This is a genomic window from Bradyrhizobium pachyrhizi (assembly GCF_029714545.1).
In the GTDB taxonomy this organism is placed as follows: domain Bacteria; phylum Pseudomonadota; class Alphaproteobacteria; order Rhizobiales; family Xanthobacteraceae; genus Bradyrhizobium; species Bradyrhizobium pachyrhizi.
The window spans coordinates 3,766,310-3,823,980 of the sequence record NZ_CP121667.1; the positions used below are offsets into that span (position 1 = coordinate 3,766,310).

Below are 57,671 nucleotides of genomic sequence, written 5' to 3' on the forward strand. Positions count from 1 at the left end.
AATCCGGCACGCTGATCCATTCGTAGCGGCCGATCTTGACCACCTTGCCGCCGCCGGTGCCGTCGGACGGCTCGTCGCGGGAAACGTAGTCCGGGTTCTTCTCATAAGCGGCCTTGACGCCGGGCTGGAATTCCGCCGTCACGAAGCGGAATGGTCCGGAGCCGAGGTGATCTGATATGGCCTGGTCCGCGGGCGTCGCGGCGATCCGCGCCGGCACGATGAAGGGCACATTGGCGGTCGGCTTGCCGAGCGCCGCCAGCACGAAGCCGCACGGCTCCTTCAGCACCATGCGGAAGGTGCGCTCGTCGATCGCCTTCAGCTCGGCGACGAATTCGAACAGTTTCTGGCCCATCGTGTCGCGCCTCGCCCAGCGCTGCAGCGAGGGGATCACGTCGGCCGATGTCACCGCGCTGCCGTCATGGAATTTGAGGCCGGGCCGCAGGCGGAAGGTGTAGGTCAGGCCGTCGGAGGAGACCTCCCAGGCCTCGACCATCTGCGGCTTGATCTCGAATTTCGAATTGGTCGAGAACAGCGTGTCGTAGATCATGTAGCCGTGGTTGCGCGCGGTCCACGCCGTCGTCATGATCGGGTCGGTGGCGCGCAGCGGCGCGTGCATGACGGCCGTGATCGTCTTCGAACTGGCCCGCGCGATGCGCGGCATCGCAATGCCGAGGCTTGCTCCCGCACCGATCTGCAACAGACGGCGGCGGTTGATCGATGGTCCCATGATGTCCCCCTGTCGCAACCGGTCAGGCCTTGCCGGCAAGCCTGGCCGCGATCGCGCGATAGCCGCGCATCCACATGTGATCGAGATCCAGATCCATCGGCAGCGGCTGCGAGGAGACGCGCGCGATCACGGTCTCGTTGGTCGGATCGATGTAGATCCACTGGCCATGGATGCCGACCGCGGCAAACGGCGTTTCGCGTCGATCGAGCGTGTACCACTTGTTGCGGTAATTGCCGTTTGGAAACACTTTCGTCAGGTCGCCGCGCGACCAGGCCTCGGCATTGCCGTTCTGCCTGATGTCGTCGATCCACCAGCCGGGGACGACCTGTCGTCCGTTGCTGATGCCGTGATTGCGCATCATCTCGCCGAAGCGGGCGAGATCGCGCAGTGTCGCGCAGATGCCGCCGGCGACGCGGCCTGCGCCGCGTGAATCGACGGTGATGTAGGCGTCGTGCTCGGCGCCCATCGGCTGCCACAGATAGTGCGAGAGGATCTTTGCGTAGGACAGGCCGCAGGCGCGCTCATAGACCCAGCCGAGCACATCGGTGTTGGTCGAGACGTAGTGGAAGGTCTCTCCATGCGGTGCGCCGTTCGGCCGCAGCGTGCGCAGATAGTCGCGCAGATTGCTCGGCGGAATCGCCGGATCGGGCAGCTCCCAGCCGGTTGAGCGCCGGTAGTTCATGACGTCGCCGTCGCGCGCCATATAATCCTCGTCGAAGCGGATGCCGACGCTCATGTCGAGCAGATGCCGCACCGTGCAGCTGCCGCCATAGACCGATCCTTCCATCTCTGGGATGTAGCGCGTCACCGGCGCGTCGGGCTCGAGCTTGCCGTGATCGGCAAGGATGCCGCCGAGCGTTCCGGCGACCGACTTGCTGACGGAGAAGATCAGGTGCGGGGTATCGGGCGTGAGGCCATGGGCATACCATTCGAACGCGACTTGTCCCCGATGCGACACCACGATGCCGTCGGTGTGGCTGGCGCGCAGCGCCTCGCCGACGCCGACTGTCTCGCTGCGCGGGTTGAAGAAACTGACGTCGTCGAGATAGCGCGGCGCAAAGGACAGCGGCGCCGGCGCTGCGGCGCGCGCGATGTTCGCGGTGGGCAGCAATTCGCCGACATTGCGGAATGCCCACTCGTTGAAGGGATGTTGGCGCCAGTTGGCGAGCGTGACCTGTTCGTCGGCCGCCGACGGGAAGGCGGCCATGATGCGACGCGAATTCATTTTTGATCCAGCAATGACATCGGATGATGTGCGAAAGTTCCGCATGGCTCGCGTCGCTCGCAATCAACCGGATGGTGGAGGGGGCCGTTGGGTTACTTCGGCGTAACCGTTTCCCCGGATGTGCGCTTCGTGCGTTTGGCCCGCAATTTGCTTGACTATGGCTTGCGCGTGCCCCAGCGTGACGGCTACGCGACGCGCAGACGTTCGCCATCGGGAAACATCGGGAGGTAGGTCATGATCGCGCTTCTGGGCCGACCGGATCCGGCAACCACGCAGGCCGTTCAATTCGCGCGCGGCATTCTCGAGGGGTCGGCGACCGCGTTCTACGAGGTCGACGGCAATTTGACCCTCAACCGCTTCGTGCTCTCTAGCAACGTGCCGCCGAGTTTCCACGACCAGTATCTTGCCGGCATGAACCGACTCGATCCGTTGCATCCGCGCTCCGCGAGCAACCGGCCGATTGCGCGGCTGAGCACAGCGCTCGACCAATGCGCGACCCAGGAGGCGGCGACCTACCGCGCCTTCGCCGGCCAATGCGGCGTCGCCGACATGATCGAGTTCTTCTTCCGCCGCAACGACCGCATCGTCGCCGGGATGAGCGTGCTGTGGGCGCCGGGCTGGGCGATCCCCGACGGCAGCATGCACATTGCGGAGAAGATCCACGACTATCTCGAGTTCAACCTCACCAGCCGCCTGTCGTCGAATGCCGACGAGCCGGCGCGCTTTGGCCTGACCTCGCGCGAGATGGAAGTCGTCGAGCTGTTGTGCTGCGGCCGAACCAACCGCGAGATCGGCGAGTGCCTGAATATCGGGCTCGCGACGGTGAAGACGCATCTGATCCATATCTTCGAAAAGCTCGGCGTCGAGACCCGCTCCGCCGTCGTGGCGATGATGTCGCGGCCGCATTGAGGCGCGGGCTGTCGATTAGAGTCCGCGGCTCTTCCAGCACGTCGTCCCTGCGAAAGCAGGGACCCATACGCCGCGGCGGATGTTGTAAACGGGACTCGTCGTTCGGGCATCGCTCAATAATGACTGCCTGTAGTTATGGATCCCTGCTTTCGCAGGGACGACGGTGAGGAAGGTTCTGGCGCGAGACGGCGCACCGCTATTGCGTACCCTTCTTCGGTGTCATCACCCGCGCATAGGGTGATCGAGCTTCGCTTCGGATAAAGCGAAATATCTTTCGCGCGAAGGATTGGACAGGATTTGCTGAGTTGCCCATCGGGTTAATTTTGTCGCATCCGGAATTGGGCGGGACCGTCGCTCCGTGGGCCGAAGCGGCGATCCCTGATCGCGCGAGGTGCATGGTCGGGTGTGGGCAAATGTCGGCCAATCCGCACGACTAGGGACATCATAAATCGACAAGCGCACGCGGCAATTGCCATTCTGGACTAGCCCCGAGTAACAGATTCAGCGGCAAGCAGGCTCCACAGCGCAGAAGTAGTAGCGCGGCGCAGCAATCGCGGTTCCTGGTAGATGAGAGTCCGAAGAGAGGCATAACGTCATGGGTGGAGACTGGCCGCTACGGCCTCCGAAGCCGCGGTCCAGCCCCGGCTCACCCCCTGAGCTGGGGCGCGCCGGAGCGCACGAAGCGCAGGAGGGGCAGGCCGATCAGAGGCGCGAGCTGAGTCTCGTCGTCGTGGCCCTCGACGCTGCCTTTGACTTTGCGCGCGTCGTTACGCCACGCCTGGAAGATGCTGCAATTCGGGTATGTCGCTTGCCGGCCAGCTTTGTGTGCCTTGATACCGTGCGATGAGCAGCATATTCCCGACCATCGACCGGTGCGAGATGCGCTGGGTCTCCATTCAAGTAGGGACGTCCAACTCCGAACTGCTTTTCGTGCTCGTCGATCCATTTCCATAATCGCTTGGTCTCGGTTGCACGCTCCTCCTTGCTCCCGCCATTCATGCTGACGACGTCTGCAGCGAGCCCGTGACCATAGCCACCACGCGAGCTGCCGCCGTGATAAGACTTGTCATTTGCGGCCTTCAGCCCGCTTGCAATCGATTGGCGGTAGTCATCGCGGAATCCGCTCGTGATCCCGGGTGCCAGTCCGGCCTGCTCCGCTGCATGGAGCATATAGAACAGCTTTTGCTTGAAGGCTCGATCCATCCCTCCGATCACGTAATCCATCAGAGGCATCCCGGCTTTATCCGCGGCTTTGGGGTCCTTCCATCCGAAGTCATTTTCGACCCGCTTCGGGATGCTGCGCGTGACGGTGATCAGTTTGCGCTTCCGTTTGATGATCACGTCCTTTTTTTCGTACACGACGATCCAGTCGGTCTTCGGCGCTCGCGTGTAGAGCGCGCCAAGGAACCGGTCGATGCATGCCTCTGCAACAAAGCATTCATCCAGGACCAGAACTGTATCAATATTGTCCGGGGCGACCTTGAGCGGGTCGAGAATGTTGGCCGTGGATACCTGCTCAGCTTGCTTCTCGCTGGGCGTCGTCGGCAGAGCGTCGGGCGACGCTCGGTCCGAATCTGGCAATACACTCCCGTTGGCATCGGATTGAGCCGACGGTTCGGATGCCGTCACCTGTCGGCTCGACTCCTCGTTGGGCGACGCCGCACGCACGTCGTGAACGACGGCGCAGCATGACAGTGAGACCAGCGACGAGGCAATGCGTAACCAACCAGCCCCGCAACCGAACCGACTTCGCCTGGCGCCATGAAACTCTTTGAGAGATGACATCGGCATTGGCAATCGACATGAGCTAAATTGATCATGGCAGCGTGCCATCGCGCTCCGGGCTTGGCAACCAGTTACCCACCACAGAATTGCCGCCGAGCACGCAACTATTCAGATAGGCCGAAAGAATTCCTCACGTGCAGGTTTGACAGGTTTTGCCGGGTTGCCCGCCGGATCAATCCGCCGCGTCCGAGAAGCGTCGGGCGGGACAACCCTCGTCCGTGGTTACCGATCCACCGTTAGGTGGATTGCTGCCTGCCCGGTGGCCAAACGAGAGTCCTCCGCGAGGACCGGTGTCGTTTTCGACAATGTTGGCGAGCGGCGGCCGCTCACAGCATTGAAGGAAACGACATGCGCGATTTCATGGCCATCGGCCGTTCGGTGGCGGTTGCGGAGCGTGGCATGGCCGCGACCTCGCACCCGCAGGCGACGCTGGCCGCGGTCGAGATGCTGAAGGCCGGCGGCAACGCCGTCGATGCCGCGGTGGCGGCGGTCGCTGTGCAGGGCGTGGTCGAGCCGCAGATGACCGGGATCGGCGGCGACTGCTTCGCGCTGTATTCACCTGACGCCGGCGAGCCGATTGCGCTGAACGGCTCGGGCCGCACGCCGGCTGCAACCGATGCCGAGAAATTTGCCGCAAGTAGCGCGCGCGACATTCCGCCGACCGCGCCCGAGGCCGTCACCGTGCCCGGCGCGGTCGATGCGTGGTGCCGGCTGATCGCCGATCACGGCAGCAGGTCGCTGGAGGAGATCTTCCGGCCGGCGATCGCGGCTGCCGAGTGGGGCTTTTGCGTGACGCCGCGCGTCGCGGAGGACTGGCGCCGCTTCCGGGCTCGGATCGAGATCGACGGCAATGCGGCGGCGCAGTTCCTGCCTGGTGGCAAGGCGCCTGAGGTCGGCGACATCCGTACGCAACCCGCGCTCGGCCGCACCCTTCGTCGGATCGCGCAGCGCGGGCGCGACGCTTTCTACGCGGGCGAGGCCGCCGACGAGATGGTGGCCATCTTGCGCGCCCTGGGCGGCGCCCACAGCAGCGACGATTTCGCCGCCCAGACCTCCGACTATGTGCGCCCGATCTCGGCGCTCTACCACGACCACGACGTGATCGAGTGTCCGCCGAACGGGCAGGGCCTGCCCGCGCTGATGATCCTGCGGACGCTTGCCGGCTTCGATGTCGGCAAGCTCGGAGAGGCCGATCGCATCCATCTGCTGGCCGAAGCCACCAAAGCGGCCTACCGCGCGCGCGATGCCTTCTTTTGCGATCCCGCCACCAGCAAGGTCGATCCGGCCGCATTCCTTGCCGAGGACTATATAGGGAGAATCCGCGACAAGATCGACATGGGCCGCGCGTCCGCGCCCGTGACCTGGGACGATATCGAGCATCGCGACACCGTCTATGTCACGGTGGTCGATCGCGATCTCAACGCCGTCTCGCTGATCAACTCGCTGTTCTATCCGTTCGGCAGCGGCATCTACGCGCCGAAATCGGGCATCCTACTGCACAACCGCGGCTGGAGCTTTCGCGCCAAACCAGGACATCCCAATTCGCTCGGGCCGCGCAAGCGGCCGATGCATACGATCATTCCGGGCCTGCTGCGCAAGGACGGCAAGACCGTGATGTCGTTCGGCGTGATGGGCGGGCACTACCAGGCCGCGGGCCACGCCAATCTGCTGTCGAACATCTTCGACATGAAGATGGACATCCAGGCCGCGGCCGAGGCGCCGCGCTCCTTTGCCTTCGACGGCGCGCTGTCGCTGGAGACGACGATATCATCTGAAGTCCGTGACGACCTTCGCGCCCGCGGCCACGATGCGCGGTTTTCGGAAGAGCCGATAGGCGGCTGCCAGGCGATCCGCATCGACCATGCGAGGGGCGTTCTGTTCGGGGCCTCCGACCACCGCAAGGACGGCCTCGCGCTGGGCTTCTGAAGTGATACGGGATTGCGTCGAAGAGCGACCGCGAGGGCGGTGCCGCCCCTCGCTCTCCCGCTTGCGGGGAGGGCCGGGGTGGGGGCTCTCTCCGCGAGTCACATTGCGGAGAGAGTCCCCACCCGCCGCGCTGCGCGCGCCGACTTCCCCCGCAAGCGGGAGAGGTGAAGCGGAGCCTGCTGCTCAATTCGAAAAAAGTGATGTCGCTCTATGCCGTGCCGCCGCCCGTATCGCCGCAGGCGGCGGAGCATCCACCGGACGGTGGATTGTTCCAAATGCCGACATGCCGAACGTTTGGCCATCATGCCGGCGTCGTGCGCGGTTCAGCCTTGTGCACCGCACGGTGAGAGGCTGATCGCTCCAGGCTTTCCCAATCGAGAAGTTTGATCTGTATGAACAGGACATTCGCCGACACGGTCTTCCGCAACGGCCGAATCTACACGTCGAACCGCGGGCAGCCCTGGGCGACATGCGCGGCCGTCAAGGCCGGCCGGTTCATCGCTGTCGGCGAGGAACGCGACGTCGCGGCGCTCATCGGCGAGGGGACGGCGACCGTCGATCTCGGCGGACGCATGGCGATGCCGGGGATCGTCGACATCCACAATCACATCATGATGGGCGGACAGGCCGATCTCTACGAGCTGCGCTTCTCCAACGCCGACAGCATTCCAAGGATCGCCGAGACCCTGCACAAGGCCGCGTCAGCGGCTGCGCCGGGCGCCTGGATCGTCGGCGGGCAGTTCGGCAACAATCTGTTGAACGAGATGAACACCGCAGAGTCCTGCGCGCTGCTGGACGCAGCCTGCCTCGGTCATCCCGTCGTATTGCGCGACGACACCTATCACAATCGCTGGGCGAGCTCGGCGGCGCTGCGGCTGGCCGGCGTTGCGGCCGACACGGCTGATCCGACCGACGGCGAGATCGGCCGCGACCTCAAGTCCGGAACGCTCACCGGAATCATGATCGAGGCTGCCTCCGGCCTGGTCGAGCGGGCGCTCGCGGCCTCCGGTCACTACACGGCCGAGATGGACCGCGCGGCGGTGGCGCGCTCGATCTCGGTGCTGAATGCCTATGGCGTCACCGCCTTCATCGACGCCGCCAGCATGCAGCCGATCATGGCGGCGCTGAAGGGGCTCGACGACCGCGGCGAGCTCACCGCTTGGGCGGTCTGCTCGATGCCGGTGGTCGAGCCGGGCTTCATGTTCGGCAAGGCCGGCGAGGAGCTGTTTGCGTTGCGCGAGGATTACCGCGGCGCCCATGTGAAGCCCGACTATGTGAAGGTGTTCCTCGACGGCGTGCCGGGCGCCAAGACCGCGGCCTTCCACGAGCCCTATGTAACCGATCCCGTGCGCGGCTGCTGCTTCCGCGGCGCGACCATGCTGACCGTGCCGGACCTGATCCGCTGGCTCGGGCGCTGCGAGAAGCTCGGCCTTGCCGCGAAGATCCATTGCGCGGGCGATGCCGCGGTGACGCAGGCGCTCGACGCCATCGATGTCGTGCGCAGCTTCAACGGCCCGACCCATCTGATCCATCAGATCGCGCATGCGAGCTATATCGCACCCGACGATATCAAGCGCTTCGCAGAGCTTGGTGTCGCCGCCGATCTGTCGCCGATCATCTGGTATCCGACCATCTTCCTCGAGGCGCACAAGGCCGCGATGGGCGAGGAGCGCGCGCAGCGCTTCTGGCCCAACAGGGATCTGAAAGAGGCCGGCGCACTGATGGCCGGCGGCTCGGACTGGCCGGTGATCCCGATCCCCGATCCCTGGCAGGGCATCGAGGGCATGGTGACGCGGCAGAATCCGACCGGGGATTTTCCCGGCAAGTCGCTGTGGGCGGAGCAGGCGCTCGACCTCAAAACCGTGATCGACATCTACACCATCGATGCCGCGCGCGCGGCCGGCCTCGGCCAGTCGATCGGCTCGATCGAGGTGGGCAAATCCGCCGATTTGATCGTGCTCGACCAGATGATCTTCGACATCCCGCCGGATCAACTGGCCGATACGCGGGTCGAGATGACCTTCTTCGAGGGCTGCAAGGTCTACGAGCGGGGCGCGTGATGGCAACGGCGGATCAGATCCCGGTCACGGTGCTGACCGGCTTCCTTGGCAGCGGCAAGACCACGGTGCTGAATCATTTGCTGCGCCAGCCCGAGCTCAATGGCGTCGTCGCCATCATCAACGAGTTCGGCGAGGTGGCGCTGGATCATCTGCTGGTCGAGAGCAGCGAGGACCGCCTGGCGCTGCTCGACAATGGCTGCATCTGCTGCTCGGTGCGCGAGGATCTGATCGAGACGTTGGCTGACCTTGCGTCGCGACGTGCTGACGGCACGATCCCGCCGTTCCACCGGGTGCTGGTCGAGACCACCGGGCTCGCCGATCCCGTGCCCGTGCTGCACACGCTGATGACGGCGCCCGATGTCGCCGGCCGCTACCGGATCGACGGCGTGGTGGCGACCGTCGATGCGGTTAATGGTGCGCACACCCTCGCGGCGTATGGCGAGGCCGTCAGGCAGATCGCGGTCGCCGACCGGCTGCTGGTGACCAAGACCGACCTTGCCGCCGGTGATGCACTGGTGCGGCTTGATGCGCAGCTTGCGGCGATCAATCCGGTCGCAACGCGCTCACACGTGCGGAACGGGATCGTCGATCCGGCGAAAGTCCTCGATGCCGGGCTGTTCGATCCGGCGGCGCGCTCCGCCGATGTTGTGCGCTGGTTCGATCTGGCATCGGAGGCGGCCAACGCGCCACACCATCACCGGGATCATCACTGCGAAGGCGAGGCGTGCGGCCACCACAGCCATCACGCGCACGATGCCGGCGTGTCATCCTACAGCCTCGTCATCGACGAGCCGATCCAGCACGAGGCGTTCGCGCGCTGGCTCGACTATGTCGCGGCGCTCAGAGGCGAGGACCTGCTGCGCTTGAAGGCGATCGTGCACGTCGCCGAGCAGCCCGATGCGCCCATGGTGGTGCACGGCGTGCAGCACGTGCTCCATCCGCCGATCACGCTTGCCGGTTGGCCGTCGGCGGACCGGCGCTCGCGGCTCGTCTTCATCGTGCGCGGCATCCCGCGCCGGATCATCGAAAACACCTTGTGCAAATTCGCCGCGGTGAGCCGTGCGGCGATCCAGCGATCGGCTGCGTGAGCCGCGGTCAGGCATCTTCATTGGTTGTGGAGGGAGAGGGACATGACTGAGACAAAGAACAATACGGCGTCAGGCCGGCTCGACCGGCGTACTCTGCTGAAAGTGGCCGGTGCCGCCGGTCTCGCATCGGCGATGAACGTGCCGCTGGTCAATGTCGCGCGGGCCGCCGGCAACACCATCAAGATCGGCTGGGTCGGCTGCCTCTCCGGCGTCCGCGCGCAGTTCGCCGAGCCCGATCCCTGGATCCATGAGCGCATCAAGGCGCGGCTGAAGGATGGTCTGAAGATCGGCGGCAAGACCTATCAGGTCGAGCTGGTGTTCAAGGACAATCAATCCGATCCGAATCGATCGTCGGTGATCGCGAGCGAGCTGGTGCTGCGTGAAAAGTGCGACCTGATCCTGATCGAGGACGGCGACGCCCAGCCGCCGGTGCAGGAGCTCGCCGACGCCCGCGGCATTCCTACCATCTCGACCATGGTGCCGTGGCAGGGCTGGATGTTCCCGCGCAAGTCGACGCCGGACAAGGGTTTTCCCTACAGCTACCACTTCTTCTGGGGCGCCGACGACGTCGCGAAGAATTTCTTGGGCATGTGGCAGTCGGTCGAGACCAACAAGAAGGTCGGCACGCTCTACATCGATAACCCGCCGGGCCAGGCATTCTCCGATCCGAAGCTCGGCCTGCCGGCAGGCATCTCGGCGGCCGGCTATCAGGAATTCTCGGCCGGCAAATTCCAGATCGCGACCGACGACTTCACCAACCAGATCGCGCTGTTCAAGAACAACGGCGTCGACATCGTCTCCGGCTTCACCTTCAGCAATCACTGGGTGACGCTGTGGAATCAGGCGGCGCAGGCCGGTTTCAAGCCGCAGATCTGCACGGTGGCGGCGGCCTTCCTGTTCCCGGCCGCGGTGAATGCGCTCGGCGATCGCGGCGACGGCATGTCGACCGAGGTGTGGTGGACGCCGGCTTATCCATTCAAGTCCTCGCTGACCGGGCAGAGCGCCGCCGAACTCGCCGCGGAGTGGGAAAAGACCACCGGCAAGCAGTGGACGCAGCCGATCGGCTACGCCCATGCGCTGTGGGAGGTCGGGCTCGCGGCGTTGCAGAACAGCGATCCCAAGGACAAGAACTCATTGCGCGATGCGATCGCCGGTCTCGACATGGAGACCGTGGTCGGCCGGGTCAAGTTCAAGGACAGCCCGATCAAGAACGTCGCGGTGACCTCGCTGTCCGGCGGGCAATGGCGCAAGGCCAAGGGCGGCAAGTCGAAATACGAGCTCCTGATCGTGCACAACGGAACGGCGCCGTTCATCCCGAAGCAAGCCGATCTCCAGCTGCTCTCCAAGCTGGCCTGAGATGGCACCGCTTCTGCGCGTCAGCGGGCTGGCCAAGCGCTTCGGCGAGATCGTGGTCGCCGACAATGTCAGCTTCGAGCTGGCGCGCGGCGAGTGCCTCGGCGTGATCGGCCCGAACGGCGCCGGCAAGAGTTCGTTGCTGAACCTGATCGTCGGCCTGCTCACGGCCGACGGCGGCTCGATCATGCTCGACGACAGGGAGATATCAGCCCTGCCGCCGCATCGCCGGGCGCGGATGGGGCTCGGGCGGGCGTTCCAGATCCCGCAGCCGTTCCCGCATCTGTCGGTCTACGAGAACGCGCTGGTCGCGGCATCCTATGGCGCGGGCTTCACCGGCGAGGCGGCATCGAGCTGGACCATGGAGGTGTTGCAGCGCACCGGGCTCGACGCCAAGGCGGACAGGCTCGCCGGCGCCTTGCCGCTGATCGACCGCAAGCGGCTGGAATTCGCCAAGGCGCTGGCCTCGAAGCCGAAGCTGATCCTGCTCGACGAGATCGCCGCCGGGCTGACCGAGCCCGAGGTCGAGCGCCTCGTTGCCATCATCCAGTCGGTGAAGGCCGACCATGCCACGATCTGGATCGAGCACATCCCGCACGCGCTGCGCGCGGTGTCGGATCGCATTCTGGTGCTCGACTTCGGCCGCAAGGTGCTGGAGGGACCGCCGGCCGAGGTCATGGACAGCGCGGTGGTGCGCGAGATCTACATGGGATTGAAGGCCGATGGCATTGCTTGATGTGAACGGCCTGCAGATATTCTACGGCGATCTGCAAGCCGTGTTCGACATGAACTTCACCGTCGCGGACGGCGAGGCGGTGGCGCTGGTGGGCGCCAATGGCGCCGGCAAGTCGACGTTCCTGAAGGCGCTGGTCGGTCTCAACGAGGAGCGTCGCGGCACGGTGCAGTTCGACGGCATCGATATCTCGCAGATGCCGGCCGAAGAGGTGTCGCGGCTCGGCCTCATCATGGTGCCCGAGGGCCGCCTGCTGTTCGACTCGCTGACGATCGAGGAGAACCTCTTGATGGGCAGCGTCAACCGGCGCAAAGGCAGCTGGACCCTGCGGCGGGTATTCGACCTGTTTCCGATCCTCGAGGAGCGGCGGCGGATGTTTCCAGGCCAGCTCTCCGGCGGCCAGCAGCAGATGGCGGCGATCGGCCGCGCGCTGATGTCGAACCCGCGGCTCCTGTTGTGCGACGAGATCTCGCTCGGGCTCGCCCCCGTCGTGGTCGAGCAAATTTACCGCTCCTTTGCCGACATCCGCCGCGAGGGCACCGCCGTCGTGCTGGTCGAGCAGGACGTCAAGCGCGCGCTCGCGACCTCGGAGCGGATCTATTGCCTGTTGAAGGGGCGGGTGTCGCTGACCGGCCCGGCGCAAGGCTTGCAGCCGGAGCAGCTGACGCACGCCTATTTCGGTAACTAGCCAGGATTGGCAACGACATGATCTGCGTTGAGACATTGATCAACGGGGCCCTGCTTGGCGGGCTCTATGGGCTGCTCGGCATCGGGCTCGCGCTGGTGTTCGGTGTGATGCGCGTCGTCAACATCGCGCATGGCGAGTTCATGGTGCTGAGCGCGTTCTGCGCCGTGCTGCTGGCCAACCTGTTTCCGCAGGTGTCGCCGCTGTTGATGCTGATCCCGGTGATCGCGCTGTCCTTTGCGGTCGGATGGCTCTATCAGGCTGCCATCGTCAACCGCGTCGTGACGTCGCCCGATCCGCTCTCGCCGCTGCTGCTGACCTTCGGCGTGTCGGTGATCCTGCGCAACGTGATGGTCGAGGTGTTCGGCGCCGACGTGCGCAGCCTCCAGGTCGGCGAGCTGTCGCGTGCCAGCCTCGAGGTCGCCGGGCTGAACATCGGCATCATGCCGCTGCTCACCCTGGTGCTCGCCGCATTGCTGTTCATGGCGCTGCAGCTCGTGCTGCGCCATACCGAGTTCGGCCGGATCGTGCGCGCCACGGCCGACCGCCGGGACATCGTCCGGCTGTCCGGGGTCAAGCCCGACCGGGTCTATAATTACGTCATGGGCCTGTCGCTCGCGCTCGGCGCGATCGGTGGCGTGCTGCTCGCGGTGCGCTCGAGCTTCACGCCGTTCTCGGGTGCCGAGCGGCTCTTGATCGCGTTCGAGGTCGTGGTGCTCGGCGGGCTCGGCTCGTTCTGGGGCGCGCTGCTCGGCGGCATCGCGCTCGGCATGGCGCAATTGATCGGGCTGAAAATCGATCCGAATGCCGGGCTGCTCTATGCGCACCTCCTGTTCTTCATCATGCTGCTGATCCGCCCGTCGGGTCTCGTGTCGAGCAGGGTGTGATTCCGATGCCGACACGGCCCATTCTTGTGGCCTCTGCCATCTTGCTCGTCGCGGCAATTGCCGGCGCGCCCTTGGTGCTGAACGAGGGTTTTCTGCGGCTCGCGACCGAGTGCCTGCTCTTGCTGACGATGGCGCAGATGTGGAACCTGCTGGCGGGCTATGCCGGGCTTGTGTCACTCGGCCACCAGGTCTTCATCGCTTTCGGCGCCTATGCGCTGTTCCTGACCTCGGGCTGGCTCGAGGTCACGCCGATCTGGGTGCTGCCGGTCGCGCCGCTGGTGGCGGGCGCCGTTGCGGCGATCATCGCCTTTCCGCTGTTTCGTTTGCGCGACGCCTACTTCTCGATCGCGATGTGGGTGTTCGCCGAGATCATCGGCGCGTTCACGATGAAGTCGCAGGCCGTCGGCGGCACGTCGGGCGTGCCGCTCGCGACCAGCAAGCTGATCGATTTCGACTGGTTCGAGCCGACGATGTTCTGGCTCGCCGGCGGCCTGACGCTGGTGACCATCGCGGCGCTGTACAGGATGATGACCTCGAGCTTCGGGCTCGGGCTGATGAGCGTGCGCGACAATGACCTTGCCGCGATGAGCGTCGGCGTCGACGTCCGGCATAATCGTTTTGTCGCCTTCGTGCTCTCGGCGGCGGGATGCGGGCTTGCCGGCGCGCTCAGCTTCATGGGCAATCTGTTCATCGCGCCGTTGGCGGCCTTCGACGTCAACTGGTCCGTCTACATGATGTTCATCGTGATCATCGGTGGTATCGGAACGCTGGAAGGCCCGATCCTCGGCGTCATCATCTTCTTCGGCCTGCGCGAGCTGATGACCGGACCGCTCGGCCTGTCCGGCGGCTGGTATCTGGTGGGGCTCGGCATCATCGCCGTCGTGGTGATGATCGTGGCGCCGCGCGGCCTCTGGCCGGCCTTGCGCGATCGCATCGGCGTGCGGCTGCTCGATGTACACCGCGCCGCACCACGCCCGGCCGCGGCCGCGATCCTGCCGACGGCGTCGGAACAGGTTACCGGATGAAGCGGGCCTTCACGTCGCCACCGTTGCTTGTATTCTGACAGTTCTGGCTTTGAGTGGAGGGCGGAATGGCTCTGATATCCCGGCATGGCGTAGTAGCCGGTCTGATGGTCGCGACATTGGCGGCGCCGCTGCCGGCGCAGGCCGAGCGCCGGATGTGGCCGCAGGCGGCCGCAACGCACCCGATGGACGGGCTCACCACCGACGAAATCCGCTCGGTCTCCGATAGCCTGCGCAGCGCCGGCAAGCTCGACGATTCGGCGCGAGTCGTCTCGATGTCGGTCGAGGAGGATCCCAAGGACGAGGTGCGGGCGTGGAAGCCCGGACAGCCCTTCACGCGCCGGGCCAGCGCGACGCTGCTGATCGGCGGGCATCTCTACGAGGCCATTGTCGATCTCGCCGCGCGCAGCCTGCTCGGCTGGCAGGAAGTCAGGGATCATGAGGCTGCGCTGACCATCGACGAGCTGATCTCCGCCGGCGATCTGCCGAAGCAGGACCCGCGCTGGATCGCCGCGATGGCCAAGCGCGGCATCACCGATTTCCGCAACGTGCTGTGCCTGCCGCTGACCGTGGGTCCAGTGACCGATCCGGCGTTGAAAGGCCGCCGCCTGCTCAACGTTCCCTGTGTCGACACCGCGGGCGCCGCCAACAATCTCTGGGGCAAGCCGATCGAGAACCTGTTCGCCCAGGTCGATCTCAAGAGCAAAACGGTGCTGTCGGTGACCGATCTCGGCGTGGTGCCGCCACCGCCGCAGACGCCCTCGCACGCCTATGCCGACTCCGGAACATATCGCAAGCCACCGAAGCCGATCGAAATCGCAGCGCCTGAAGGCAGCAACGTGAAGGTGGAGGGCGGCCAGGTCCGCTGGGACAACTGGTCATTCCATGTCCGTCTCGAGCCGCGCGTCGGCGCCGTGCTGTCGCTGATTCGCTACGATGACCACGGCACGCTCCGCGACATCGCCTATCAGATATCGGCGAGCGAGATGTTCGTGCCCTACATGGACCCGGCGCCGACCTGGTCGTTCCGCGCCTATATGGACATCGGCGAGTACGGCTTTGGCGTGCTTTCCAGCGAATTGCAGCGCGGCGTGGATTGTCCCGAAGGCGCGCATTATCTCGACCTGACGATCTCGGATACCAAGGGTGCGCCGGTCGTTTCCAAAGGCGCGGTCTGCATCTTCGAGCGCCCGACCGGCGATCCAATCTGGCGCCACAGCGAGCTGATCAACAACACCGCCGAGGTGCGGCCGAACAACGAGCTGGTGGTGCGGATGGCGCCGGTGGTCGGCAATTACGACTATCTGGTGGACTACGTGTTCGACCGTGCCGGCAATATCGATGTGCGGCTCGGCGCCTACGGCATCGATGCGACCAAGGGCGTCGCGAGCAAGACACTGAGCGACCCGACGGCTACGCAGGACACCGCCTTTGGGACGCTGGTCGAGGAACGGCTGCTCGCGGTCAATCACGATCACTACATGACGTTCCGGATCGACATGGACGTCGACGGCACCTCGAACCGGCTGGTCGAGGATCGCTTCAATGTCCGCCGGCTGGAGCAGGGCCAGCGCAAGAGCCTCTGGCAGGTCGACACCAGGCCGGTTGCGACCGAAGGTCCGATCACCATGCCGCTGAACGCGGCGCAGTTCAGGATCGAGAGCACAGGCAAGACCAACGGCCGCGGCTATCGCACGAGCTATCAGCTGATGCCCGGTCACTCCGACGTCTCGCTGCTCGCCAAGGACGATCCGATCCAGCTGCGCGCCGGTTTCAGCGCCTACACGCTGTGGACCTCGGCCTACGCCAAGGACGAGCGCTACGCCGCGGGCATGTATCCGAACGGAAACCCCGAGGTCGACGGCCTGCCGAAATGGACGGCGGCGAAGCGGCCCATCGAGGACCGCGACCTCGTGCTGTGGTACACAGTCGGCTTCCGCCACGTGCCGCGCGCTGAGGATTGGCCGGTCATGCCGGGCCTGTGGCATGGCTTCCGGCTGCGTCCGTTCAACTTCTTCGATCGCAATCCCGCGCTCGACGTGCCGCCGATGGTGAATGCCAGGGAGACGAAATGAGCGGCCGCGTGCATTGCATCGGAGCGGTGGCCGGCGCGCTGCTGGCGCTATTGGCGGCAGAGCCGGCTGTTGCCGGCGCGACGGCCGAGAGCAGCGTTGACGATACGTCCTTGCTCTATCTGAGCAGCAACGATTGGGAACGACAGTCCGCGCCGCGCAAGGTCGCGCTCGCGGCCGACTTCATGCGCATCTTCTGCGCCGACCAGCGGATGTCAGCCGTATCGCTGGCCGAGTGCCTCGACCGCGACAAGGCGGATGGTGCGCTGTTCGAGCGCGCCATGGCTTGCGTCGGCGCGCTGTCAGGTAGCCGCTGAGAGCCCGGCGTCGATCCCTTCGGCGATCCGCCTCACGTCGGCCGACGTCAGGATCAGGGGCGGGGACAGGATCAGGTTGTTGCCGGAGACGCGCAGCATCACGCCGGCCTCGTAGGCGGCATCGGCAACCTTCGCCATCGTCTTCTTGTCGGCGGCCTTCTTGCTGTCGCGATCAGCGACCAGCTCGAGTGCGGCCATCAAACCCTTGCCTCTGACGTCGCCGACCAGCGCATGCTTTGCCTTGAGCGCCGCAAGCGCCCGCGCAAGGTCCTCGCCGCGCGCGGCGGCATTCTCGTCGAGCTTGAGGCGGCGAGTCTCGGCGAGCGCCGCAAGGCCCGCGGCGCAGCCGACCGGATGGCCGGAATAGGTGTAGCCATGGCCGATCGAGCCGAACGCGGTCGTGTCGGCCTCGAAGGCTTCCGTGACCTGCTCGCCGATCAGCGTCGCGCCGAGCGGGAAATAGCCCGAGGTGATCGCCTTGGCCATCGTCATCATGTCGGGCTTTACGCCCCAGAGCCGCGAACCCGACCATGCGCCGGTGCGCCCGAAACCGGTGACGACCTCGTCCGCGATCATCAGGATGCCGTGACCGTCGCAGATCTCGCGCGCCAGCTTCATGAAGCTGTCCGGCGGCACGATCACGCCGCCGGCCCCTAACACCGGCTCCATGATGAAGGCCGCGATGGTGTCGGCGCCCTGGAATGCGATCTCCTCCTCCATCGCCGCTGCGCATAGCTGCGCGAGTTTTGCTGCATCGGTCTCGTTGAAGGGATTGCGGTAGGTCGACGGCGCGGGGATATGGAACACGCCGGGCAGCATCGGCTCGTAGTTGCGGCGGAAATTGGCGTTGCCGTTGACGGAGGCGCCACCGAAATGGGTGCCGTGATAGCCCTTCTTCAGCGCCAGGAACTTGGTGCGGTCGGCCTGGCCCTTGATCTTCCAGTATTGCCGCGCGAGCCGCAGCGCGGTCTCGACCGAGTCCGAGCCGCCCGAGGTGAAGAAAGCGCGCACCATGCCTTCCGGCTTGAACCATTCGGTGAGCTCGTAGGCGAGCTCGATCGAGGGGCCGGATGAGGTACCGCGAAAGCCCGAATAGTACGGCAGCGCGCTGAGCTGGTCCGCGATCGCCTGCTTGATCGGATCGCAGCTGTAGCCGAGATTGACATTCCACAATCCGCCGACCGCATCGATTACGGTCTTGCCGTCGATATCGGTGACTTCGACGCCTTCGCCCTTCATCACGATCCGCGGCGGCTGCGCTCGCATCTCGGCAGGATGGGCCATCGGGTGCCAGATCGGCTTGGCGTTGTTCTCAACCAGGAAGTTTCTGTCGCGCATGGTCGCCCTCTGTCCGGCTGGAGCCTGTTCCGTTTCGATGGAATCGGAACGGGGCTCCAGATTCTGGTTTTGACGCGTTTTCGAACCGGTACCCGCTTCGCTCGAAAACGCTTTAGTCGAATCGCAGCCCGAAATGCCGCAGCGCCTCGCCGTAGGACGCGGCAGGATTGCGCACATCGAACAGCACCGTGCGCATGTTGCACGCGGCGGCGCCTGCGATGTTGCGGCGCTGGTCGTCGACGAAGACGCAATTGTCTGCCTCCAGCGCCAGTTCGTCCAGCACGCTTTGATAGGCGCGGGGGTCGGGCTTCAGGATCCCGGTATGCGTGGCATCGACGATGGTGTCGAAGCGCTTGAGGATGGAGAGACGGCTGCGGAAATCGGCGCCGTAGAACAGGTCGAGCTCGTTCGACAGGATGGCGAGGCGGAACCCGGCATCGGCGGCGAGGGTGATCGCGCGCGCTGCCTCGGGGCGGATCACGGTGTCGGGATCGGCGCCACGCGCGCGTTTCACGAAGGTCTCCATGTCGCGCCAGTCCTCGCCGACCAGGCGCCCGACCTCGCGGCTGCGGGTCAGCCAGTAGTCGCGCTCAGAAATTTCGCCACGCTGCATGGAAGTCCAGAGCGGATCGCTGTCGGGCGCGAACGGTCCGAGCCATTTCAGTGTGCATGGGGCGAGTCCGAGCGTGCGCTCGGTCAGGTCGTGGGTCTCGAACAATGTCTTCGAGATCACCCCGCCGAAGTCGAGCACCAGCGCCTGGGCACGCGGCCTCCTCATGCGGCAACCGTGGTGCGGCCGCGAGGGACAATGCCGGCAGCGACCCATCGGTCGAAGATGCCGAGCACTGTTTCGTTGAATGCGGCGCTGTTGATGTGATCCTTGATCTCGTGCAGCTCGACCGGCGCCCTGATCGCCGACCGCATGGCTTCGACGAAGGCGGCGAGGGCGTCAGGATCGTGCAAGGTTTCGCCTTCGCGATCCCATTGCTGGATGCCGCCGGTGGGCAGCACGAAGGCAACGGGAGCGTTGGCCTGGGACAGTTTCTCGGCGATCGCGCGTGCGATCCGTTGGCGATCAGTGGATCCCGACGTTGCCGACGCAAGCAGCCGGTTATGCGCGTGGAACGGGCGATCCGACAGCTCGTTCGGAACCCCAAGCCATGCCGGGAAATCCACCATGTCGATCGCCCCGGGCGCGACGATCTGTGGAATGCCGGCTCTTCCTGCGTTCTCAAGCCTGTCAGCGCCGGAATTGACCACCGAGCCGGTGAGCTGGTTGGCGACCTCCTGCAAGCTGAGGTCCAGCACCGCGGCGAAGCCACCTTGCGCGGCGATCGATTCCATCGCGCGGCCGCCCATGCCGGTGGTGTGGAAGACGACGACCTCGTAGCCGCGCCGTTCGAGCTGCGGCTTGAGCTCGACCATGTAGTGCAGGCAGCTCTTGCCGAGCGAGGTGATCGCAACGACCGGCCGGTCCTTGCGCGGCCTGATTGCGCTTCTGGCGGCGCCGACGATCGCGCCGCAGGCTTGCGACAGCACGGCGGTGCAGGTGCCGTTGAGGCCGTAGAGACCGCCGGCCCACAGGATCATCATCAGATCGGCGGCGACGCGCTCGGGCGGGATCAGATGCGAGAAGGCGACGGTCGAGACGATCAGCTTCGGCAGGCCGAGCGGCAGCGCCTGCGCGACGTCGAGCGCAAGGTCGGTGCCCATCGTGCCGCCGATCGCGATCGCGCCGTCGATGGCATCGCGCTCCGCGAGCGCGCGCGCCAGATTGGCGGCGCCAACCGCCATCAGTGACATCGCGGAATTCTCGTCGCCGCTCGATGCGATCGCCTCGATCGTGGTTTGTGCGGCCGCCGCCACCGCGTGCTTGTCATGTGCGGGCCGGTACGGCGGATCGCCGAGCACGCTGATGTCCATCATGATGGTTCGGCCACCGGCGCGCGCGATGCACTCGCTCATGAACAGCAGTTCGTCGGCCTTGGTGTCTCCCGTTCCGATCAGGAGAATGCGGGGCTGCGTCATCTCAGGCATGACCTTGGGCTCACCGGCAGGCGTAAGGGATGGTGACAACCGGTTTGCATAACGCAGGCGGAGCGCTCGGCCATCGTGCGATCACGCTATGGGGACGCGCCTTGCCGTGACATCCACCTATCGGTTGATTGCTGCCAAGGCCTTGATTTGGCGAGGATTGCGCCGTGCCAGCGGTCTCGCTCGGAAGCCGCTTTTGTCATTGTCACAATTATCTCGCATGCAGCAAGCCCAGATCGATCGACTACGCGCGGCCGTCATTCCGGCCCAGCAGCTCTTCATCGGCGGCCGGCCGGCGCCGGCGATCAGCGAGGCGCGGCTTGATGTCGTGTCGCCGATCGACGGCCAGGTATTAACCAGCATCGCTGACGGCGACGTGGCCGATGTCGACGCCGCAGTGAGACACGCGCGGCAGGCCTTCGAGCAGGGCAGCTGGTCACGCGCGGCGCCGGCGCAGCGCAAGAAGGTGTTGCTGCGGTTCGCCGATCTCATCGAGCGGCACGCGCTCGAGATTGCGGTGCTCGGCGTGCGCGACAATGGCACCGAGATTAGCATGGCCTATAAGGCCGAGCCGCTCTCGGTCGCCGGCACCATCCGTTACTACGCCGAGGCGATCGACAAGGTCTATGGCGAGATCGCCCCGACCTCAGGTGATGTGCTCGGGCTCGTGCATCGCGAGCCGCTTGGTGTCGTCGGCGTGATCGTGCCGTGGAATTTCCCGCTGATGATCGGAGCGTGGAAGATCGGCCCGGCGCTTGCCGCCGGAAACTCGGTCGTGGTCAAGCCGCCGGAGCTGGCGTCGCTGACGCTGTTGCGACTTGCCGAGCTCGCGACCGAGGCGGGGTTGCCCGACGACGTGCTCAACGTCGTCACCGGCCGCGGCGCATCCGCCGGCGAGGCGCTTGCGCTGCACATGGATGTCGATGTGCTCGCTTTCACTGGCTCGGGCGCGGTGGGCCGGCGTCTCCTGGAATGCTCGGCGCGATCGAACCTGAAGCGCGTCCATCTCGAGCTTGGCGGCAAGTCGCCCAACATCGTGTTCGCCGATGCGCCCGATATCAAGCATGCGGCCAAGGTCTCGGCGAACGGCATCTTCCGAAACTCCGGCCAGGTCTGCGTGGCCGGATCGCGGCTCTTGGTGCAGTCCGCGATCTATGATCGCTTCATGGCCGAACTGCGCGACGCAACCGCCAAGCTCCGCGTCGGTGATCCCCTCGAACTGACCTCGGATATCGGCGCCATCGCGAGCAAGCCGCAGTTGCGCAAGAACCTGGATGCCGTTGCCCATGCGGAAGCGCAGGGCGCGAAGCGGCTGATCGGCGGCGAGCAGATCCGCGTCGAGAGCGGCGGCAACTTCATGGCGCCTACGATCCTCACCGACGTGACGCCGTCGATGCAGGTCTGGCGCGAGGAAGTGTTCGGCCCGGTGCTGGCAGTGACGCGGTTCGAGGGCGAGGAAGATGCCACAGCGCTCGCCAATGCGACCCCCTATGGACTTGCGTCGGCGGTGTGGACCGCAAGTCTGTCGACGGCGCATCGCATGGTGCGCGCCATCAAGGCCGGCGTCGTGCACGTCAACGCCTATGGCGGCGCCGACATCACGGTGCCGCTCGGCGGCTTCAAGCAATCAGGCTTCGGACGCGACAAGTCGCTGCACGCGCTCGACGCCTATACCGACCTCAAGACCGCCTGGATCGCGCTATGACATCTTTGGCTGCCGAACGCGCCGGCGTTCTGAACCGATTGCTCGATGCCGAGCAGGAGCGCTTTCGCGCGCTGCATCCGCGCTCAGCCGCGGCCTGGCAGGAGGGAACGGAGCACTACCTTTACGGCGGCCCGTCGCACTGGATGCGGCGCTGGGCCGGCGGCTTCCCGGTTTATGCCGAGGAGGCGCAGGGCGCGCATATCAGGGACATCGACGGACGCGACTACATCGATTTCTGCCTTGGCGACACCGGCGGCATGTGCGGCCACGCGCCCGAGGCGGTCACTGAGGCGGCGCTCGCTCAGCTCAAGCGTGGCGCGACCATGATGCTGCCGACGGAAGACAGTATCTGGGTCGGCGCCGAACTGTCGCGACGCTTCGGCCCGAAATACTGGACGCTGACGACGTCGGCGACCGACGCCAACCGTGCCGCGATCCGCATCTCGCGCATGATCACCGGCCGGCGCAAGGTGCTGGTGTTCTCCGGCTGCTACCATGGCGGCGTCGAGGAGGCGCATGTCGAGATCCGCGACGGCCGGGTCGGCCTGCGCAACATGATCCATCCGAACGGCATCGATCATGATGCGGTGAGCAGGGTCGTCGAGTTCAACGATGTCGCGGGCCTCGAGGCGGCGCTTGCGCATGGCGACGTCGCCTGCGTGCTGACCGAGCCGCTGATGACGAATTTCGGCATGATCCCGGTCGATCCTGGTTTTCACCAGGCGTTGCGAGAGCTGACCCGCCGCGCCGGCACCGTCCTCATCATCGACGAGACCCACACGCTGTCCTGCGGACCGGGCGGCTACATGAAGAGCCATGGGCTCGAGCCCGACATTTTCGTTGCGGGCAAGGCGATCGCGGGCGGCATCCCCGCCGGCGTGTTCGGGCTCAGCCAGGAGATCGCGGAGCGGCTCTGGAAGATCGTCCCCCACGTCAATCCGCGGGAACGGCAGTCGGCGCATCTCGGATTCGGCGGAACACTTGCCGGCAACGCGCTGACGGTCGCGACCATGCGCGCGGTGCTGGAGAAGGTGCTGACCTCTGCGAACTACGAGCGGATGATCGGAACCGCGACCTGGCTCGCGCAGGAAGCGCGCCGCCTGATCGCGGCGGCCGGTCTGCCCTGGCACGTCACGCAGATCGGCGCGCGCGCTGAGATCATGTTCATGCCGCAGCCGCCACGCAGCGGCGCCGACGTCATTGCTGGCCGGCAACCCGATCTCGAGACCTTGCTGCATGCGTTCTACATCAACGAGGGCCTTCTGGTGACCCCGTTCCACACCATGCTGCTGATGTGTCCGGCGACGTCCGCGCGCGACGTCGACACGCACACGGGGGTGTTGGCGCAGTTCATCGACTTGCTGCGCGGCGCGGGAGCGATCTGATGCAGGCGCCTCCGTTCAATCTTGGCGGCCGCATCGCGATCGTCACCGGCGGGGGCAGGGGGATCGGCGCCGCCATCGTGAGAAGGTTCGCCCAGGCGGGCGCGACCGTGGTGATCGCCAACCGGACTCTTGATGTGGCCGAGGCATTGGCGCGCGAACTCGTGGCCGATGGACGGGCGGCGCATTGCTTTCCGTTCGACCGGCTCGATCGCGGCAGCTTGCGGGCGATGATTGACAGTGTCGCCGCCAAATACGGCCGGCTCGATATCGTCGTGCACAATGCCGGCGGTTGCCCGTGGTCATCGCTTGAGGAGCTCGATGAAGCGAAGCTCGAGGATACGCTGGCGCTGAACCTCAACGCCAGCATCTGGCTCGCGCAGGCCGCAATTCCGCACATGCGTGCCGTCAGGTTCGGGCGCATCCTCGTGACATCCTCGGTCTCAGCGCGCGTCGCGATGGGCGGCGGCGCGCATTACTCGGCGGCGAAAGCCGGCGTCAACGCATTCATCCGCGGCGCCGCCTTCGAGCTCGCGCGCGACGGCATCACGGTCAACGGCGTCGAGGCCGGCTTCATCGAAAAGCCAGGCCGCGGCACCATGAGCGCGCCGGAGAACAAGGCGAAGCTCGAGCGTTTTATCCCGATGGGGCAAATGGGCAGCGCAGACGACATCGCCTGCGCGATGCTCTATCTCGCCTCCGCCGAGGCCAAATATGTCACCGGGCAGACCATCGTCGTCGACGGCGGCTCGACGCTGCCGGAGACCGGATTTGCCGTCGAACGGCAGTGGGGAGTCTAGATGAGCATGATCTTCTCGGAAAACCGGTTTCCACTTTTCCGGATCATGCCCTGATGCCGCGGCTCGACGGAAAGACGGCGCTGGTGACCGGCGCGGCCACGGGGATCGGTCGGGCGACGGCGGCGCTGCTGGCGTTGAGCGGCGCGCGCGTCGTGCTGTTCGGCCTCGGCGACGCCGAGCTGCAGGCCGCAGCAGTGAAGTGCGGCGGGCAGGCAATCCATGGTGACGTCACCCGGCCGGACGACATCGCAAAGGCCGTCACCGCCTGCGGAGCGTGGCTCGACATCGTGGTCAACGCCGCCGGCCTGATCGTGCCGGATCAGCCGGCCAGCGTCTCCGACGAGGTGTGGGCCAAAACGCTTGACGTCAACCTCACGGGGACGATGCGTGTCTGTCGCGCGTCCCTGCCGCTGCTCCGGCAGCGCGGCGGCGCGATCGTGAACGTCGCCTCGGTTGCGGCATTCAATGCCAGCCCGGACAGCGCAAGCTACGCCGCCAGCAAGGCGGCCGTCGTCGCCTATACGCGCTCGCTGGCCTACGCGCACGGCGCCGACGGCATCCGCTCCAATGCGGTGGCACCGGGCTGGGTGCGCACGCCGATGAGCGCCCAAGAAATGCAGCTGCTCGCGGGCCAAAACGGCACCACCGTCGATGCCGAGATTCGCGGCGTCGAACGACGCATTGCCCTGGGACGGATGGCCGAGCCCGCCGAGATCGCCGCGTGCTGCCTGTTCCTGGCCTCCGACGAGGCGTCCTTCGTGACGGGTGCAGTGCTGGTCGCCGATGGCGGCGGCCGCGCGCCGACGCAGAATCGCGCGGTGTAGACGGCCGGTTGGCGTTGGGGGCAGGCGGCCCCCACCTTGATAACGACCGGCGGATTTGGCACTCTCGCGCGGTCACGTCATTCGATCGAGGGGCGTTATGAACAAGTCATTTTCTGTGATCATTGCCGCGGCCGCTTCAATCGTCGTTCTGTCTTCGACGGCGGCGCGATGCGGCGACTACTATCCGTTTGGCGATCCGCCGTACCGGCTGGACTACGTGCAAGAGCCCCAGATCGCATCGGGCTGCTGGAAATGGAATTGGCAGCTGTACCAGTGGCAGGACTACTGCCCGGTCTACGTCAATCCGAAGGCGTATATGTTCTCGCGCTCGTCGCGCGTCGTGCTCCGCACCAAGGGGTGAGGAGAGTTCGGCTGCTTGAGGTGCTCTGCGTCACGCCCATTGGAGCGACGCAGAGCGCGCGCTCATGAATGCGCGATGGTGCACGCCACCTGGTGGCGCTTGCCGAAGTTGAGCAGCGCGTTTTCCCGGAAGCCGTCCAGCCAGACGCCGCGGCCCGCATAGCGATAGCCGACGCCCATCGGAACGTGCCGCACATGGATGCCGCCACGGCCGGTGAGCAGGGAGGCCGTGACCACTTCGCCCTCGACCGACACGGCGCGGGGGCACAGCGGATATTGATGGCCGTTCTCGCAGGTGAAGACGATCTCGGTGCAGGTGCCGACCGGTGCTTTTGTGACCAGGCCAAGGTCCGCCGCCCCCGCCGGCCCGGAGTTGCCGAACGACATTGCACCCAACGCCAAAATGCCCGCGACCGTGTAGCCAAACCGAATACGCATCAGTGCCCCCTCGTCCAGCGATAGGCTAAGTAATTGAAGAAAATATCTCGCGCTAAATGAGCAAAAAAAAACTCTGAGGTCAAACCTCTCTGCCCATTGCGGTGGGGGAGATCCGCCGGCGCCATCGCGAATGGCGTGTCAGGTGTTGCAAGTTTGCTGCAGTGGGTCTGAATTCGGCTGCAAGCTGCCCGGTAGCGTTAATGCACCTTTACCGGCCACAATTGGCCTGCAAGTGGTGTGATGTATTGAGTCGTGTTCCGGAGATTGCTTCAATGAGCTGACCGGATCGCATCACGAACGCATTCGGACGGACATCGGGGGTGGGAATGGACTTCCGTGGTGGCATTGCACGTTCGCTACTGGCCCTGATGATTGTCTCATTGCCTGCGTTGGCAGCTCATGCGCAGACTCAGGCTCCTCAACCGGCGAACGGCCGGGCAGCGGCGGCAGCGCCGGCTCAGGGCGATCAAGCCTTTTCTGGCCCGAGCTTCCGCAAAGGTCTGTGGCGCTTCGTGCGAACGCTCGATGTGGTCAGGACCGCCAACAAAAACTTCAAGTATCGGGTGGTCAACGCGGAGACGACGCGCTGCGTCGACCCGACCCACGCCATGAAGGCGACCTTTGCCTCGGGATCGATCGGAAGCTGCGTCTCGGACAAGCCGGAGAAGGTCGGTAATCAATACACCTTCGGACACCGCTGCGATTACATGGGGACGGTCAGCACCGTCATCACCGTGCGCAGCGACGAGGCCTATACCGAGCTGAACGAGATCAGCACCGGAGAGCATCCCCGGACCGACACGGTCGTCGCGACAAGGATCGGCGACTGCGACGACGGTAGCGCGGCCAGGATTGAGGCCAAGTCTGAGGCCAAGGCTGACAAGTCCGCTGCGGCGGCTTTGCAGCATTAGTTGGCAATCGACGGCGGGTGGCGGCGGACGAGGCGTCCATTCGTCCCCGACGGCGCGGACGCTGCGCTTCCTTTCGCGCCGAAGCTGCCCCGGCCTGGAAGCAACCAGGCATTCACCGTGTTTGGCGCAAGAGCTCGAGAGAGCTTCGAGCAAAGACCAAGCATTTACGGGGTCTTAACACGAAATGCTCCTGAATGATGTGAGGTTGGACGTGCTTCAAGCGAAGTCACGCGATCCGCGTCAATCGGCCGATTAGGGATTCAATAAATGACATCGCGTGAGGGCTTCGCCCCGTCGAAGATCTTCGCGTCCGCGCTTGGCGTCGTGACCGCGCTTTCCGTGTTCGTGCTCGCCTCCCCGAGCGCCATGGCGGAGGAGGGATTCAGCGGGCCGACCTTCCGAAAAGGAATGTGGCGCTTCGTGCGGACGCTGGAAATCGCCACGTCCTCGAACGTCCGGCAAACGCTGCTCGAGCGCGAAATGACGCGCTGTGTCGATCCGACGCAGGCGATGAAGGCGACCTTCTCATCTCCGTCCGTTGGAAATTGCCACTCTTCGCGGCCGGAAAAGATCAACAACAAATACGTCTTCTCCAACCGCTGCGACTATCTCGGGCCGGTCAGCACCGTCATCACGGTTCTCAGCGACGAGGCCTATACCGAGGTCAACAAGACCAATGTTGGTCAGGCGCCGCGGACCGACCGGGTGGTTGCCCGCCGAATCAGCGATTGCCACGAGGATCGAGCTTCGCTCAGCCAGCCGGCCTCCGCATCGGGCGAGGTGTCGTTGCAGCAGGACGAAGCCGAGGGCGAGCCGCTGTAAGGCGATTGGTCGGCGCGCGGGCCTCAGATCGCCCGCAACACCATCAGATCTTCTGCTGCCCGCCTGGTGCACTCACCTTGACGGTGATCTTCTGAATTTCGGTTCGACCGCCTTGATACTTGACCTCGATGGTCAGGGCGTCATCGCCGAGAAATTCCGGAGGCGCCTTGTAGAAGGCGACATAGGCCGGCACTTCGAGCGCCAGGCAGGCCTTGTAATTGGTGGCCTTCGCCTTCGCCGACTTCACCACAACCTTTCCGGCAGCCGGCGCAGTGACCAGGCGGATGGTCGGCAGCGGCCCCGACGTGCAATCAGGTAACACGTTGAGATAGAGACCAATCTGGGTGTCTCGGTTGGCCAGGGCGCGAACCTGGCGCTCCACCGTGGTCTCCCGGGGGACAGGTTGTGCAGGGGCTTGCGCGGCCGCCGCGCCGAAGCAGCCCCAAATCAAGACAGCGGCACACGCCTGAAGAATCACCCGCATCGACTGCTGCTCCAAATCGCCGGGAAGGACGAACGGGGCCGGGGAAATACTGCCTTTGGCCAAGTTAATCCGGCTAAGCCGTTGTTCTTTCAGCTTCGACCTGTCCGATCTTTACCACACTTCCACGGAAAGCATTGATTAACCAAATACATTTCTTGACCGCGGGGAGGGTTAACAATAGCCTAAAACTAAATTTTTCTACAACTTTTCCTCTAATCGCATTTTGCGGAGTTGATAATGCAGGGTTCGTTTCAGGTCGCTCAGGCAACCGGCACCGGCAATTCCACCAATTCGGCTCCCGTACGAATTTACAAGTTGACCAAGCCGCTGACCGATCAGGCGGTGGTCGTCAATCTTGGATACGACCAGAAGGTGAAGGTCGACTTTTCGTCGATCGCCAATGAAAAGATCACGCTGGTTCACGTCGGCGAAAAGCTGATCATCCTGTTCGACAACCAGTCGACCGTCACGGTTGAGCCGTTCTTCGACTCCCGTGCGGATGGGCTGAAGAATGTCACCATCGAGATGGCGCCGGGGCGCGAGGTCTCGGTCCAGGAATTCGCCAGTCTGTTTCCGATCACCACGGACGCCTCCGTGTTGCCGGCGGCCGACAATGGCGGCAACTCGAACGGCAACGCGCAGGCGAGCGGCGCGGATTTCCGCCCGTTCGCGATTGATCCGTTAGCTCCTGTGCCGACCAACGTGTTGGCGCCGCAGGAAGAGTTGCCGAACCTCGTGACCCCTGTGCCCCCGACCGGCTTCGTGCTGAACAGTGCTCCGCCTCCGATCATTTCCGGCAATCCCCTGTCGGCGCTGATCGTCGACGAGAGCTTCCTGACCGCGGCCACCAACCATGGTGTCGCCGGTTCGGGGCTCGGACCCGCAGGGGCAACGGTCGCGTCTGTGCAGGTGTCGTTCAACGTCACGGTGCCGGGCGGCCAGCAGTCGCTGACCTATGCGCTGTCGGTCACGACACCGAACGAAGATTCCGGTCTGATCGATTCGGCGACCGGTCAGCACGTCCTGCTGACGGTCAACGCGGCCGGCGTCGTGGAAGGGCGCACGGCGATCAGTGGCGATCTGGTCCTCACGGTCTCGGTCGACACCGCGGGTCATGTGACGCTGACCGATCTGCGCGCGGTTCATGAGGCAACACCGGGCAACTTCAATGAAGGGATCACGCTGGCATCGGGTCTGATCACGCTGACCGCCACCGTGACCGACAACAACAATCAGTCGGCAAGTGCGAGCGTCGATGTCGGCTCGCATCTGACGATCCTTGACGATGGTCCGGTGGCCGGCACGGTGACCGGCGCGACCGACACGCTGGTGCTGGACGAAACGCGTCCTGTCGGCAGCGACACCGCAGGCGGCACGACGCCGACCGGCCTCGCCAGCGTGACGGCGGACTTCTCCAACAATTTCACCGGCGGCAGCTATGGCGCCGACGGTGCCGGCAGCACTGCCTACACGCTGCATCTCACCGGCACGAACGTGGCCTCGGGCCTCTATGCGCTGGATCCGACCGACACCAACCCGGCCCATTTCGGGCAGGGCGCGCAGATCGTGCTGAACCAGTCCGGTGACACCATCACCGGTTCGGCCAACGGCACGACCTACTTCACGATCACGATCAACGAGACGACCGGGATCGTGACCTTCACCCAGGTCAACAACATCTGGCATGCCGATCCGACCAACCCGGATGATGCCGCGACGCTGACCCTCTCCAGCGCCAGCCTGCTGCAGGTGGTGCAGACCATCACTGACGTGGACGGCGACAGCGTGACAACGCCGATCAGCCTCGGTGGCGGCGTGTTCACAATTCAGGACAGCGGTCCGACGGCCGGCACGGTGATCGAGAAGGAAGGGCCGGCGGAGACGCTGGTGCTGGACGAGTCGCGGCCGGTTGGCAGCGACACGCCGGCCGGCTTTGCGCCGAGCGGGCTTGCCAGCGTGACGGCGGACTTCTCCCACGACTTCACGTCGGGCAGCTACGGCAGCGACGGACCCGGCCATACCGCCTACACGCTGAAGCTCACCGGCTCGAACGTGGCCTCGGGTCTCTACGCGCTGGATCCGACCGACACGACCACTGCTGACGGCGACGGCATCGGACAGGGCGCGCAGATCGTCCTCAACCAGTCCGGCAACACCATCACCGGCTCGGCCGGCGGGACGACGTATTTCACCATCACGATTGATCCGTCGACCGGGATCGTCACCTTCACGCAGTCGAACAACATCTGGCATTCTGACCCGAAGAATCCGGACGATCCGGCAACGCTGACGCTGTCGAGCCCCAGCCTGCTGCAGGTGGTGCAGACCATCACCGACGCGGATGGCGACAGCGTGTCGACGCCGCTCGATGTCGGCACCCGTGTGTTCACGATCCAGGACAGCGGCCCGACCGCCGGCACGGTGACCGGCCCGACCGACACCCTGGTGCTGGACGAGACCCGTCCGGTTGGCACGGACACCGCGGGCGGCACGGCGCCGACCGGCCTTGATTCCGTGACGGCAGACTTCTCCAACAACTTCACGCCCGGCGGCTATGGCAGCGACGGCCCGGGCCACACGACCTACACGCTGAACCTCGCCGGCGCGAATGTGGCGTCCGGTCTGTACGCACTTGATGCGACCGATACGACCACCGGCGACGGCGACGGCATCGGGCAGGGCGCGCAGATTCTGCTGAACCTGGTCGGCAACACCATCACCGGCTCGGCCGGCGGCACCAATTACTTCACGATCACGATCGATCCCTCGACCGGGATCGTGACATTCACCCAGCTCAACAATATCTGGCACTCCGACCCAACCAATCCGGACGATGCGGCGACGCTGACGCTGTCTGGCGCCAATCTGCTGCAGGTGGTGCAGACCATCACGGACGCGGACGGCGACAGCGTGACGACGCCGCTCGATGTCGGCACCGGCGTGTTCACGATCCAGGACAGCGGCCCGACCGCCGGCGCGGTGATCGCGGCGGCGGATACGTTAGTGCTGGACGAGACCCGTCCTGTCGGCACCGACACTACGGGCGGCGTCGCGCCGACCGGCCTCGACACCGTCACGGCGGACTTCTCCAACAACTTCTCGGCCGGCAGCTACGGCAGCGACGGCGCAGGCAACACGGCCTACACGCTGAAGCTGACCGGCGTGAACGTGGCCTCCGGCCTCTATGCGCTCGATCCGAGCGACACCGACCCGACCCACTTCGGCCAAGGTGCGCAAATCGTGCTGAACCAATCCGGTGACACCATCACCGGTTCGGTCGGCGGGACCACCTACTTCACGATCACGATCAATGAAACGACGGGGGTCGTGACGTTCACCCAGGTCAACAACATCTGGCACGCCGATCCGACCAATCCAGACGATGCCGCGACGCTGACCCTGTCGGGCGCGAACCTGCTGCAGGTGGTGCAGACCATCACCGATGCGGACGGCGACAGCGTGTCGACGCCGCTCGATGTCGGCACCGGCGTGTTCACGATCCAGGATAGCGGCCCGACGGCGGGCACGGTGGCCGGCCCGACCGACACCCTTGTGCTGGACGAGACGCGGCCTGTCGGCACCGACACCGCGGGCGGCACCTCGCCGACCGGCCTCGATACCGTGACGGCGGACTTCTCCAACAACTTCACCGGCGGCAATTATGGCAGCGACGGCGCGGGCAACACGGCCTACACGCTGAAGCTGACCGGCGCCAACGTCGCCTCCGGGCTCTATGCGCTGGATCCGACCGACACCGACCCGACCCATTTCGGGCAGGGTGCGCAGATTCTGCTGAACCAGGTCGGTGACACCATCACCGGCTCGGCCGGCGGCACCAACTACTTCACGATCACGATCGACGAGACGACCGGCATTGTCACGTTCACCCAGCTCAACAACATCTGGCATTCCGATCCGACCAATCCGGACGATGCAGCGACGCTGACGCTCTCCGCGGCCAACCTGCTGCAGGTGGTGCAGACCATCACCGATGCGGACGGCGACCACGTGTCGACGCCGCTCGATCTCGGCACTGGTGTGTTCACCATCCAGGACAGCGGCCCGACGGCGAGCGCGCTGTCCGGCGCAACGGACACGCTCGTGCTCGACGAGACGCGGCCTGTCGGCACCGACACCGCGGGCGGCACGGCGCCGACCGGCCTTGCCAGCGTCACGGCGGATTTCTCGAACGGCTTCGCCGGCGGCAGCTATGGCAGCGATGGCCCGGGCAATTCGGCCTACACGCTGAAGCTCACCGGCGCCAACGTGGCGTCCGGCCTGTACGCCCTTGATGCGACCGACACGACCACCGGCGATGGCGATGGCATTGGGCAGGGTGCGCAGATTCTGCTGAACCAGGTCGGCAACACGATCACCGGCTCGGTCGGCGGTACCGATTATTTCACGATCGCGATCGATCCCTCGACCGGTATCGTGACCTTCACCCAGCTCAACAACATCTGGCACTCCGATCCGACCAACCCGGATGACGCCGCGACGCTGACGCTGTCGCGTCCGGAAATCCTGCAATTGGTGCAGACCATCACCGATGCCGACGGCGACAGCGTGACGACGTCGCTCAACCTCGGCTCCGGTGTGTTCGCAATCCAGGATAGCGGTCCGACCGCGGGCACGGTGATCGCGGCGGCGGATACGTTGGTTCTGGACGAGACCCGTCCCGTCGGCACGGATACAGCGGGCGGCTCGGCGCCGAGCGGCCTCGACACCGTGACGGCAGACTTCTCGAACAACTTCTCAGCCGGCAGCTACGGCAGCGACGGTCCGGGCAACACGACCTACACGCTGAAGCTCACCGGCGCCAACGTGGCGTCCGGCCTCTTTGCGCTCGATGCGACCGACACGACCACTGCCGACGGCGATGGCATCGGGCAGGGCGCGCAGATTCTGCTGAACCAGGTCGGCAACACGATCACCGGCTCGGTTGGCGGCACCAATTACTTCACGATCACGATCGATCCCACGACCGGTATCGTCACCTTTACCCAGCTCAACAACATCTGGCATTCCGATCCCACCAATCCGGACGATTCTGCGACGCTGACGCTGTCGGCTGCCAATCTGCTGCAGGTGGTGCAGACCATCACCGACGCGGACGGCGACAGCGTGACGACGCCGCTCGACGTCGGCACCGGTGTGTTCACGATCCAGGACAGCGGCCCGACCGCCGGCACGGTGACCGGTCCGACTGACAGCCTCGTGCTGGATGAGACCCGTCCCGTTGGCAGCGACACCGCAGGCGGCACAGCGCCGACCGGGCTCGACACCGTGACGGCGGACTTCTCCAACAACTTCACCGGCGGCAATTATGGCAGCGATGGTGCGGGCAACACGGCCTACACGCTGAAGCTGACCGGCGTGAATGTGGCCTCCGGCCTCTATGCGCTGGATCCGACCGACACCGACCCGACCCATTTCGGGCAGGGTGCGCAGATCGTGCTGAACCAATCCGGTGACACCATCACCGGTTCGGTCGGCGGGACCACCTACTTCACGATCACGATCAATGAGACGACCGGGATCGTGACGTTCACCCAGGTCAACAACATCTGGCACGCCGATCCGACCAATCCGGACGATGCCGCGACGCTGACCCTGTCGGCCGCGAACCTGCTTCAGGTGGTGCAGACCATCACCGATGCGGATGGCGACAGCGTTGCGACGCCGATCAACGTCGGCACCGGCGTGTTCACGATCCAGGACAGCGGTCCGACGGCGGGCACGGTGACCGGCCCGACCGACACCTTGGTGCTGGACGAGACCCGTCCCACAGGAACGGATACTGCCGGCGGCACGGCGCCGACCGGGCTCGACACCGTGACGGCGGACTTCTCCAACAACTTCACCGCCGGCAGCTACGGCAGCGATGGTGCTGGGTCGACGACCTACACGCTGAAGCTGACGGGCTTGAACGTGGCCTCCGGCCTCTATGCGCTGGATCCGACCGACGCCGACCCGACCCATTTCGGGCAGGGTGCGCAGATCGTGCTCAACCAGGTCGGCGACACGATTACCGGCTCGGCGAACGGCACGACCTACTTCACGATCACGATCAATGAGACGACCGGGATCGTGACGTTCACCCAGGTCAACAACATCTGGCACTCCGACCCAACCAATCCGGACGATGCCGCGACGCTGACGCTCTCGGCGGCCAACCTGCTGCAGGTGGTGCAGACCATCACCGATGCGGATGGCGACAGCGTTGCGACGCCGATCAACGTCGGCACCGGCGTGTTCACGATCCAGGACAGCGGTCCGACGGCGGGCGCGGTGACCGGCCCGACCGACACCTTGGTGCTGGACGAGACCCGTCCCACAGGAACGGATACTGCCGGCGGCACGGCGCCGACCGGGCTCGACACCGTGACGGCGGACTTCTCCAACAACTTCACCGCCGGCAGCTACGGCAGCGATGGTGCTGGGTCGACGACCTACACGCTGAAGCTGACGGGCTTGAACGTGGCCTCCGGCCTCTATGCGCTCGATCCGACCGACAAGACCGCCGGCGACGGCGACGGCATCGGACAGGGAACGCAGATCGTGCTCAACCAGGTCGGTGACACCATCACCGGCTCGGCGAACGGCACGACCTACTTCACGATCACGATCAATGAGACGACCGGGATCGTGACGTTCACCCAGGTCAACAACATCTGGCACTCCGATCCGAACAACCCGGACGATGCGGCGACGCTGACGCTGACGCGCCCTGAGTTGCTGCAGGTGGTGCAGACTATCACGGACGCCGATGGTGATAGCGTGACGACGCCGGTCAATCTCGGCACCGGCGTGTTCACGATCCAGGACAGCGGCCCGACGGCAGGTACCGTGACCGGTCCGACCGACACCCTCGTTCTGGACGAGACGCGTCCTATTGGCAGCGACACCGCCGGCGGCACGGCGCCGACCGGGCTCGACACCGTGACGGCGGACTTCTCCAACAACTTCACCGGCGGCAGCTACGGCAGCGACGGTGCTGGCAGCACGACGTACACGTTGAAGCTCACCGGTGCGAACGTGGCCTCCGGCCTCTATGCGCTCGATCCGACCGACAAGACCGCCGGCGACGGCGATGGTATCGGACAGGGCGCGCAGATTCTGCTGAACCAGGTCGGCAACACCATCACCGGCTCGGTCGGCGGCACCAACTACTTCACGATCACGATCGATCCGTCGACCGGCATCGTGAGCTTCACCCAGCTTAACAATATCTGGCACTCCGATCCGACCAACCCGGACGATGCGGCGACGCTGACGCTGTCGGCTGCCAATCTGTTGCAGGTGGTGCAGACCATCACCGATGCGGACGGCGACAGCGTGACGACGCCGCTGAACCTCGGCACCGGCGTGTTCACGATCCAGGACAGCGGTCCGACCGCCGGCACGGTGACCGGCCCGACCGACACGCTCGTGTTGGACGAGACGCGTCCTGTTGGCACCGACACCGCGGGCGGCACGGCGCCGAACGGGCTTGTTTCCGTGACGGCGAACTTCTCCGACAACTTCACCGGCGGTAGCTATGGCAGCGACGGTGCTGGTTCGACGACCTACACGCTGAAGCTGACGGGCTCGAACGTGGCCTCCGGCCTCTATGCGCTCGATGCGACCGACAAGACTGCCGGCGACGGCGATGGTATCGGACAGGGTGCGCAGATTCTGCTGAACCAGTCCGGCAACACCATCACCGGTTCGGTTGGCGCGACGACCTACTTCACGATCACCATTGATCCCGCAACCGGGATCGTGACCTTCACCCAGGTCAACAACGTCTGGCACTCCGATCCGAACAATTCGGACGATGCAGCGACGCTGACGCTCTCGAGCGCCAACCTGCTGCAGGTGGTGCAGACCATCGTCGATGCCGACGGTGACAGCGTGTCGACGCCGCTCGACCTCGGCACCGGCGTGTTCACAATCCAGGACAGCGGCCCGACGGCGCCGACAGCGACGGTCAGCGCAGCTACGATCGGCGTGGACGAGACCCCCGGCCTGCAGACCACCGGCGGCGCGAGCGACGTGCTCGGCTCGACTGCGATCACGTTCAACGGTGCCGCCAGCACTGTCGCCGCGCTGTTCAGCACGGTCGCGAACAAGGGCGTCGACACCGATGTGTCGGCAGCGTCACTTGACAACGGTGCGCTCAGCTTTGCCTCGACGGGCGCGAGCAGCATCCTGACGGTGGCCGGAGGCAGCTTCGGCTCTGACGGCGCGGGGTCTACGACCTATGCGTTGAGCGTCCTCAGCGCTGCGTCAGGCCTGACGTTGACGGATGGCACAGGGATCGCGCTGTCGCTGGATGCCAGCGGCCGGATCATCGGTACTGTGGGCAACGATGCCGCCAACCCCAGCCTGACGGGCCAAACGGCGTTCGCGATCGCCATCGATCCGATCACCGGTCAACTCTATGTGGCGGACTATCTCTCGCTCCACCACAACAGCACCGCCAGTCCGAACGATCTGCTGACGATGACGGCCGGCAAGATCGGCGCGACGGTGACGTTGACGGACGCCGATGGCGATCATGTGACGGCCACCGCCGACATCAGCACCCATATCAGCTTCCTCGACGACGGCCCGAGTTTCGGCACGATCGAGCATGGAATCATTGCCGATTACGCGGGGATGTCCGTGCTTGGTAACCTACCCGTGTTCTCCGGCGCCGATGGTTTTGGCGCATATGACTTCACCTTGACTGGAAACACGGCGCCGGCCGGCCTGACGTTCAATGGCCAGGCCGTGCACTATTCCATCGACGCACTTGGACAGAATTTGACGGCCTATATCGGTGCGGCCCCATCGGCAGCGAATAATATCTTCACGCTGAATCTGGATGACACAACCGGTCACTACCTATTCACATTGCTTCAGCCGTTCACGGAGACAACGATCCAGAATGTCGGCAGTTCATCCGCCTTTGGATCGGGACCTTCGGAAGAGCAGATTCTTTCTTCGAACACCGATCAACTGGCGGTTGTTTCGGGAACGACCTCCGGCGGCAGCCAAGGCGGTGTGAACGGATCAACCAACGGTTGGGGCGTTGACAACAATAACTTCGACCCCAATGAAAAGCTGCTGTTCGATTTCACGAGCGGCGCAATCGCCAGTCCGGTCGGCAACGCGGCGTTCCATCCGCCGGCAAACGAATCGGTCGCGAACTACACGTTCTCCAACTACAAGGGCGGAGACGAAATCCATTACGTCGTCACTTATTGGGACGGAGTGCACGCCGCCTCCATCACATCGGTATCCGGTGATTTCGATCCTTCCACCCACACCACGGTCGCCACCGAATGGTCGACGCCCACAGCGCCGGCCGGCCTGCAGCTCTACACTGTCCAGTTCACGGACGTGACAGGCAGCGGCAAGGTCGACTTGGTTGGCGTCGGAGTTTCGTCGACCACGAACGTCTCCGAGGACCTGAGCTTCAACGTGTCGACGATTGACGGTGACGGCGACACGGCGTCGAGCACCATCAATATCAACATCAATGGCACCACGACCCTTCTGGGCACGGCCGGCAATGATGTCATTGTCGCCGGACCAACCAACGAGACGCTCACTGGCAATGGTGGGGACGACAAGTTTGTTCTCAATCTCAGCGCCCACGAAATCATCAGCGATTTCAACAGCGGTGATACACTCCTTCTCGACGTGGCCGGTCTGAGCCTGCCGACGGGCGTTTCAAACGCCCTTACGGCTGGTCAGTTCACGTCATCGGCAGTCACCGGCGGGACCGAGAACAACGCCAGCGCCTGGAGCGAAAGTGGAAGCACGAACAAGTTCTTCTTCAACAATACGACGCATGAGCTCTGGTACTCGGCGAATGGCACCGGCTCCGACAAGGTGGATCTCGCACATCTGAGCACTGGCGTGCCGGCGGCCACGAACGTTCATATTTTCTAGGCCAGGCTCGCAGCAAAATCAGAAATCCGCGGAGACTACTCCGCGGATTTTTCTTGATTGAATTGTCGTCTACTCGCTGGCAATCACATCAGCACGGGCAGGAAGCCGGTGAGGGGGCTCGCTGCATCAAGCGACTGCACCCCCGTCCATTCCGTCTCCGCGGCATTGGCGGCCGCCGGCGCCGCGTCGAGCTCGTCGCCGAGCGGGAGGCGCTTGGCATAGGGGGCTGCAAACAGCTGCACGCCGCGGTCGTTGATCGCGAACATCGGTGTGAAGTTGCCGAGCTCGCCGTCATCAATCAGTTCGGAGCGGCGGCTGTCCAGGATCAGCCAATGGCCGTCCAGGCGCGCCGCCAGCACGGCATGATCCTGGCGGATGGCGCGATCGCGGCCCAGCACCAGGCGCAGATCCTCGCGCGGGAAGCCGGCTTCGCTGAGCGCGATGTATTTTGCGATCGCATAGTCCTCGCAGTCGCCCTTGCCGGTCGCGAAGGTGGCGAGCGGTGCAGTCCAGCGGTCGGCCTCGCCGTGCTGGGCGAAGTCGCTGACATAGCGGATCGCCTGGTTGACGCCACGGTTGACCTCATCCAGCCGGTCGCGTCCGGATTTGGACTTGACCGCGCCGATCAGGCGAAGGAATTGCGCGGCTTGCGACGGGCAGCCGGCGGCGCTCTCCCGGCATTGCTCGAGAACGCTCTGCTCTCTTGCGAGATCGGATTCGAGGCCGCGCCATTTGCGCCACAGGCCGTTTTCCGGTGCGCGGAAGGTGAACAGGCCAAACGGCTCGGCGCCGACAGGCGGAAGCGGCTTTGCCGCGGGCACCGCGTCGGTCGCGGTATTTGGCGGCGTGAGCGAGGCGGTGCGAATGGCGTTCGGACCCCGGCCGCGTTGCCGGTCGAGCTTGGCCAGGACGTCGGCGATGGTGAAGAAGGTGGCAGGCGGGCGGTTCGACGCGGCGTCCGCGGCGGGCGCGAGCTCGCCGGCGGGTTTTCCGAGCGAGAGCTCGTCCGCGGCAAACGCGGCAGGCGTGGCGCAAAGACCTATTGTCAGTGCAGCCGCGGCCATGACCGCCGACGAAGCAAACTTCAGCGACTTCATATGACGTCCCCAATGTGGGGACCGTCAACGTCTGTGCGTCGATCTGCGTCCCCGCTGTTATCGGGACGCAGACTGGCGCTTTGGCCGCTTAAGCGGAGTTAAGTGGAGGGAAGTGCCACCTCGAATGTCGAAAAGGCGGTCAATCCGGGGTTTGCCGGTTCGTTCGAAATTGAACGAACCGAGGTTACGATCGGTTAACCACGGAATCCGTGGTCCCGATCAGCGTTCGCGCAGGGCCTCGTCACGCAGCAGGCGGGCGGGCTTCACGATGTAGTCCAGCACGGATTTCTCGCCGGTCAGGACCTCGACCGTGGTCACCATGCCCGGAATGATCGGCAGCGGATGCTGCTCGGTGCCGAGGTGGTTCTTATCGGTACGCACCATGACCCGGTAGAAGGTCTCCTGGCGTTCGGTCTTTTCCGCCTTGTCGTCGACGATGGTGTCGGCGCTGATGCGTTCGACCTTGCCCTTCAGCGATCCGTAGACCGAGGAATCATAGGCGCTGATCTTCACAACCGCGTCCTGGTCGGGACGGATAAACGCGATGTCCTGCGGACGAATCCGGCCTTCCACCAACAGCGTGTCGTCCAGCGGCACGATGTCCATCAGGTTGGCGCCCGGCTGTACGACAGCACCGATGGTACTGATGTTCAGTTTGTTGACGATGCCGTGGACCGGCGCCTTCAGATCCGTGCGGCGCACCCGGTCCTGGGCGGACTTGATATTCTCGTCGAGCACGGCGAGGTCGGCACGCGATTTGGCCAGGTCCTCGTCGGCCTGTGAACGGAACGACGCGGTGATGTTTGCGATCTTCGACTGCGCTTCGGCCAGCTGTCCCTTCATCTCGGTTGCCTGCCGATCAAGTCGCAGCATCTCGATCTCGGGCACGACCTTCTGCTCATACAGCCTGCGCGTCAGGGTCTGCTCGCGCTCGAGGAGCTTGAGGGAGCCGGAGAGGCGAGTGACCTGCTGGTTGAGGACGTCGATGTCCTGCGCGACCTTCTGCCCCCGCATCCTGAACACGCTGGTCTCGGTCGCGACGGCGGCGGGAACCATCTTGTCGAGATCGTCCGGAAAGGTGATCTCGGCTCGGCCGCGCGCCTCGGCGTCGAGGCGCGCCACCCGCGCCGCCATAGCCGCGCGGCGCTCGCGGATTTCGCCGAACTCTGAAGCGAATTTCGTATCATCGATCCGCATCAGGGACTGGCCCTGCTGAACGATGTCGCCTTCCCGGATCAGGATGTCGCCGACGATCCCGCCTTCGAGCGATTGAACCACCTGCATCTGCCGCGACGGCACGACGCGGCCGCTGCCGCGCTTGACCTCGTCCAGTACGGCAAAATGAGCCCAGATCAAGAACGTCGCAAGCAGCGCGCACGACGTCCACAACAGCATGCGGGAGGTGCGCGGCGTGCGCAGCAGCGCCGCGGACCGGATATCATTTGCAAATGTGAAATCGGAAGACGCCATAATGTATTTGCTCGTTATGCGGATTTCGGCTGAATTGTATTCTCCGGCGACGGGGCCGCGGACGCCGGCCGGCCCTGGAGCAAAGCGAGCACCTTGTCGCGCGGGCCGTCGGCAACCAGGCGGCCATTGTCGAACAGCAGCAAGCGATCGACCATGTTCAGCAATGACAGGCGGTGGGTCGAAATGATGATGGTCATGCGATCATCATTGAGGCCCTTGAGCCGCTCAAGGAACTCCTGTTCGCTGCGAATATCGAAGTGCGCCGTCGGCTCGTCGAGAAAGAGCACGCGAGGCTTGCGGATCAGAACGCGCGCAAGTCCGATGGCCTGCTTCTGGCCGCCCGACAGGCTGCGGCCGCCTTCCGAGATGGGCATGTCATAGCCCATCGGGTGGCCGGCGATGAAGCTTTCGACGCCCGAAAGCCGCGCGGCAAGCAGTACTTCCTCGTCGGTCGCTTCCGGTTTGCCAAGGGCGATGTTGTCGCGCAGCTTGCCGAAGAACAGGTCGGTATCCTGCATCGCAAAGCCGATGCCGGCGCGCAGGTCGGAGGGATCGTATTGGCGCGAGTCGACGCCATCGACCAGGATGCGGCCTTCCTTCGGCTCGTAAAATCCGAGCAGCAACCTGCCGACCGTCGTCTTGCCAGAGCCGACCCTGCCGATGATGCCGACCCTCTCTCCGCCCTCGATCTTGAAGCTGACTTTTTCGAGCGCGTTACCGGGCGCGTTGGGGTAGGCGAACGACACGTTCTCGAAGGCGACCTTGCCGTCTTCGATTCGCCTTGCGACATAGGACCGGGTCGGCGAGCGTTCCCGCTCGATCGACATGATGCGGTCGATCGCCTTGAGGGCCGTGATCGTCTGCGTTCCCTTGGTGATCACCGAGGCGATCCCGGCGATCGGCGCCAGAACGCGGCCGGCGAGCATGTTTGCGGCGACCAGCGCGCCGACGCTCAGCTTGCCGTCGAGGATCAGGAAAATGCCGACGATAACGAGGAGCAGGCTCGTGATCTGCTGGGCCGTGCTCGCGCTCGTCAGCGACATCGACGACCAGAAGTGAACGTCCTCGCCGGATCGGGCGGTCGCGGCAACCGAGCGTTCCCACAAGGTCTGCATGCGGGCCTCGGCGCCGGTCGCACGGACGGTTTCGAGGCCGGACAGCGACTCGACCAGCACGCCGTGCCGTGCGGCGGATTCGGCCTGCAGCCGCTTGATGGCGCGATCGAGCGGGCGCTGCAGCAGGAAGCCGATCAGCATGACCAGCGGCAGCATGATCAGCGGGATCCAGGCCAGCGGTCCGGCGATGAGGAACAGCACCCCAACGAAGAGAATGGCGAACAGCAGGTCGGTCGCCGAAACCACGCTTCCGGAGGTGAAGAACTCGCGCACCGAGTCGAAGTCGCGGAGCTGATTGGCCAGGATGCCAACCGAAGTCGGCCGCTGCGCCATCTTCACCGACATCACGTGCTCGAAGATGTTTGCGGCCAGCACAACGTCGATCGTCTTGCCGGTCACGTCGATCATGCGGCTGCGGACCATGCGGAAGATGAAATCGAACACGATGCCGAGCCCCATGCCGATCGAGAGCGCAATCAGGGAGGGGATCGCTCCGTTGGGGATGACGCGGTCATAGACGCTCATCGTGAACAGCGGTGTCGCCAGCGCGAGGATGTTGGTCAGAAAGGCCGCGACCGCGATGTGCCCGTAGCTGCGCCAATGCGTCTTCACCACCGACCAGAACCAGTGGCTCTTGGGGATGTCGCCTGCGGCGACGGCGCGCGCATCGGCCTGCGGCGCGCTTCTCACCAGGAACGCATAGCCGGTATAGTCCGTGGCGAGCGAGGCGATGTCGGCGACGCGCGGGCTGTTCGGCGTCTCCGGCTCAACGACCTTGGTCGACTTGTTCGCCGGGTCCACACCCAGAAGGATCAGCGCAGAGCCGTTCTTCATGACGAGGACGGCGGGCAGGACCAGCGCGGGAATGTCTGAAATGTCGCGCTTGACGGCCTCGGTCTCCAGACCGGCGCGTCTGGCCGCGCGGTCATAGAGCGAAACGGACAAGCGTCCGTCCGTGATCGGAAGTCCGCCGAGGAGAGCTTCGCGGCTCACGGCGCGGCCGTGATGGGCGGCGAGATAAGTCAACGACGCGGTGAGGGGATCGTCGCCCAGCGCACGTGGCCTGTTTGTCGCGGCAGGCTTTGAGGTTGAGTCATCCGGCGAGGGGCGGACGGCGTCGGCCGCCGCGCTGGGGGTGCGAAACAACAACTGAAACCTCGACAAGCAAAATGGAAATGCAGCAATCGCATTAGATTTCGGGCAGACTACAACAAATAGCGAACAAATTCAGCGAAACTTATCTTAACGATTAATAAGGAATCGAAAGGGCCCCGACTTGGGGCCCTTCCGGCAGTCCTGTCCTGAGCTTGTTGGCGGTCGCTAGCGAGCGGAACTCGGAAAGGCCGACAGCAGCCAATGGGGCTTGGTCGACGCATAGGAGCTCGCGTTCGCCGTGACCGACGGATCCGCGTAAATGACGTTCGGGCCGTCCGCAGCGGTCTTTTGCTGCTGCATCCATTCCGTTGAACCGGGCACCGCTGCGGTCGTCGTCGCGCCGGTGAAGCGATCCGCAAAGCCAACGTCCTTCGGTTGGGCTGCCGCATAGGTCTTGGCAGGACGGGCGACAGGCGCCGGAACGGCGACGCGCAGCGGCTCGGACCCGGTTTGCGGGAGGTTCACGCGAAGGGTCGGGAACGAGTAGCGGGGCAGGCCAATCGAAAGCATGTCCGTCGGCGCAGCATCGACCGGCGGCGGAGCCTTCAGGTACTCGATCAGGGTCCCCATCGCGGCCAGCAGCTGGTAGTCGGCGAAGACCACGACGCCGCGGGCTGAGGTGAGCGAGACCGACGTGTTGAAGAACTGGTTCTGCGCGTTCAAGAGATCGATCAGGGAGCGCTGACCGAGTTCGTATTCCTTCTGGTAGGCCGTGATGGTCTTCCTGGCTGCTTCTAGCTCACGGGTCAGAGCACCGATGCGCGTGGCCGTAATCGTACGGGCATTCCACGCCTTGTCGATCGACTCATAGGCGTCGCGTTGCAGGCGAGCGTGGCGCATGGTGGCTTCGGTGTAGCGCTCGGCCTTCTCTGACCGATTCCACGCGTCCTGGCCGCCGCGGAAGATGTCCCACGACATGACAACCTTCCCACTGTAGTCCTCATGCGTGATGGCGGGAGTTCCCGGGGCCGCCACGTAAGGGTAGGAGTTGTCGTAATGGGTTGCCCGTCCCTCGAGATAGAATTTCGGACCGAACGTGCCGTCCGTGGCCTTGAACGCGTGCTTGGCGGCGTCGGCGTCGGACTGTGCCGCCGCGATCGTCGAATTGAACCGGAGCGTGGTCGCCAGCGCTTCGTCGCGGCTGTGCGGCAATCCCGCGAGAGGGGCGGGGAAGCGAACGTTGATCGGCTCGAGGCCAACCGTCTTGCGGTACTTCGCCCTGGCGTCATCCAGGCTGCGCTGGAATTCGGCAAGTGCCGCACGGGCGGCCTCGACGCGCTCGCGGGCTTGCTCCAGATCGCCTTCGCCGGCCCGGCCGCCCGAGAAGCGGGAGTTCACGTTCGAAAATATCTTCTCGTGATTCGCGACGTTTTGCTGGGCAAGGCTGACCAGCCGCATGTAGCGCGTGACGTCGATGTAGCCTTCGGCGGCGTCGAGGGCCAGCAGCTCGGTTCTCTCCTTGACGCGGGAGGCAGCGGCATTGACCCGCGCGGTCTGGCGCCAGACGTCATAGATCGACGAAAAACCGTCCCACAGCAGCTGGCGCACCACGACTGATTCCTGGCTGCCATTGCGCCATGGGCCTGACCCCACGGTCGGCGCTGCCTGAATGTTCGGGGTGATGAAGCCCGGCGATTGATCGAATTTTTCCGGGCCGTAGCTGGCGTCAATGCGCACCTGCGGCAGCAGTGTGCTTTGGGTTTGCCGCAGCTCGCTTTCCGTCGCCCGCCGGTTCGCCGAAGCCTCGCCGATACCCGGGTTGGTCTGCATGGCCTGGCGTAAAGCATCATTAATAGAAAAAACCTCGGCACATGCTGGCGTTGCCGCCAGGCAGAGGCACGCGATAACCGTGTATGCCGATCTCATTATTCCCGCCCCTACTCACAAAAATATTACGTAGAATCCGCCGAAGGGTAACAAAGGACAGTTCCACGACCTATGACATTTCAGCCACACAGGCGCCCTAAGTGGGGGCAGAGCCATCAGTCTCGGTGCGCGGAAATCTAAACATTTTTATTAAAATTCAGTGATTTATATGGTGATCTGTGGTCGCGCGAACTGGTGCCGAGCCGCAACACCGGGGACCGGAACATGAAAGATCAGTTAAGCCCGTCTTAAGGTTGGCGGCAGCCGGCTACTCCTGGCGACAGGTCGCCAGGTAGGTTGCAACGAAGGGCGCGGCCTTGGTGTCCGCGGAGGGGCCTCCCAGTCGGCTCGTTAGTTTGTAGAGCGACCTGTCGCCAAAATAGAACCGGAAGATCTCGGCCGTGGTGTCGTCCGTGCGGGTCGCAAAGATCGACGCGGCGGTACGGCGGGCGGCCGCAAAGACGTAGGTCGTGAGCTTGGCTCCTCCCTTGCCTTCTGCCGCGACAGATGTCCCCCAGGTGACCGTGAAGGTGTCGCCATCGATCACGACGGCGGGCCGGACCGTATCGAGATCGTCATCGATCCACTGGGCGTCACCGCCTTTGCCTGACGGGCCGAGCTCGACCCGTTTGCCTCGCGGCGTGTCGCAGGTGAACCGGGAAGGTTCGGCGATCGCAGCGCTCGTCGCCGCCAAGAACAGCAACAGGCAGCCGACCGACCTCCACATGGGCGTTACCCTCTGTTTCGTTGTTTGGGGAATAGTGATGTCAGCGCCCGACTCGCGCAACTCGGTGATTTACGGACAAGCAGAGCTGCTTTGCTTCCCCGCCGGAAGAGGCGCCCGCGATTTCACTCGGGCGCGATCGGGTGCGCTGGACGTTCGATCGATGCCCTGAGGCTTTCGAGTTCGAGGAAGACGTCAGCTTGCCTGCGAAGCTCATCGGCGATCATGGGAGGCTTGGTTCGGATGCTGGAAACGACCGTCACGCGGACACCGGCCCGCCTGACGGCTTCGACAACGGCGCGCAAATCACCATCGCCGGAGAACAGGTACGCGTGGTCGATGCGGTGCGCGATTTCCAATGCGTCGACCGCGAGCTCGATGCCGATGCTGCGCTTCATTCGCCGCCGCCCTTCGCCGTCATCGTGCGTTTTGGCTAACTTTCTCCTGACCGCATATCCGTTGTAATCGAGCCAATCCACCAGCGGCCGAAGGCTGCTGAACTCGTCGTCGTCTCTCACGACCGTGTAGAAGTAGGCGCGGACGATCTGTCCATGCTTGCCGAACTCCGAGAGCAGTCGCCGGAAGTCGATTTCAAAACCGAGGTTCTTGACCGTGGTGTGAAGATTCGCGCCATCGATGAAAAGTGCAATGCGATCGGCCATCTCAAATCCCCATGACGCCCGGATCAGTCACTGTATGCTGTGGTTCTGAAATTCCACGGGCGCATCGTGGGTAAGCGCCCGAATTGAAATGACTGATCCTAGAGCAAGGGCTAGGCCGCGAAAAAGCGGAAATTTTCGCCAACGCGGGTCCCATGCGAATCGTGCGCCTGTTGATAACATAGGTCGAAGCGCGGCTGACCAGCCACGCAAACAACACGGTTGTCGTTGAACAAGGATGCGGCCCTTCGCGCCAGCGGCGCATTCGCCAGCGCAGAAAAACTGGCTGCCATGGCGATTCGGTGGCATAGGCGGTCCGAGCGCGTGCGCGCGACGCCGATCCTGATCTCCACAGTATCAGAATAGATGGCGTCGGACGAATGCCGCGGTAGGCGCCAAGCAATGGTGCGCCGCGCCGCTACTCTCAAGCCGACAGTTGCATCACCGACAAAACTACATCTAAAATCAATCTAGTGTAGCGGCATCATTTCGTGTCGGCGCGATATTTCGAGATACCACTTTTTTGCAGATGCAGGTTTTGGTCGATACCAATTTCGCCGGAGGAAGGACAGCCTTGCGTCTTCACATTACGCAGATGGTTTATTCTAGCGGACGGGTGTGGACGCGCGGCGGCGCGTCTGTCGCGCCGACTCAACCAGTCTCTCGTACGCATCGCTAACGAACCGTCGCGATCGACCCATTGCTCGATGTGATGTTCGGATCAGCAGGAGGCAGGGTGGGGACCTCACGATGGGGCCTGCCGTGATCGATATCGCAATCGGGCGCCCGGTCGAGGCGGGCGCCAGGGAGTATTGGCCAAGGCGCGCGAGATGCCTGGTCGTTCTCTCGTTCTGCATCCTGCTGTCCTGTTGCGGGGCCGCTCGCCAGGCCGTCGAGAAGGAGGCGGTACCGGCACCGGACCCAATAACGGAGACGGCGACAGCGGCCACAGAGCCGACACCAGCGGCGACAACGATACCGGAGGCTACACCGGTACCGACACCGACGGCGGTAACGGTCAACCTGAGCGGCGCGCTCGCGGAATGCCGAAGTGCGTTTCCGGATCAGATCGCGCAAGCCGTGGCGCGGGCGTCCTGCGTGATCAAGGCGACCGACCTCGTGCGTCCGCTGCTGCCGTTTCCCGAACTGCTCGACCGGGAGAACGCCCTGCGCAAGGCGCTGGCCGAGCAGGTTCAGACAAGAACGATGTCGCTGCTCGAGCGCAACATCCAGATCCAGAAACTGCATTCGCAGCTGCTCGAAGAGGAGCGCAGCAGGCTATCGGCCGCGCCGGCGGACGGGAGCAAGCCGCCGCCGCTGGCGGTCACGCAGTGGCGACAATCCAACGGGGAGAGTTGCGGCCGGCTCGGAGGTGATTCCGGGACCTGCTACTGAAACGAGCAATACTGCAAACGGCCATCGGGGGGAATGGAACCGGATTGTGACACCGTCACCTCCGAGGTCGTTGTCGCGACAGCGTCACTCCGACGCTGTCACCGTATTCGCACGGAGCAGCGAAGTTGAAATGGTGTGAAATGTCGAAAGTCCTACAATTTAAGGGGTTTCGTGCGTCGTCGTCGAGGCGCCTTGCCGAGGAGAAGGTGTGCGCGGTTACGCCAGTAGGGTTAATAAACGATTACCAATCGACAGTTTTCTCGCGACGCATTATAAGAAAATGCTAGTTGGCACCCGGATTTTGCACCCGCCAACGTATCGCGTAAATTTCATCGTAAAAGGGATATTTTCCTATGTTGAAGCTCTACATCCAGACCACCGAAGCCTTCAAGCGCCTGCGTGCGGATGCCGCCGGCGTTGTGTCGTTCGAATACGTGATCGTCGCCGCTTGCATCGTCGCCGCTGTCGCTGCTGCATTCGGGACGACCACCGGCACGGGCATCGGCTCCGTTCTGAACGCCTCGATCACCGCGATTGCTACCAAGGTCACCTCTGCAGTTACTCCAGCTGCGTAATTCGGATGAATCGTGCGCTGTTGACAGATTTTTTTTGTCAACAGCTCTCAACCGGATTGCGACGCGGGCAGCCTGGAAAGGAGGCGTTCCAATGTTGCAGTTTTATATCAAGATCACCGAAGAGTTGAAGCGTCTGCGAAAGGACAAGGACGGCGTTGTATCGTTCGAGTACGTTATCGTCGCCGCTTGCATCGTCGCCGCTGTCGCTGCTGCGTTTGGCACCAGCACCAGCACCGGCATCGGCTCCGTTCTGAACGCCTCGCTCACCTCGATCGGTAGTGCGGTGACCAGCGCGGTTACCCCCGCCGCTTAAGTTTAGAGGGCGGCTCTTCGGAGGGGGGCATTATTTTGTGCTCCCCGCCTTCTCCGAGGCGTATATTTTATGAATTGGATTGTGTCCGCGACCTTGTGTCTGGAAATTGCATTGTTGTTGTATGTCGCAACGATCGATATCGCGACACGGTTGATCCGAAACGAAATTTGTCTGGCGCTGGCGTTCCTTGGGATCGTCGGCCAATTGGCCAGTCCGATGCAGATCGGCCAATCGCTGATCGTTGCCGCAATCCTGTTCCTGGTGCTCTTCGTGATCTATCTGCGCGGAGCGATCGGCGGGGGCGACGTCAAGTTGCTGGTTGCCCTGGCGATCGGTCTGCCGCTGACCGGCGTGATTGAACTGTTGACGGCAACTGCACTGGCCGGCGGCGTTCTGGCCGCGGTGCATCTGATGATGCGCCGTCTGCCCCAACCGAAGCTGGCGCCCGCCGGATCATCGCTGATGCGCCGGGTCTACGCGGTCGAGCGCTGGCGTCATTTGCGACATGCACCGCTTCCCTACGGGGTTGCCATCGCATGCGGCGGTATCTGGGCCATTTTGAGCAAAGGAATTTGACATGTCGTCCGCTCTCCGTGTCTCGATCATCATGGTGCTGCTGCTTGCGGCTACGGCGCTTGGAATGATCGCCTACAGCATGAACCGACCCGCAGATCCGGTTGTTGCGCAGGCAGTCGAAGAGAAGCCTGCGCCTGTGCCTGCGGCCGCAACGGTCGGCTACTTTGTCGCGACACGCCCGCTTTCGAAGGGAACGCTGGCGCGGGACGAAGATTTCGCGGTGCGCCAGACGGCACCGAATCGTGTCCCCGCGGGGGCGATCCTCGAAACGCCTGACTCCAAGGCCGGGTTGCCCGGTTCGCTGGTTCGCAAGTTCGTCGACGCCGGCAGCGCGATTACACTGGACGACATCCTGCGTCCGAAGGATCGCGGCTTCCTTGCCAGCGTCCTGGCGCCGGACAGCCGCGCCATCAGCATCAAGGTCGACGAGGAGACCGGTGTGTCCGGTCTGATCAGGCCGGGCGACAATGTCGACGTGGTGCTGACCCAGGTGTTCGAGAAGGCCGCGCCGGTGAAGCGTGCCGTCAGCGAAACCGTTCTGTCCAATGTGCGCGTGATCGCGATCGACCAGGAGATTGCGCAAGGCGGGCGTCCGATCACCAATGCCGTCCCGGGCAAGACGGCGCAGACCGTGTCCTTGGAGCTCAAGCCGGATCAGGTCAAGAAGGTGGCCGTCGCAAAGCAGCTCGGAACGCTGTCGCTCGTCATCCGCGCTGCGGCCGAGCAGTGGGACAAGGCCGACACAAGCGTAACGTCCAGCTGCGACGTATCGCCGGAGCTGGCGCGCCAGAGTGCAGTTGCCGGCCAGAGCACGACGGTCGCGATCTATACCGGTAGCGAGGTGAAGCAATACTCGGTCAGGAGACAGGATTTTGACGACGACGCCCGCGCGGGCTGCGACGTGCCGTCCGAGCTCGATCGTCAGACCACAGCGGCAGCGAGTGACGTCGGCAAGGGACCGGAGAAACGTTGATGAGTGCGAACATGGCAGTGGTGGAACAACCCGAAGAGACGACGTCTCTTGTCGCGCGCAACCGCATCGTCTGCTTCGTCAACGACGAGCTGAGCGCGGCAGCCCTCCGCAAGGGTCTCGACGGCAGCAATCTGGTGATCCGGCGCGGCACTATCCGTCATGCGACGCGCATGCTCGAGACCGACACCGATCTGTACGCGCTGGTGACCGACATCAGCGGCATCGATGATCCCTTCACCGAACTGGAACGCCTCGCCAGTGTCTGTCCGCCCGATGTGAAGGTGGCCCTGATCGGCGACAACAGGGAGATCACCTTCTACCGCGAGCTGATGGAGATCGGCCTTACTGAATACCTGCCGACGCCGATCACCAGGGATATGGTGCTCGACCAGCTGCGTCCCAGGCTGATCGGCGACGTCGCGCCGGCCCAGAATGACCGCGGCGGGCACGTGGTGTCGATCTGTGGCGCGCAGGGCGGCGCCGGAGCGACCAGCGTCGCGATCAACCTCGCGCTACAACTCGCCGAAACCACCAAGGCCAAGGTCGCGTTGCTCGACCTGCATCTGCAGGGCGGCGAGACCGCGGTGATGCTGGGCGTTCGTCCCGGACCCGGCCTCCGCATCGCCCTTGAAAACCCGATGCGGGCCGACACGCTGTTTCTTGAGCGGGCCGCGATCGAGGTGAACGATCGGGTCTGCCTGATTTCCGGCGACGAGGAGCTCGATGCCAAGCTCGACATCACCGAAGCCGGCGTGCGGCACGTGCTGGGCCTGCTCCGTCAGCGGTTCAACTACGTCGTTGTCGATGTGCCGGTGCCGTTCCCGGCATCGATATATCCGGTCATTCAGATGTCCCGTCATGTGCTGGTGCTGTTGGAGGCCGAAGTAACCGGCCTGCGCAATGCCCACGCGCTGCGCAACGCCGTCACCAACATCGCGGGCAAGGATCGGGTGTTTACCCTGCTCAATCGTGCCGACCGCGCCGGCGGTCTGCCGAGGGCGACGATCGTCAAGGCGCTTGGCGCTGAGCCGGACATGGTGATCCCGGATCTCGGCAAGGGAATGACCCAGGCGGTCAACCTCGGCGTTCCGGCTCTGAAGCACGTATCCGGTCTACGGCGCCACCTTGCCCCGATCGTACGGGAAATCACCGGCGTCGGTACCAAGAAAAGGGCCGGGTGGAAGAGGTGGCTCGGGCTATGAAAAAGTTCGGCAGGCGCGCAGACGAAATGCCGGTGCGGATGCCCGCAGCGGTGCCGGACGCCCCGGCAGCGGCACCAAGCGCGCGGCCGGCGCCGCCACCCTTGCCGCCGGCGGAACCGAGCGTGGCGTCACCGGCGTCCAGCCTGTTTGCATCGGCGCCGAAGCATGAAGAACCTGCGACGCACCATCCGGTGATGTCGGCATCCCTGCGCGAACGCGTCATTGAGCAGATCGAGCCGTCGGTGGCCGCGACCGTTCCCCGCGACGTCCTGCGGCGGCAGATCGAGGAAATCATCCACGGCATCGCCAACCAGGAGCGGCTGGAGCTGTCGGGCCGCGAGCAGCTCTTCCTGGCGGAGGAGATCGCCGACGACATGACCGGCTACGGGCCGCTGCGTCCGCTTCTGCTCGACGAGACGATCAACGACATCATGATCAACGGGCCGAGCAACGTCTATGTCGAGCGGGCCGGCAAGCTGGAGCGGGTCGCGGTCCGGTTTCGCGACAATGACCATATCGCCTCGGTCGCACAGAAGATCGCCTCGCAGGTCGGCCGGCGGGTGGATGAATCCAGCCCGATGGTCGACTGCCGTCTGCCGGACGGCAGCCGTGTCAACATCATCCTGCCGCCGCTGGCTATTCATAGTCCCTGCATCTCGATCCGAAAATTCCCGAACCGGCGTCTGAACATCGCCGGGATGATCGAAAACGGCTCGATGACCGCCGCGCTTGGACAGCTGCTGGAGATCGCCTCCCGCTGCCGGCTTAACGTCCTGGTCTCAGGAGGCACCGGTTCCGGCAAGACGACGCTGCTGAACGCCTTGAGTCAGTTCATCGACCATAGCGAGCGCATCGTCACGATCGAGGACGCGGCGGAGCTGCAACTGCAGCAGCCGCACGTGATCAGCCTGGAGACCCGTCCTCCCAGTCTCGAGGGCACCGGCCAGGTGACGCAGCGCGACCTGCTGTGGAACGCGCTTCGTATGCGTCCGGACCGCATCGTCGTCGGTGAGGTGCGCGGCGCCGAGGCGTTCGACATGCTGCAGGCGATGAACACCGGCCATGATGGATCGATCTCCACCGTGCATGCCAACAGCACACGCGATGCTCTGACGCGCGTGGAGAACATGGTGCAGATGGGGCAGGTCAATCTGCCGTCTCGCGCGATCCGCTCCCAGATCGTCGCCGCCCTGGATTTGATTGTTCAAGTCGAGCGCATGCGTGACGGCCAGCGCCGTATCGTGCAGATCAGCGAGGTGATCGGCCTCGAGGGCGAGGTGATCACCACCAACGACATCGCATTGTTCGAGTACAAGGACGAGGATGTCCAGGGGCGGATATCCGGCACCTACCGCTCTACCAATGCGGTTCCGAAGTTCAAGAGCCGCCTCGTCTATTACGGGCTCGATCGGGCCTGGGCAGAAGCGATGAGGCACATCTGATGTCGACGCCCTTGATCATCGTTCTGGTGCTTCTGTTGTGTGCCGGGGCAAACACCCTCTGGCTCGACGCACGACACAGGCGAATGGAGCGCCAGCTCGAGATTGCGCTGCCGACGGCTGAAGCCGCAGCCTTGGTGTCCATCCGTCGCGCGGCCAAGACGTCGCGCTGGCGTGCGCTCCAGCGCTTCGCCAATTACCACCCTGATATGGTGCACGTCGTGCGACCGGTCTATGTGCTGCTTGCAGGGGCCATGGCAGGGCTGGGAATCATCTACGTCAATGGATTCCTGAGGTTCCCTGGCTCCTATGGGGCCATTGCGGCTGCCGGCGTCGCCATCATGGTCGTGCGCGGTCTGTTCGGCTGGCAGCAACGGCGCTTTGCAAATCAACTCTTCCAGCAGCTTCCCGATGCGGTCCAGCTGGTGACGAGCACGGTCCGGTCCGGATTGCCCGTCCACGAAGCATTTCGCACCATCGCCCGCGAGATGCCGCAACCGACGTCCGGGCAATTTGCCATCGTCTGCAGCGAACTGAATTTTGGCCGATCGCCCGAGGAAGCTGTGGAAGCCATCTACCAGCGAACGCAGGTGTCGGAGTATGCGATGTTTGCGGTAACCCTCGCGGTACAATTGAAGACCGGCGGCAGCTTGGCGGAAACACTGCAGACGTTGGGCGAGACCGTGAGTCAGCGGGTTGCGCTGGCGGCCCGCGCGAAGGCCTTGGCGGGAGAGGTCATCTTTTCATCGCGTGCGCTCACCCTCGCGCCACTCGTGATCGGCGGGCTGCTTTACCTGATCAATCCGCAGTCGGTCGATCTGCTGTTCTTCGATCCACAAGGAAACGTGCTTCTCGCTTATGCGGCGTGCTCGGTCCTGATCGGGCATTTCGTGATCCGTTGGATGGTCAGAAGGGAGACCACCCTATGACGGCTGTTCTCGGCTTTGCCACCCTTGCCGTCGCACTAGCGGCGGCGACCGTCCTGCTGATCATTCGCGAGATACATCTTCGCGCGCTGAACACCCGCGTCTCGAACGCCGTGCTGGGCATTCCTGACCGATCGAGCTCCTCGCAAGACCTGATCGGCTGGCTCTCATCGATCGGTACGCGCTACAGGAGCTTCTACGGCCAGGAGAATCTCGACCAGTTGCGGATGATTCTCCAGTCCGTTGGCTTCAATCATTATCGGATGATGCCGATCTGGATCGGCTTCAAGATGGTCAGCACATTTGCGTTTCCGATCGCAGCGTTCTCTGTGTCGCAAATTCTCGGCAGGCCGTTCAGCGACGTGATGGTCTTCACACTGTTCGGTGTGGTCATCGGAATCATGAGCCCGCGCCTCATCCTGTTGGTCCTGAAGCGACGTTTCGATGCCGCGATCCGGCTCGGCACGCCGGACACCATCGATCTGCTTGTGGTGTGCAGCGAAGCCGGCATGGGCCTGGAGAGCGCGATTGAGCGTGTGGCGGAGGAGATGCGGGAGACCAATCCCGCTATCACCCACGTGCTGCGCGGTCTTCTCGATGATCTCCGGATCCTGCCGAACCGTGCCGACGCCTTCGAGAAGCTCGCGTCCACGTCGGAGGGCCTCCGTCGTTTCGGCACCATGGTCAGCCAGAGCCTGCAATATGGCACGCCGCTCAGTCAGGCGCTGCGCAGCATCGCGGTCGACCTGCGCCGGGAACGCATCACCAAGCTCGAAGAGCGGGCGCACAAACTGGGCGCCAAGCTGACCGTTCCGATGGTGCTGTTTCTGCTCCCGGCGATGTTCGTCATTCTGGGCGGAAGCCCGTTCCTTCATTTGATCCGTACATTCGCTGAGATCGGTAAGTAAGCCATGAGTGCAAGTGCAATGACCCTTCCGTCAAATCTGGCTTACGATCGGGTAACCCGATTCTTGGGCAGCGCATGGTTCTTTCTGCTAGGGCTTGTCGTCATGCACAAGCTCGGGACTTCGGCCGGCGAGCCGTGGCCGTCGCTCGTGTCGAACTTTCTTGTCGCGATGTTCTACCTGATGCTGGCGCTGCTGATCCTGATCCGGGGCCCCGCAAAGGCGCAGGCCGAAGGCCTGCTGCCGAGGGTTGCGGCGTTCGTCGGCACATACTGGCCATGGACGATCACGTTTTTCGAGAAGACCGAGGGCGCATTGCCGAATTTGCTGTCCGCGGTTTGCGTGCTGACCGGCATGATCATGATTCTCATCACCATTCGTCATCTCGGACGATCGTTCAGCCTGGTGCCGCAGGCGCGTTCGGTGGTGCAAACCGGGCCGTACCGGTGGATCAAGCATCCGCTCTATCTGTCGGAAGAGATCGTGTTCCTTGGTGTCGTGCTGCAGCATCTGAGCTGGATGACGGTAGGCCTGCTGATTCTGCACATCTGCATCCAGGTCTGGCGAATTCATTACGAGGAGGACGTGCTTCGGCGCACGCTTCCTGAATATTCCAGCTACGAGGCGTCGCGCTGGAGATTGATTCCCTATGTCTGGTGAGCGACCATGCGAAGCTGGATAAGCCGTGTGAGCGGCAAGCGTTCTCTGATCCGGGATCAACGCGGCGCCGTCGCGTTCGAGATGCTGTTCGTTTTCGCTTTCCTGTTCCTGGTTATTCTGCTGCCGCTTGCCGACCTCGCGCTAGCGGGCTTTCAATATATCCAGGCGCTTGCGGCGCTGCGCGGGTTTGGACAATCCATCCAGTATTCCCCGCCGGGCGACGTCACGAACGCCTCCAGTTGGGCGGCGGCCGCGCTCGCCAAGGCCGATTCCCGTTATCCGATCCCCAGCATCCAGCTCATCTGCGGCGAGAGCAATGCGGTCTGCGATTCGACAAACTCTGATCCGTCCCAGCCGAAGTACTACGTGTATTCGACGACGATCACGTTGGCGCCGATGGTGTTGAGATCGGCGATTTGCACCAGCGGCAATAGCAATCCTTGTTCGTTCACGCTGACCTATTCGGAACGGTTTCAATGAGGTGGTCCATGCGCAACATGCTTCATTGTCGTCGCGGCTCGGCCGCGTTCGCAACCGTGATTGCGTTGATCCCGTTGATCGGAATGATGGCGCTCGGCGGTGAAGCCGGCTCGTGGTACGTCACCCAGCAGCGCGCCCAGGGTGCGGCTGATGCGGCGGCCTATGCGGGTGCTTTGCGATTGGCGTGCGACGCCGCTCCGCAGCCGGGTACGACCTGCAACAACACCCAGACGTATGATTACCGCGGCAAGCAGGCGGCGGCTCAGAATACGTTCTGCAATTCCGGCGACACCGCCTATCCCGGCTCCAGATGTGTGGCGACCAGCGGCGTCACGCGGACCGTCCAGGTCGCCTCGCTGACGTCGTGGAACGGGGTGGCGGGGACGTACGTTCAGGCCACCATCAGCCAGCAGCAGCCGGGATATTTGGCTCAGGTGCTCGGCTTGTCGACGGTCACGATTGCCGCGACGGCGGTCGCCAAGCTCGATAGCCTGGCGAAACCTCCATGCGTGCTGGCGTTGAAGGACCCCGTCACCTTTCAGGGTAGCGCTACGGTCTCGTCGGCAACGTGCGGTATTTCGTCGGACAGCAGCGCGTCGAACGCGATCGGCTTCATCGGCAATTCGGGTATTTCGGTGGATGCGCCGAGCTACACGGTCGGCGGCTGCTCCCAGACGGGCGGAAGTCAATGCACGGGCGTGCAAACCTATCAGCAACCAATCCCGGATCCGCTGAGTGCAGTCAACACGGCGCTGTCTGCGTTGAAGACGTCAAATTTCGCAAACAACATCAACAACGCCGCACCGCAGCCCTATGAGACATGCAGCTGTTACAATACCAATCCGTCGTTCAGCCCCACCACTGTATTAAACGGCACGTACTATTTTTCGGGGAACATCACCATCAACGGCAATCCGACCATAACGGGAACGGCTACCTTGATATTTTTCGGAAGTGGTACATCGCTCAAATTTACGGGGAATCCCACGATCCAGCTTACGGCAATGAAGTCGCCTACGGGGCCATCGGTCTTGTCAGCATCGGTGTTGGCCCTGATGAAAGATCTCCTGCTCTATGATGGTGAGGCCTATTCGAAGCAAGGCGTCAACATCAGTGGCACCTCCACAAGCTATTTCAATGGCACGGTCTATATTCCAAATGCCCCCGTGACATACGGAGGCAACAGCTCGTCGAGTGCCCCGGCCACTGGTTGTTACCAGGTCATAGCCTACGCGGTGACTTTCCAGGGCAATACGACGCTGGACAACAGCAAGTGTACGTCGGATGGGGCAGCAAAGCCCAACGTTCAAACCGTGCGTTTGGTGCAGTGATGAAAGGGCTCGACCAGCGCGGGGTCGCGGCTCTCGAGTTCTGCCTCATCGCCGTGCCCTTGTTCACCCTGATCTTCGCCGTCTTTGATTTCGGACGCTACGCGATCACGATGCAGTCGCTGCGCCTGCTTGCGGATGCCGGGGCCCGGGCGAACATGATCACCTGCTACACCCCCGCCGTGCTGGCGTCCAATTCACCATCCGGCTGTACCGGTGACTATCTGACGCCTGCGCAGAAGCAGGCCGTTGCTCCCTTCCTGTATGGCGCCAGTCTCACGCCGACGGTGACCACGACGGCGGGCGCCTCGGCGCTGACGGTGACGGCATCCCAGTCGGGCTTCGCCATGATCATGCCGATCTGGGGCACGTCGTTGAACGCGCCGAGCGCGTCCACCACGATTCCGTTCTGAGCAGAGCCCGATTCGGTGAGGCTGATCGAAGGCGCCGGCCTGGTCGGCCGCCAGGCGGCTCGGCCCGATGGGCGGGCCGGGCAATAGCCCGGGCGGGCTACGGAAGTGGTGCGCGCTGGCAACATCGGGCAGTTTTCTCCGGCGTTGCCGCGGCCGGGCGGACCTCTTTCCTTGCAATCGAGGCGCGTGGCGGGGGATGATTGACCAGCCGCCATTAGCGGCCTTGCGACCCGGGTGAGTGCTCGGTGCGCGGGGAAACGGGAATTTTGCGAGTAACTATTTGTAGTCGGACAGACTGTAAACTCTACGGCGTGGTGGACGAACGGGAGTGATCGGGACGCCGAGGTCGTAGATTTACGGGGGGTCGTCGCGGCGACGCGGCGAAGGGGATTGGCATGATGGGAAGTCGCGTTTCGGTTGATGCGGGACTTGGGCTGGTTGCCCTGAGCGCGATGGCGTTTGGCGCAGCGATCGCCCTGTTTCATTTCACCGATCCTGCTGCCGCCGCCGACCGGCGGGCGCCGTCATCCAGCGGCGTGTTCGTCAGCGAGATGAGCGACGTCCAGCGCGTCAGGGTGACCGTCAACAA

The 57,671-nt window shown here is 64.0% G+C and carries 48 protein-coding genes (2 of these 48 running past the window's edge); 33 read left to right on the forward strand and 15 right to left on the reverse strand.

The window, feature by feature from the left end; genetic code table 11:
- Positions 1-727 carry the 5' portion of an ABC transporter substrate-binding protein gene (locus tag QA639_RS17210; RefSeq protein WP_283090294.1) on the reverse strand. The gene continues 863 nt to the left of window position 1, outside the view, so the window shows 727 of its 1,590 coding nt (coding positions 1-727); it begins with the start codon at positions 725-727; its stop codon lies beyond the left edge, outside the window.
- A 22-nt stretch (positions 728-749) separates the two neighbouring features.
- On the reverse strand, positions 750-1,952 hold the full coding sequence (locus QA639_RS17215; RefSeq protein WP_283090295.1) for a serine hydrolase domain-containing protein: 1,203 nt from the start codon (positions 1,950-1,952) through the stop codon (positions 750-752).
- A gap of 234 nt (positions 1,953-2,186) precedes the next feature.
- On the opposite strand from QA639_RS17215, the gene QA639_RS17220 reads away from it, so the two are divergent.
- Entirely contained in the window at positions 2,187-2,861 is a 675-nt protein-coding gene (locus QA639_RS17220) for a helix-turn-helix transcriptional regulator (protein WP_028331402.1), read from the forward strand.
- Positions 2,862-3,563: 702 nt separating this feature from the next.
- On the opposite strand, the gene QA639_RS17225 is transcribed toward QA639_RS17220, so the two are convergent.
- Positions 3,564-4,490, reverse strand: coding sequence for a D-alanyl-D-alanine carboxypeptidase family protein (locus QA639_RS17225; protein ID WP_283090296.1), 927 nt, complete (start codon positions 4,488-4,490; stop codon positions 3,564-3,566).
- Positions 4,491-4,994: 504 nt separating this feature from the next.
- Between QA639_RS17225 and QA639_RS17230 the strand changes: the two genes are divergently transcribed.
- The 10 genes from QA639_RS17230 to QA639_RS17275 all read left to right on the forward strand — a co-directional run bounded on the left by QA639_RS17230 (position 4,995) and on the right by QA639_RS17275 (position 16,789).
- Positions 4,995-6,572: a gamma-glutamyltransferase family protein gene (locus QA639_RS17230; RefSeq protein WP_283090297.1), complete on the forward strand. Its 1,578-nt coding sequence runs from the start codon at positions 4,995-4,997 to the stop codon at positions 6,570-6,572.
- 392 nt (positions 6,573-6,964) lie between these two features.
- Positions 6,965-8,632: an amidohydrolase gene (locus QA639_RS17235; RefSeq protein WP_028331400.1), complete on the forward strand. Its 1,668-nt coding sequence runs from the start codon at positions 6,965-6,967 to the stop codon at positions 8,630-8,632.
- A complete protein-coding gene (locus QA639_RS17240) occupies positions 8,632-9,720 on the forward strand; it encodes a CobW family GTP-binding protein (protein WP_283090298.1) in 1,089 nt (362 codons plus the stop codon). Before QA639_RS17235 ends, QA639_RS17240 begins: the two co-directional genes overlap by 1 nt.
- A gap of 42 nt (positions 9,721-9,762) precedes the next feature.
- On the forward strand, positions 9,763-11,076 hold the full coding sequence (locus tag QA639_RS17245; RefSeq protein WP_283090299.1) for an ABC transporter substrate-binding protein: 1,314 nt from the start codon (positions 9,763-9,765) through the stop codon (positions 11,074-11,076).
- A 1-nt stretch (position 11,077) separates the two neighbouring features.
- Positions 11,078-11,809 (forward strand): ABC transporter ATP-binding protein, encoded by a 732-nt coding sequence (locus QA639_RS17250; RefSeq protein ID WP_028331397.1) that lies wholly within the window; start codon positions 11,078-11,080, stop codon positions 11,807-11,809.
- Positions 11,796-12,494, forward strand: coding sequence for an ABC transporter ATP-binding protein (locus QA639_RS17255; protein WP_283090300.1), 699 nt, complete (start codon positions 11,796-11,798; stop codon positions 12,492-12,494). Before QA639_RS17250 ends, QA639_RS17255 begins: the two co-directional genes overlap by 14 nt.
- A 17-nt stretch (positions 12,495-12,511) precedes the next feature.
- Entirely contained in the window at positions 12,512-13,378 is an 867-nt protein-coding gene (locus QA639_RS17260; RefSeq protein ID WP_283090301.1) for a branched-chain amino acid ABC transporter permease, read from the forward strand.
- 26 nt (positions 13,379-13,404) lie between these two features.
- Positions 13,405-14,403: a branched-chain amino acid ABC transporter permease gene (locus tag QA639_RS17265; RefSeq protein ID WP_283090302.1), complete on the forward strand. Its 999-nt coding sequence runs from the start codon at positions 13,405-13,407 to the stop codon at positions 14,401-14,403.
- A 65-nt stretch (positions 14,404-14,468) separates the two neighbouring features.
- On the forward strand, positions 14,469-16,475 hold the full coding sequence (locus QA639_RS17270; RefSeq protein ID WP_283090303.1) for a copper amine oxidase: 2,007 nt from the start codon (positions 14,469-14,471) through the stop codon (positions 16,473-16,475).
- The gene (locus QA639_RS17275) at positions 16,472-16,789 is read left to right on the forward strand and encodes a hypothetical protein (RefSeq protein WP_283090304.1); all 318 of its coding nucleotides are present in this window, start codon (positions 16,472-16,474) and stop codon (positions 16,787-16,789) included. The genes QA639_RS17270 and QA639_RS17275 overlap by 4 nt, the downstream gene beginning before the upstream one ends.
- Here QA639_RS17275 and QA639_RS17280 read toward each other — a convergent pair.
- From QA639_RS17280 to QA639_RS17290, 3 genes are all read right to left on the reverse strand, one after another.
- A complete protein-coding gene (locus QA639_RS17280) occupies positions 16,775-18,127 on the reverse strand; it encodes an aminotransferase class III-fold pyridoxal phosphate-dependent enzyme (protein ID WP_283090305.1) in 1,353 nt (450 codons plus the stop codon). The two genes, QA639_RS17275 and QA639_RS17280, sit on opposite strands and share 15 nt — an antisense overlap.
- A 112-nt stretch (positions 18,128-18,239) precedes the next feature.
- The gene (locus tag QA639_RS17285) at positions 18,240-18,905 is read right to left on the reverse strand and encodes an HAD family hydrolase (RefSeq protein ID WP_283090306.1); all 666 of its coding nucleotides are present in this window, start codon (positions 18,903-18,905) and stop codon (positions 18,240-18,242) included.
- A complete protein-coding gene (locus QA639_RS17290; RefSeq protein WP_050386918.1) occupies positions 18,902-20,164 on the reverse strand; it encodes a Tm-1-like ATP-binding domain-containing protein in 1,263 nt (420 codons plus the stop codon). Before QA639_RS17290 ends, QA639_RS17285 begins: the two co-directional genes overlap by 4 nt.
- A 217-nt stretch (positions 20,165-20,381) precedes the next feature.
- On the opposite strand from QA639_RS17290, the gene QA639_RS17295 reads away from it, so the two are divergent.
- From QA639_RS17295 to QA639_RS17315, 5 genes are all read left to right on the forward strand, one after another.
- Positions 20,382-21,866 carry an aldehyde dehydrogenase gene (locus QA639_RS17295; RefSeq protein ID WP_050386917.1) on the forward strand — a complete coding sequence of 495 codons (1,485 nt, stop codon included), beginning with the start codon at positions 20,382-20,384 and terminating at the stop codon, positions 21,864-21,866.
- The gene (locus QA639_RS17300; RefSeq protein WP_050386916.1) at positions 21,863-23,251 is read left to right on the forward strand and encodes a transaminase; all 1,389 of its coding nucleotides are present in this window, start codon (positions 21,863-21,865) and stop codon (positions 23,249-23,251) included. The genes QA639_RS17295 and QA639_RS17300 overlap by 4 nt, the downstream gene beginning before the upstream one ends.
- A complete protein-coding gene (locus QA639_RS17305; protein ID WP_050386915.1) occupies positions 23,251-24,048 on the forward strand; it encodes an SDR family oxidoreductase in 798 nt (265 codons plus the stop codon). Before QA639_RS17300 ends, QA639_RS17305 begins: the two co-directional genes overlap by 1 nt.
- A gap of 53 nt (positions 24,049-24,101) precedes the next feature.
- A complete protein-coding gene (locus QA639_RS17310) occupies positions 24,102-24,872 on the forward strand; it encodes an SDR family NAD(P)-dependent oxidoreductase (RefSeq protein WP_038377076.1) in 771 nt (256 codons plus the stop codon).
- Positions 24,873-24,969: 97 nt separating this feature from the next.
- Entirely contained in the window at positions 24,970-25,233 is a 264-nt protein-coding gene (locus QA639_RS17315; protein WP_028331384.1) for a hypothetical protein, read from the forward strand.
- Between the two features lie 62 nt (positions 25,234-25,295).
- Here QA639_RS17315 and QA639_RS17320 read toward each other — a convergent pair whose 3' ends face one another.
- Positions 25,296-25,670: a hypothetical protein gene (locus tag QA639_RS17320; protein WP_028331383.1), complete on the reverse strand. Its 375-nt coding sequence runs from the start codon at positions 25,668-25,670 to the stop codon at positions 25,296-25,298.
- Between the two features lie 326 nt (positions 25,671-25,996).
- On the opposite strand from QA639_RS17320, the gene QA639_RS17325 reads away from it, so the two are divergent.
- Together QA639_RS17325 and QA639_RS17330 are read left to right on the forward strand one after the other, a co-directional pair.
- Positions 25,997-26,581: a DUF3617 family protein gene (locus QA639_RS17325; RefSeq protein ID WP_160321810.1), complete on the forward strand. Its 585-nt coding sequence runs from the start codon at positions 25,997-25,999 to the stop codon at positions 26,579-26,581.
- A gap of 267 nt (positions 26,582-26,848) precedes the next feature.
- On the forward strand, positions 26,849-27,403 hold the full coding sequence (locus QA639_RS17330) for a DUF3617 domain-containing protein (RefSeq protein ID WP_028331382.1): 555 nt from the start codon (positions 26,849-26,851) through the stop codon (positions 27,401-27,403).
- 43 nt (positions 27,404-27,446) lie between these two features.
- Here the strand turns inward: QA639_RS17330 and QA639_RS17335 are convergent, their stop codons facing one another.
- Positions 27,447-27,950 (reverse strand): hypothetical protein, encoded by a 504-nt coding sequence (locus QA639_RS17335; RefSeq protein ID WP_244978433.1) that lies wholly within the window; start codon positions 27,948-27,950, stop codon positions 27,447-27,449.
- 174 nt (positions 27,951-28,124) lie between these two features.
- Here QA639_RS17335 and QA639_RS17340 point away from each other — a divergent pair, with 174 nt between their 5' ends.
- Positions 28,125-37,811, forward strand: coding sequence for a beta strand repeat-containing protein (locus QA639_RS17340; RefSeq protein WP_283090307.1), 9,687 nt, complete (start codon positions 28,125-28,127; stop codon positions 37,809-37,811).
- Positions 37,812-37,894: 83 nt separating this feature from the next.
- Here QA639_RS17340 and QA639_RS17345 read toward each other — a convergent pair whose 3' ends face one another.
- The 7 genes from QA639_RS17345 to QA639_RS17375 all read right to left on the reverse strand — a co-directional run bounded on the left by QA639_RS17345 (position 37,895) and on the right by QA639_RS17375 (position 46,190).
- Positions 37,895-38,908, reverse strand: coding sequence for a transglutaminase-like cysteine peptidase (locus tag QA639_RS17345; RefSeq protein ID WP_050386278.1), 1,014 nt, complete (start codon positions 38,906-38,908; stop codon positions 37,895-37,897).
- Between the two features lie 219 nt (positions 38,909-39,127).
- Positions 39,128-40,378, reverse strand: coding sequence for an HlyD family type I secretion periplasmic adaptor subunit (locus tag QA639_RS17350; protein ID WP_028334078.1), 1,251 nt, complete (start codon positions 40,376-40,378; stop codon positions 39,128-39,130).
- A gap of 14 nt (positions 40,379-40,392) precedes the next feature.
- Complete coding sequence (locus QA639_RS17355) at positions 40,393-42,546, reverse strand: type I secretion system permease/ATPase (protein ID WP_428841180.1); 2,154 nt, start codon at positions 42,544-42,546, stop codon at positions 40,393-40,395.
- 267 nt (positions 42,547-42,813) lie between these two features.
- Positions 42,814-44,514, reverse strand: coding sequence for a TolC family outer membrane protein (locus QA639_RS17360; protein ID WP_283090308.1), 1,701 nt, complete (start codon positions 44,512-44,514; stop codon positions 42,814-42,816).
- A 268-nt stretch (positions 44,515-44,782) separates the two neighbouring features.
- The gene (locus tag QA639_RS17365) at positions 44,783-45,241 is read right to left on the reverse strand and encodes a hypothetical protein (RefSeq protein ID WP_283090309.1); all 459 of its coding nucleotides are present in this window, start codon (positions 45,239-45,241) and stop codon (positions 44,783-44,785) included.
- A 122-nt stretch (positions 45,242-45,363) separates the two neighbouring features.
- On the reverse strand, positions 45,364-45,900 hold the full coding sequence (locus QA639_RS17370; RefSeq protein ID WP_038377452.1) for a LabA-like NYN domain-containing protein: 537 nt from the start codon (positions 45,898-45,900) through the stop codon (positions 45,364-45,366).
- 110 nt (positions 45,901-46,010) lie between these two features.
- Positions 46,011-46,190, reverse strand: a complete 180-nt coding sequence (locus tag QA639_RS17375) for a hypothetical protein (protein WP_283090310.1) — start codon at positions 46,188-46,190, stop codon at positions 46,011-46,013.
- A 469-nt stretch (positions 46,191-46,659) separates the two neighbouring features.
- On the opposite strand from QA639_RS17375, the gene QA639_RS17380 reads away from it, so the two are divergent.
- The 14 genes from QA639_RS17380 to QA639_RS17445 all read left to right on the forward strand — a co-directional run.
- Positions 46,660-47,292: a hypothetical protein gene (locus QA639_RS17380; RefSeq protein WP_157341882.1), complete on the forward strand. Its 633-nt coding sequence runs from the start codon at positions 46,660-46,662 to the stop codon at positions 47,290-47,292.
- 353 nt (positions 47,293-47,645) lie between these two features.
- Positions 47,646-47,867 (forward strand): hypothetical protein, encoded by a 222-nt coding sequence (locus QA639_RS17385; protein ID WP_283090311.1) that lies wholly within the window; start codon positions 47,646-47,648, stop codon positions 47,865-47,867.
- 91 nt (positions 47,868-47,958) lie between these two features.
- The gene (locus tag QA639_RS17390; RefSeq protein WP_283090312.1) at positions 47,959-48,180 is read left to right on the forward strand and encodes a hypothetical protein; all 222 of its coding nucleotides are present in this window, start codon (positions 47,959-47,961) and stop codon (positions 48,178-48,180) included.
- 69 nt (positions 48,181-48,249) lie between these two features.
- Complete coding sequence (locus QA639_RS17395; protein ID WP_283090313.1) at positions 48,250-48,756, forward strand: A24 family peptidase; 507 nt, start codon at positions 48,250-48,252, stop codon at positions 48,754-48,756.
- Between the two features lies 1 nt (position 48,757).
- Positions 48,758-49,729 carry a Flp pilus assembly protein CpaB gene (gene cpaB, locus QA639_RS17400; RefSeq protein ID WP_283090314.1) on the forward strand — a complete coding sequence of 324 codons (972 nt, stop codon included), beginning with the start codon at positions 48,758-48,760 and terminating at the stop codon, positions 49,727-49,729.
- 170 nt (positions 49,730-49,899) lie between these two features.
- The gene (locus QA639_RS17405; protein ID WP_283090315.1) at positions 49,900-50,931 is read left to right on the forward strand and encodes a CpaE/TadZ family protein; all 1,032 of its coding nucleotides are present in this window, start codon (positions 49,900-49,902) and stop codon (positions 50,929-50,931) included.
- Complete coding sequence (locus QA639_RS17410) at positions 50,928-52,373, forward strand: TadA family conjugal transfer-associated ATPase (RefSeq protein WP_283090316.1); 1,446 nt, start codon at positions 50,928-50,930, stop codon at positions 52,371-52,373. Before QA639_RS17405 ends, QA639_RS17410 begins: the two co-directional genes overlap by 4 nt.
- Complete coding sequence (locus QA639_RS17415; RefSeq protein WP_283090317.1) at positions 52,373-53,299, forward strand: type II secretion system F family protein; 927 nt, start codon at positions 52,373-52,375, stop codon at positions 53,297-53,299. The genes QA639_RS17410 and QA639_RS17415 overlap by 1 nt, the downstream gene beginning before the upstream one ends.
- Positions 53,236-54,204 (forward strand): type II secretion system F family protein, encoded by a 969-nt coding sequence (locus QA639_RS17420; protein ID WP_283090318.1) that lies wholly within the window; start codon positions 53,236-53,238, stop codon positions 54,202-54,204. Before QA639_RS17415 ends, QA639_RS17420 begins: the two co-directional genes overlap by 64 nt.
- A gap of 102 nt (positions 54,205-54,306) precedes the next feature.
- Positions 54,307-54,861 (forward strand): methyltransferase family protein, encoded by a 555-nt coding sequence (locus QA639_RS17425; protein WP_283090319.1) that lies wholly within the window; start codon positions 54,307-54,309, stop codon positions 54,859-54,861.
- Between the two features lie 27 nt (positions 54,862-54,888).
- Positions 54,889-55,341, forward strand: a complete 453-nt coding sequence (locus QA639_RS17430; RefSeq protein ID WP_283090320.1) for a hypothetical protein — start codon at positions 54,889-54,891, stop codon at positions 55,339-55,341.
- 8 nt (positions 55,342-55,349) lie between these two features.
- Positions 55,350-56,672 carry a pilus assembly protein TadG-related protein gene (locus tag QA639_RS17435; RefSeq protein ID WP_283090321.1) on the forward strand — a complete coding sequence of 441 codons (1,323 nt, stop codon included), beginning with the start codon at positions 55,350-55,352 and terminating at the stop codon, positions 56,670-56,672.
- Complete coding sequence (locus QA639_RS17440) at positions 56,672-57,082, forward strand: TadE/TadG family type IV pilus assembly protein (RefSeq protein WP_283090322.1); 411 nt, start codon at positions 56,672-56,674, stop codon at positions 57,080-57,082. The genes QA639_RS17435 and QA639_RS17440 overlap by 1 nt, the downstream gene beginning before the upstream one ends.
- A 395-nt stretch (positions 57,083-57,477) precedes the next feature.
- Positions 57,478-57,671: the start of a type II and III secretion system protein family protein gene (locus QA639_RS17445; RefSeq protein ID WP_283090323.1), read on the forward strand. Its footprint extends 1,444 nt past the window's final position; 194 of the gene's 1,638 nt are visible here — the first part of the coding sequence; its start codon is at positions 57,478-57,480; its stop codon lies beyond the right edge, outside the window.

Coding starts and splice junctions, on each gene's coding strand:
- QA639_RS17215 (WP_283090295.1), bottom strand. CDS start 1,952: ATGAATTCGCGTCGCATCATGGCCGCCTTCCCGTCGGCGGCCGACGAA.
- QA639_RS17220 (WP_028331402.1), top strand. CDS start 2,187: ATGATCGCGCTTCTGGGCCGACCGGATCCGGCAACCACGCAGGCCGTT.
- QA639_RS17230 (WP_283090297.1), top strand. CDS start 4,995: ATGCGCGATTTCATGGCCATCGGCCGTTCGGTGGCGGTTGCGGAGCGT.
- QA639_RS17235 (WP_028331400.1), top strand. CDS start 6,965: ATGAACAGGACATTCGCCGACACGGTCTTCCGCAACGGCCGAATCTAC.
- QA639_RS17240 (WP_283090298.1), top strand. CDS start 8,632: ATGGCAACGGCGGATCAGATCCCGGTCACGGTGCTGACCGGCTTCCTT.
- QA639_RS17245 (WP_283090299.1), top strand. CDS start 9,763: ATGACTGAGACAAAGAACAATACGGCGTCAGGCCGGCTCGACCGGCGT.
- QA639_RS17250 (WP_028331397.1), top strand. CDS start 11,078: ATGGCACCGCTTCTGCGCGTCAGCGGGCTGGCCAAGCGCTTCGGCGAG.
- QA639_RS17255 (WP_283090300.1), top strand. CDS start 11,796: ATGGCATTGCTTGATGTGAACGGCCTGCAGATATTCTACGGCGATCTG.
- QA639_RS17260 (WP_283090301.1), top strand. CDS start 12,512: ATGATCTGCGTTGAGACATTGATCAACGGGGCCCTGCTTGGCGGGCTC.
- QA639_RS17270 (WP_283090303.1), top strand. CDS start 14,469: ATGGCTCTGATATCCCGGCATGGCGTAGTAGCCGGTCTGATGGTCGCG.
- QA639_RS17275 (WP_283090304.1), top strand. CDS start 16,472: ATGAGCGGCCGCGTGCATTGCATCGGAGCGGTGGCCGGCGCGCTGCTG.
- QA639_RS17280 (WP_283090305.1), bottom strand. CDS start 18,127: ATGCGCGACAGAAACTTCCTGGTTGAGAACAACGCCAAGCCGATCTGG.
- QA639_RS17285 (WP_283090306.1), bottom strand. CDS start 18,905: ATGAGGAGGCCGCGTGCCCAGGCGCTGGTGCTCGACTTCGGCGGGGTG.
- QA639_RS17290 (WP_050386918.1), bottom strand. CDS start 20,164: ATGCCTGAGATGACGCAGCCCCGCATTCTCCTGATCGGAACGGGAGAC.
- QA639_RS17295 (WP_050386917.1), top strand. CDS start 20,382: ATGCAGCAAGCCCAGATCGATCGACTACGCGCGGCCGTCATTCCGGCC.
- QA639_RS17300 (WP_050386916.1), top strand. CDS start 21,863: ATGACATCTTTGGCTGCCGAACGCGCCGGCGTTCTGAACCGATTGCTC.
- QA639_RS17305 (WP_050386915.1), top strand. CDS start 23,251: ATGCAGGCGCCTCCGTTCAATCTTGGCGGCCGCATCGCGATCGTCACC.
- QA639_RS17310 (WP_038377076.1), top strand. CDS start 24,102: ATGCCGCGGCTCGACGGAAAGACGGCGCTGGTGACCGGCGCGGCCACG.
- QA639_RS17315 (WP_028331384.1), top strand. CDS start 24,970: ATGAACAAGTCATTTTCTGTGATCATTGCCGCGGCCGCTTCAATCGTC.
- QA639_RS17320 (WP_028331383.1), bottom strand. CDS start 25,670: ATGCGTATTCGGTTTGGCTACACGGTCGCGGGCATTTTGGCGTTGGGT.
- QA639_RS17325 (WP_160321810.1), top strand. CDS start 25,997: ATGGACTTCCGTGGTGGCATTGCACGTTCGCTACTGGCCCTGATGATT.
- QA639_RS17330 (WP_028331382.1), top strand. CDS start 26,849: ATGACATCGCGTGAGGGCTTCGCCCCGTCGAAGATCTTCGCGTCCGCG.
- QA639_RS17340 (WP_283090307.1), top strand. CDS start 28,125: ATGCAGGGTTCGTTTCAGGTCGCTCAGGCAACCGGCACCGGCAATTCC.
- QA639_RS17345 (WP_050386278.1), bottom strand. CDS start 38,908: ATGAAGTCGCTGAAGTTTGCTTCGTCGGCGGTCATGGCCGCGGCTGCA.
- QA639_RS17350 (WP_028334078.1), bottom strand. CDS start 40,378: ATGGCGTCTTCCGATTTCACATTTGCAAATGATATCCGGTCCGCGGCG.
- QA639_RS17360 (WP_283090308.1), bottom strand. CDS start 44,514: ATGAGATCGGCATACACGGTTATCGCGTGCCTCTGCCTGGCGGCAACG.
- QA639_RS17365 (WP_283090309.1), bottom strand. CDS start 45,241: ATGTGGAGGTCGGTCGGCTGCCTGTTGCTGTTCTTGGCGGCGACGAGC.
- QA639_RS17370 (WP_038377452.1), bottom strand. CDS start 45,900: ATGGCCGATCGCATTGCACTTTTCATCGATGGCGCGAATCTTCACACC.
- QA639_RS17375 (WP_283090310.1), bottom strand. CDS start 46,190: ATGGCAGCCAGTTTTTCTGCGCTGGCGAATGCGCCGCTGGCGCGAAGG.
- QA639_RS17385 (WP_283090311.1), top strand. CDS start 47,646: ATGTTGAAGCTCTACATCCAGACCACCGAAGCCTTCAAGCGCCTGCGT.
- QA639_RS17390 (WP_283090312.1), top strand. CDS start 47,959: ATGTTGCAGTTTTATATCAAGATCACCGAAGAGTTGAAGCGTCTGCGA.
- QA639_RS17395 (WP_283090313.1), top strand. CDS start 48,250: ATGAATTGGATTGTGTCCGCGACCTTGTGTCTGGAAATTGCATTGTTG.
- cpaB (WP_283090314.1), top strand. CDS start 48,758: ATGTCGTCCGCTCTCCGTGTCTCGATCATCATGGTGCTGCTGCTTGCG.
- QA639_RS17405 (WP_283090315.1), top strand. CDS start 49,900: ATGCTCGAGACCGACACCGATCTGTACGCGCTGGTGACCGACATCAGC.
- QA639_RS17410 (WP_283090316.1), top strand. CDS start 50,928: ATGAAAAAGTTCGGCAGGCGCGCAGACGAAATGCCGGTGCGGATGCCC.
- QA639_RS17415 (WP_283090317.1), top strand. CDS start 52,373: ATGTCGACGCCCTTGATCATCGTTCTGGTGCTTCTGTTGTGTGCCGGG.
- QA639_RS17425 (WP_283090319.1), top strand. CDS start 54,307: ATGCACAAGCTCGGGACTTCGGCCGGCGAGCCGTGGCCGTCGCTCGTG.
- QA639_RS17435 (WP_283090321.1), top strand. CDS start 55,350: ATGCGCAACATGCTTCATTGTCGTCGCGGCTCGGCCGCGTTCGCAACC.
- QA639_RS17440 (WP_283090322.1), top strand. CDS start 56,672: ATGAAAGGGCTCGACCAGCGCGGGGTCGCGGCTCTCGAGTTCTGCCTC.